Origin of the sequence: Dactylosporangium sp. CA-233914 (assembly GCF_050942935.1) — a bacterium.
GTDB lineage: Bacteria > Actinomycetota > Actinomycetes > Mycobacteriales > Micromonosporaceae > Dactylosporangium.
This window is the reverse complement of record NZ_CP192030.1, coordinates 9,341,683-9,399,353: the sequence shown is the minus strand read 5'-3', so window position 1 is coordinate 9,399,353 and position 57,671 is coordinate 9,341,683. Positions and strand designations below refer to the sequence as shown.

At 73.2% G+C, this 57,671-nt stretch carries 33 protein-coding genes and 4 pseudogenes (2 of these 37 only partly in view); 26 read left to right on the top strand and 11 right to left on the bottom strand.

Annotated features, from left to right (window positions below; all coding sequences use genetic code 11):
- The 13 genes and pseudogenes from ACQPY0_RS41725 to ACQPY0_RS41665 all read left to right on the top strand — a co-directional run.
- Window positions 1-3,669 carry the 3' portion of a type I polyketide synthase gene (locus ACQPY0_RS41725; protein WP_432973946.1) on the top strand. Its footprint begins 1,020 nt before the window's first position, so only the last 3,669 of its 4,689 coding nucleotides appear in the window; its start codon lies off the left edge, out of view; its stop codon occupies window positions 3,667-3,669.
- Between the two features lie 107 nt (window positions 3,670-3,776).
- Window positions 3,777-5,033, top strand: a pseudogene (locus ACQPY0_RS41720) (condensation domain-containing protein); the annotation flags it as partial.
- A gap of 15 nt (window positions 5,034-5,048) precedes the next feature.
- Window positions 5,049-6,629: pseudogene (locus ACQPY0_RS41715) on the top strand (amino acid adenylation domain-containing protein); the annotation flags it as partial.
- Entirely contained in the window at window positions 6,618-7,004 is a 387-nt protein-coding gene (locus ACQPY0_RS41710) for an acyl carrier protein (protein WP_432995582.1), read from the top strand. The pseudogene ACQPY0_RS41715 and the gene ACQPY0_RS41710, both read left to right, overlap by 12 nt.
- Before the next feature lie 5 nt (window positions 7,005-7,009).
- Window positions 7,010-12,529, top strand: a complete 5,520-nt coding sequence (locus ACQPY0_RS41705; RefSeq protein WP_432973944.1) for a beta-ketoacyl synthase N-terminal-like domain-containing protein — start codon at window positions 7,010-7,012, stop codon at window positions 12,527-12,529.
- Window positions 12,526-17,046, top strand: a complete 4,521-nt coding sequence (locus tag ACQPY0_RS41700; RefSeq protein ID WP_432973942.1) for an amino acid adenylation domain-containing protein — start codon at window positions 12,526-12,528, stop codon at window positions 17,044-17,046. Before ACQPY0_RS41705 ends, ACQPY0_RS41700 begins: the two co-directional genes overlap by 4 nt.
- On the top strand, window positions 17,043-21,236 hold the full coding sequence (locus ACQPY0_RS41695) for a condensation domain-containing protein (protein ID WP_432973940.1): 4,194 nt from the start codon (window positions 17,043-17,045) through the stop codon (window positions 21,234-21,236). Before ACQPY0_RS41700 ends, ACQPY0_RS41695 begins: the two co-directional genes overlap by 4 nt.
- 1 nt (window position 21,237) lies before the next feature.
- A complete protein-coding gene (locus tag ACQPY0_RS41690; protein WP_432973938.1) occupies window positions 21,238-22,878 on the top strand; it encodes a cyclic peptide export ABC transporter in 1,641 nt (546 codons plus the stop codon).
- Entirely contained in the window at window positions 22,850-23,614 is a 765-nt protein-coding gene (locus tag ACQPY0_RS41685; protein ID WP_432973936.1) for a thioesterase II family protein, read from the top strand. Before ACQPY0_RS41690 ends, ACQPY0_RS41685 begins: the two co-directional genes overlap by 29 nt.
- Window positions 23,611-26,418, top strand: coding sequence for an amino acid adenylation domain-containing protein (locus ACQPY0_RS41680; protein ID WP_432973934.1), 2,808 nt, complete (start codon window positions 23,611-23,613; stop codon window positions 26,416-26,418). Before ACQPY0_RS41685 ends, ACQPY0_RS41680 begins: the two co-directional genes overlap by 4 nt.
- A 45-nt stretch (window positions 26,419-26,463) precedes the next feature.
- Window positions 26,464-27,459, top strand: coding sequence for a TauD/TfdA family dioxygenase (locus tag ACQPY0_RS41675; RefSeq protein ID WP_432973932.1), 996 nt, complete (start codon window positions 26,464-26,466; stop codon window positions 27,457-27,459).
- Between the two features lie 27 nt (window positions 27,460-27,486).
- Complete coding sequence (locus ACQPY0_RS41670) at window positions 27,487-27,696, top strand: MbtH family protein (protein ID WP_432973930.1); 210 nt, start codon at window positions 27,487-27,489, stop codon at window positions 27,694-27,696.
- Window positions 27,693-29,990: an MMPL family transporter gene (locus ACQPY0_RS41665; protein ID WP_432973928.1), complete on the top strand. Its 2,298-nt coding sequence runs from the start codon at window positions 27,693-27,695 to the stop codon at window positions 29,988-29,990. Before ACQPY0_RS41670 ends, ACQPY0_RS41665 begins: the two co-directional genes overlap by 4 nt.
- Before the next feature lie 22 nt (window positions 29,991-30,012).
- Here the strand turns inward: ACQPY0_RS41665 and mce are convergent, their stop codons facing one another.
- Entirely contained in the window at window positions 30,013-30,471 is a 459-nt protein-coding gene (mce, locus tag ACQPY0_RS41660; protein WP_432973926.1) for a methylmalonyl-CoA epimerase, read from the bottom strand.
- A gap of 198 nt (window positions 30,472-30,669) precedes the next feature.
- Between mce and ACQPY0_RS41655 the strand changes: the two genes are divergently transcribed.
- Window positions 30,670-31,182: a YbaK/EbsC family protein gene (locus ACQPY0_RS41655; protein ID WP_432995580.1), complete on the top strand. Its 513-nt coding sequence runs from the start codon at window positions 30,670-30,672 to the stop codon at window positions 31,180-31,182.
- Between the two features lie 291 nt (window positions 31,183-31,473).
- Window positions 31,474-33,075, top strand: a complete 1,602-nt coding sequence (locus ACQPY0_RS41650) for an alkaline phosphatase D family protein (protein WP_432973924.1) — start codon at window positions 31,474-31,476, stop codon at window positions 33,073-33,075.
- A 188-nt stretch (window positions 33,076-33,263) separates the two neighbouring features.
- Here the strand turns inward: ACQPY0_RS41650 and ACQPY0_RS41645 are convergent, their stop codons facing one another.
- Complete coding sequence (locus ACQPY0_RS41645; RefSeq protein ID WP_432973922.1) at window positions 33,264-33,446, bottom strand: hypothetical protein; 183 nt, start codon at window positions 33,444-33,446, stop codon at window positions 33,264-33,266.
- A 553-nt stretch (window positions 33,447-33,999) separates the two neighbouring features.
- Here ACQPY0_RS41645 and ACQPY0_RS41640 point away from each other — a divergent pair.
- The 3 genes from ACQPY0_RS41640 to ACQPY0_RS41630 all read left to right on the top strand — a co-directional run bounded on the left by ACQPY0_RS41640 (window position 34,000) and on the right by ACQPY0_RS41630 (window position 38,921).
- Entirely contained in the window at window positions 34,000-35,136 is a 1,137-nt protein-coding gene (locus ACQPY0_RS41640) for a sugar phosphate isomerase/epimerase family protein (protein ID WP_432973920.1), read from the top strand.
- 75 nt (window positions 35,137-35,211) lie between these two features.
- Complete coding sequence (locus ACQPY0_RS41635; RefSeq protein ID WP_432973918.1) at window positions 35,212-38,502, top strand: ThuA domain-containing protein; 3,291 nt, start codon at window positions 35,212-35,214, stop codon at window positions 38,500-38,502.
- A gap of 116 nt (window positions 38,503-38,618) precedes the next feature.
- Window positions 38,619-38,921 carry a transposase gene (locus tag ACQPY0_RS41630; protein ID WP_432973916.1) on the top strand — a complete coding sequence of 101 codons (303 nt, stop codon included), beginning with the start codon at window positions 38,619-38,621 and terminating at the stop codon, window positions 38,919-38,921.
- 38 nt (window positions 38,922-38,959) lie between these two features.
- On the opposite strand, the pseudogene ACQPY0_RS41625 reads toward ACQPY0_RS41630, so the two are convergent.
- Window positions 38,960-39,070, bottom strand: a pseudogene (locus tag ACQPY0_RS41625) (decarboxylase); the annotation flags it as partial.
- Between the two features lie 57 nt (window positions 39,071-39,127).
- Here ACQPY0_RS41625 and ACQPY0_RS41620 point away from each other — a divergent pair.
- The 4 genes from ACQPY0_RS41620 (at window position 39,128) to ACQPY0_RS41605 (ending at window position 43,300) form a co-directional block, all read left to right on the top strand.
- A complete protein-coding gene (locus ACQPY0_RS41620; RefSeq protein ID WP_432973914.1) occupies window positions 39,128-40,330 on the top strand; it encodes an MFS transporter in 1,203 nt (400 codons plus the stop codon).
- Between the two features lie 143 nt (window positions 40,331-40,473).
- Window positions 40,474-41,652 (top strand): ROK family protein, encoded by a 1,179-nt coding sequence (locus ACQPY0_RS41615; RefSeq protein WP_432973912.1) that lies wholly within the window; start codon window positions 40,474-40,476, stop codon window positions 41,650-41,652.
- 311 nt (window positions 41,653-41,963) lie between these two features.
- A complete protein-coding gene (locus ACQPY0_RS41610; RefSeq protein ID WP_432973910.1) occupies window positions 41,964-42,191 on the top strand; it encodes a helix-turn-helix domain-containing protein in 228 nt (75 codons plus the stop codon).
- Between the two features lie 296 nt (window positions 42,192-42,487).
- Entirely contained in the window at window positions 42,488-43,300 is an 813-nt protein-coding gene (locus tag ACQPY0_RS41605; protein ID WP_432973908.1) for a hypothetical protein, read from the top strand.
- Between the two features lie 845 nt (window positions 43,301-44,145).
- Here the strand turns inward: ACQPY0_RS41605 and ACQPY0_RS41600 are convergent.
- From ACQPY0_RS41600 to ACQPY0_RS41585, 4 genes are all read right to left on the bottom strand, one after another.
- Window positions 44,146-44,817, bottom strand: coding sequence for a hypothetical protein (locus ACQPY0_RS41600; protein ID WP_432973906.1), 672 nt, complete (start codon window positions 44,815-44,817; stop codon window positions 44,146-44,148).
- Window positions 44,818-44,939: 122 nt separating this feature from the next.
- The gene (locus ACQPY0_RS41595) at window positions 44,940-45,716 is read right to left on the bottom strand and encodes a hypothetical protein (RefSeq protein WP_432973904.1); all 777 of its coding nucleotides are present in this window, start codon (window positions 45,714-45,716) and stop codon (window positions 44,940-44,942) included.
- A 70-nt stretch (window positions 45,717-45,786) separates the two neighbouring features.
- Window positions 45,787-46,932: a PucR family transcriptional regulator gene (locus ACQPY0_RS41590; protein WP_432973902.1), complete on the bottom strand. Its 1,146-nt coding sequence runs from the start codon at window positions 46,930-46,932 to the stop codon at window positions 45,787-45,789.
- A gap of 453 nt (window positions 46,933-47,385) precedes the next feature.
- Window positions 47,386-48,090 (bottom strand): hypothetical protein, encoded by a 705-nt coding sequence (locus ACQPY0_RS41585; protein ID WP_432973900.1) that lies wholly within the window; start codon window positions 48,088-48,090, stop codon window positions 47,386-47,388.
- A gap of 158 nt (window positions 48,091-48,248) precedes the next feature.
- Here ACQPY0_RS41585 and ACQPY0_RS41580 point away from each other — a divergent pair, with 158 nt between their 5' ends.
- Window positions 48,249-48,824, top strand: coding sequence for a DUF3455 domain-containing protein (locus tag ACQPY0_RS41580; RefSeq protein WP_432973898.1), 576 nt, complete (start codon window positions 48,249-48,251; stop codon window positions 48,822-48,824).
- A 1-nt stretch (window position 48,825) separates the two neighbouring features.
- On the opposite strand, the gene ACQPY0_RS41575 is transcribed toward ACQPY0_RS41580, so the two are convergent.
- The 3 genes and pseudogenes from ACQPY0_RS41575 to ACQPY0_RS41565 all read right to left on the bottom strand — a co-directional run bounded on the left by ACQPY0_RS41575 (window position 48,826) and on the right by ACQPY0_RS41565 (window position 53,347).
- Complete coding sequence (locus ACQPY0_RS41575; protein WP_432973896.1) at window positions 48,826-49,587, bottom strand: phosphotransferase family protein; 762 nt, start codon at window positions 49,585-49,587, stop codon at window positions 48,826-48,828.
- A pseudogene (locus tag ACQPY0_RS41570) lies at window positions 49,580-50,015 on the bottom strand (VOC family protein). Before ACQPY0_RS41570 ends, ACQPY0_RS41575 begins: the two are co-directional and overlap by 8 nt.
- 41 nt (window positions 50,016-50,056) lie before the next feature.
- A complete protein-coding gene (locus tag ACQPY0_RS41565) occupies window positions 50,057-53,347 on the bottom strand; it encodes a DNA polymerase III subunit alpha (RefSeq protein WP_432973894.1) in 3,291 nt (1,096 codons plus the stop codon).
- A gap of 384 nt (window positions 53,348-53,731) precedes the next feature.
- Here ACQPY0_RS41565 and ACQPY0_RS41560 point away from each other — a divergent pair, with 384 nt between their 5' ends.
- The 3 genes from ACQPY0_RS41560 (at window position 53,732) to ACQPY0_RS41550 (ending at window position 57,290) form a co-directional block, all read left to right on the top strand.
- Window positions 53,732-54,967: a D-alanyl-D-alanine carboxypeptidase family protein gene (locus ACQPY0_RS41560; RefSeq protein ID WP_432973892.1), complete on the top strand. Its 1,236-nt coding sequence runs from the start codon at window positions 53,732-53,734 to the stop codon at window positions 54,965-54,967.
- Between the two features lie 52 nt (window positions 54,968-55,019).
- Window positions 55,020-55,334: an ATP-binding cassette domain-containing protein gene (locus ACQPY0_RS41555; protein ID WP_432973890.1), complete on the top strand. Its 315-nt coding sequence runs from the start codon at window positions 55,020-55,022 to the stop codon at window positions 55,332-55,334.
- Between the two features lie 159 nt (window positions 55,335-55,493).
- On the top strand, window positions 55,494-57,290 hold the full coding sequence (locus ACQPY0_RS41550; protein ID WP_432973888.1) for a DUF4118 domain-containing protein: 1,797 nt from the start codon (window positions 55,494-55,496) through the stop codon (window positions 57,288-57,290).
- A 243-nt stretch (window positions 57,291-57,533) separates the two neighbouring features.
- Here the strand turns inward: ACQPY0_RS41550 and ACQPY0_RS41545 are convergent, their stop codons facing one another.
- On the bottom strand, window positions 57,534-57,671 hold the 3' portion of the coding sequence (locus ACQPY0_RS41545) for a trypsin-like serine protease (RefSeq protein ID WP_432973886.1). It continues 894 nt past the right edge of the window; 138 of the gene's 1,032 nt are visible here — the last part of the coding sequence; its start codon lies off the right edge, out of view; its stop codon occupies window positions 57,534-57,536.

The window sequence follows — 57,671 nt, the reverse complement described above, 5'->3', positions numbered from 1 at the left end:
ATCGAGGCCCACGGCACGGGCACCCGGCTGGGCGACCCGATCGAGGTGGAGGCGCTGGCCGACGTGTACGGGCGAGCGGACGGCCCGCCGGTGTACCTGGGTTCGTCCAAGACCAACATCGGCCACGCCGAGGCGGCCGCCGGCATCGCCGGGCTCATCAAGGCGGTGCTGTGCGTCCAGCGCGGCGCCATCCCGCAGAACGTCCACTTCACGGAGCTCAACCCGCACATCTCCTTCGCCGGCACCACGTTCGCCGTCCCGACCGCCCTGACGCCCTGGCCGGACGCCGGCGGCCCGCGGATCGCCGGGGTGAGCAGCTTCGGCTTCAGCGGGACCAACGCCCACCTGATCGTGGAGCAGCCGCCGGCCGGCGCCGAGCCGGAGGCGGCCGCGCCCGAGCGGCCCCAATCCGTGCTGGCCCTGTCCGCCAAGACCCCGGCCGCGCTGACCGCGCTGGCGCGCGGCTATGCGGCGCGGCTGGCGGCCGGCGGCGGCGTCGCCGACCTGTGCTACTCCGCCAACACCGGCCGCTCGCACTTCCGCCACCGGCTCGCGGCGGTCGGCGCCGACGCCGAGGAGATCGCCGAGAAGCTGGCGGACTTCGCCGACGGACTGCCCGGCGACGAACCGGCGACCGGCGAGGCCGGCACCGGCGAGGTCGTCTTCCTGTTCACCGGCCAGGGGCCGCAGCGGGTGGGTATGGCCCGGGAGCTGTACCGCACCCAGCCCACCTTCCGGGAGCTGATCGACCGCTGCGACGAGATCCTCCGCCCCGAGCTGGAGACGCCGCTGCTGTCCGTGCTGTACCCGGCCGACCCGGATTCCTCGCCGATCAACGAGACGATCTACTCCCAGCCGGCCCTCTTCGCCGTGGAGTACTCCCTGGCGCAGCTGTGGCGCTCCTGGGGAGTCGAGCCGGCCGCCGTGCTCGGCCACAGCTTCGGCGAGTACGTCGCCGCCTGCGTGGCCGGGGCGATGAGCCTGGAGGACGGCCTGTGGCTGGCCGCGCAGCGCGGCCGGCTGATGCACCCGATGGGCGGCACCGGCTCGATGGCGGCGATCTTCGCGCCGGAGGAGCAGGTCGCCGACGCGATCGCCGGTTACCCGGACGCGGTGTCGATCGCGGCGGTGAACGGCCCGGCCAACACCGCGATCTCCGGCGAGCGGGCGGCGGTCGCCGAGATCTGCGCGGCCTTCACGGCTCGCGGCGTCGAGGCCAAGCTGCTGCACATCGGAACCGCGTCGCATTCCCCGCTGGTCGAGCCGATCCTCGAACCGCTGCGCCGCGCGGCCGAGCGGGTGACGTTCGGCCCGACCAGCATCCCGCTGGTGTCGAACCTGACCGGCGAGCTGTGGCCGTGGGAACGGCCGCTGGACGCCGACTACTGGGTGCGCCACGCCCGCCGGCCGGTGCGGTTCGCCGCCGGGGTGGCCACCCTCCTCGGGCTGCGGCACCGCACGTTCCTCGAGTCCGGGCCGGCGCCGACGCTGCTGGGACTCGTCCGTGACGGGGCCGGCGCCGGACCCGGGCTCGCGCTGCTGCCCAGCCTGCGGCCCAAGCACCCCGAGTGGCCGGTGCTGCTGTCGACGCTTGCCCAGCTTTACGCCCGCGGGGTGCCGGTCGACTGGCGCGGGTTCGACCGGCAGTACCGCCGGAGCAAGACGGCGCTGCCGACCTATCCGTTCCAGCGCACCCGGTGCTGGCCCGATCCGCGCCCCCGCCTGTCCGACCCGGCCGGTCCCCAGCCGGCCGAGCATGACCCGGACGACGACGGCCTGCTGTACCGCCTTGACTGGCAGCCGGCGCCGGCCACCGATGCCGCCGGCGCCGAGGGCGCCCGGCCGGCGTGGCTGATCCTGGACGACGGCGAAGGCATCGGGGAGAGCCTCGCGGCGGCGCTGACCGCCCGCGGCGAGCGGTGCGTGCGGGCCGGCGGCGACGAGATTCCGGACGTGATCGCGGACGTGGCCGGCGACGAGCCCCTCAACGTCGTGCACCTGTGGGGGCTGCGGATCGACGAGGAACCCGCCGACGTCGACGGCTTCCTGCGCGGGCAGGACCTCGGCTGCATGAGCGCGGTGCGGGCGGTGCAGGCGCTCGCGGCGCGCCCGGCCGGATCGGTCCAGCTGTGGCTGGTGACCCGCGGCGCCGTCAGCGCCGGCGGGCACCGGCCCGCCGCCGGGCAGGCCACCCTGTGGGGCCTGGGCCGCTCGCTGCAACAGGAGCAGCCGGCGCTGTGGGGTGCCCTGATCGACCTCGACCCGGCCGCGGCGCCGGCCGCCGCCGCGCAGGCCCTGCTCACCGAGCTGGACCGGCGAGGCGGCGGCGAGGACCAGGTGGCGCTGCGCGGCGACGGACGCCTCGTGGCCCGGCTCGTCCGCGCCGAGGCACCCGCCCGGCCCGCCGCCCTGCGGCCCGACGGGACGTACCTGATCACCGGCGGGCTCGGCGGCATCGGCCTGGCCGTCGCCCGCTCCCTCGCCGCCGCCGGGGCCCGGCGGCTGGTCCTCGCCGGCCGCACCGGGCTGCCGCCGCGCCGCGAATGGACCGGCCTGCCCGGCGAGCACCCGGCGGCCGCCCGCGTCGCCGCCGTGCGCGAGATCGAGGCGCTCGGCGCGAGCGTGACCGTCGAGTTGCTCGACGTCGCCGACGAGGCGGCGGCGCGCGCCTTCCTCGAGCGGTACGAGGCCGAGGGCTGGCCGCCGATCCGGGGCGTCGTGCACGCCGCCGGCGTCGGCGAGATCGCGCCGCTGACCGACCTGACGCCCGAGGATCTGCACCGGCACCTGCGCCCGAAGGCCGCCGGCGCGTGGGTGCTGCACCGGCTCTTCGCCGACCGGCCGCTGGACTTCCTGGTGCTGTTCTCGTCCACCAGCTCCCTGCTCAGCTCGCCGTTCGTGGCCGCGTACGCGGCGGCCAACGCCTACCTCGACGCGCTCGCCGCGCTGCGCCGCCACGCCGGGCAGCCCGGCCTGAGCATCGACTGGGGCATCTGGGCGGGCACCGGCCTGGCCGCCCGCGATGCCGGCGCGACCCCCGGCCTGAGCCGGGGCATGGGCCAGCTGGCGCCCGGCCAGGCGCTGCGGGTCTTCCACCGGCTGCTGGCCGCCGACGCCGGCCACGTCGCCGTCGCGCCGGTCGACTGGGCCGAGTGGGGCCGCCGCTACCAGGAGGTGTCCGGCTCGGCGCTGCTCGGCGAACTGCTCGCCGAGGCGGGCGGGCGCCGGACCGCCGGGCGGGTCACGGCCCCGCGCGCGTCCCTGCCGTCACGGGAGGCGCTGCTGGCGCTGCCCGCCGATGCGCGCAGGGAGCTGCTCGTCTCCGCGCTGCTGGTCGGCGTCGCCGCCACGCTCGGCGGTGTGTCGTCCGTCGGGCCCGACCAGCGCCTGTCCGACCTCGGCCTGGACTCGCTCATGGCCGTCGAGCTGCGCAACGAGGTCGAGCGCGGCCTCGGCGTGTCGCTGCCGATCTCGGTGCTGCTGGAGGGTGCCTCGGTCCGCACGCTGGCCGAGCACATCGTCGCGGTCCTCCCGGCCGGCGACGCCGCCGCGCCGGTCGGGGCGGCGGCGATCCCCCGGGCCCGGCGCTTCGACGACGTCGCCGGCGAGCTGCTGGCCGAGCTGGAGGGCAGCGCCGCGGGCGCCGGGCCGGCGGGAGGTGCGGCGTGACCGACGTGGCCGCGCGGCTCGCCGCGCTCTCACCCGAACAGCGGGCCCGGTTCGACCGGTTGCTCGCCGAGCGGGGCCTGACCGAGGACGCGTTCCCGATCTCGGTGATGCAGCAGGGAATCTGGTTCCTGGAGCAGCTGCGCCCGGGCAATCCCGGCTACGCGATCCCCGCCGCGGCCCGGCTGCGTGGCCCGCTCGACGTCGGCGCGCTGCGCCGTGCGGTGGACGAGATCGTGCGCCGGCACGAGATCCTGCGCACCACGTTCCACCTGCGCGACGCCCGCCCCGTCCAGGTGGTGCGCCGCGACGCCCGCGTCGAGGTGGGTGTCGCAGACGCCGGCATCGAAGGTGCGGACCCGCCCGCCGCGGCGCTGCGCCCGCTCGTCGCCGACGCCCTGCGCGAGCCGTTCGACATCGCGACCGGGCCCCTGCTGCGGGTGCGGCTGCTCCGCGTCGGCCCGGACGACCACGTGCTCGCCTTCGCGATGCACCACCTGATCTCCGACGGGTGGTCGGTCGGCGTGCTGCTGTCCGAGCTGTCCGCGCTCTACGCGGCGTTCACCGCCGGCGAGCCGTCGCCGCTTGCCGAGCTGGGGATCCAGTACGGCGACTTCGCCGCCTGGCAGCAGCGGTGGCTGACCGAATCGGATCTCGCCGCCGACCTCGGGTACTGGCGCGAGCACCTGGCCGGTGCCCCGGCGGCGCTGAGCCTGCCCACCGACCGGCCTCGGCCGGCGGTGCAGGGCTTCAACGGGGCCGGCGTGCCGTTCGAGCTGCCCGCCGCCGTCGTGGAGCGCCTGGCCGCCCTCGGCCGCACCCGCGGTGCCACCCCCTACATGGTGCTGCTGGCCGTCTTCCACGTGCTGCTGCACCGCTACAGCGGCCAGGACGACATCGTCGTCGGCGTTCCGATGGCGGGCCGCGGCCGGGCCGAGCTGGAGCCGCTGATCGGGTTCTTCGTCAACACGCTGCCGGTGCGGGCCGGCCTGGCCGGGCGGCCCACCTTCCTCGACGTGCTCGACCGGGTCCGCGACGCCTGCCTCGGCGCCTACGCCCGCCAGGCGGTGCCGTTCGAGAAGGTGGTCGAGGAGCTCAAGGTGCCGCGCGACCTGAGCCGGCCACCCGTGTTCCAGGTCGGCTTCTCCTACCAGAGCGACCCGCTGGACACCCTGTCGATGGGCGGGCTGCGGGTGCGTCGGCTCCCGCTGCACACCGACGGCGCCCGCTTCGACCTGGAGGTGCAGGCGTTCGCCGGCGCCGGCGGGGTGACCGGCTGGTTGGAGTACGACCGCGGCCTTTTCGACGAATCCACGATCGCGCGCCTGGGCGGGCATTTCCGGCGCCTGGCCGCCCTGGTCGCCGACCGGCCGGACGCGCCCGTGGGCCGGCTGCCGCTGCTGGAGCCGGACGAGCGGGCCGGGCTGCTCGCGGCCGCCGCCGGCACCGTCTCCCGGTGGCCGGGGCGCGGCTGGATCCACGAGTGCATCGAGGAGCAGGCCCGCCTGCACCCCGGTGGCGAGGCGGTGCGGTTCGAGGGGACCGGCCTGAGCTACGCCGAGCTCAACCGGCGCGCCAACCGGGCGGCGCACCGGCTGCGCGGCCTCGGGGTCGGCCCGGGCGAGCTGGTGGGCGTGGCCATGCACCGCAGCGTCGAGCTGGTGATCGCGCTGCTGGCCGTGGTCAAGGCCGGCGGCGCCTACGTGCCGATCGACCCCGACTACCCGCGGGCCCGGGTGAGCGCGATCCTGGCCGACGCCCGTCCGGCCGTGCTGCTCACCCAGCGGGCCCTGCGCGTCGCGCTGCCCCCGGCGAGCGTCCCCGTCCTCGACGCCGACGACCCGGACGAGTTCGCCGGGCAGCCCGACACCGATCCGGGCGTCGAGGTCGACGGCGAGGACCTCGCCTACGTCATCTACACCTCGGGCTCGACCGGCACGCCGAAGGGCGTGATGAACGTCCACGGCGCGATCCGCAGCCGGCTGCTGTGGATGCAGGACGAGTACCGCCTCGACGGCTCCGACCGCGTGCTGCAGAAGACGCCGCTCACCTTCGACGTGTCGGTCTGGGAGTTCTTCTGGCCGCTGATGACCGGCGCCACCCTGGTGCTGGCCCGGCCCGGCGGGCACCGCGACAGCCGGTACCTGCTCGACACGATCCGCGCCGAGTCGATCACCACCCTGCATTTCGTGCCGTCGATGCTGCAGGTCTTCCTGGCCGAGCCCGGGCTGGCCGGGTGCACGAGCCTGCGCCGGGTCGTGTGCAGCGGCGAGGCGCTGCCCCGCGCGGCCCAGGACGCGTTCTTCGCCGCCCACCCGGCCGCGCAGCTGCACAACCTGTACGGGCCGACCGAGGCCGCCGTGGACGTGAGCTTCTGGGCCTGCCGCCGCGGCGAGGACGACCCGCGGCCGGTGCCGATCGGCCACCCCGTCGCCAACACGCGGCTGTACATCCTCGACGCGCACGGCGAGCCGGTGCCCGCCGGCGTGGCGGGGGAGCTGCATATCGGCGGGCGCAACCTGGCCCGCGGGTACCTCGGCCGCCCCGACCTGACCGCGTCCCGGTTCGTCCCCGATCCGTTCGCCGAGGAGCCCGGGGCGCGCCTGTACGCCACCGGCGACCTCGCCCGCCACCGCGACGACGGCGCGATCGAGTTCCTTGGCCGAGCCGACCACCAGGTGAAGCTGCGGGGCTTGCGCATCGAGCTGGGCGAGATCGAGACCGTGCTCGCCGATCACGAGCGCGTCCGCGAGGCGATCGTCGCCGCCCGCGAGATCGCACCGGGCGACGTGCGGCTGGTGGCCTACCTGGTCGCCGACGGCGAAGCCCCGGCCCCGGCCGAGCTGACCGAGCACGTGCGGCAGCGGCTGCCCGAGTACATGACCCCGGCGGCGTTCGTGCTGCTGCCCGCGCTGCCGCTCACCGCCAACGGCAAGGCCGACCGGGCCGCCCTGCCCGCACCGGTCTTCGACCGGCCCGGCGGCGCCCGGCCGTTCGCCGCGCCGGGAACGGACCTGGAGCGCACCATCGCCGGCACCTGGCGGGAGGTACTCGGCGTCGACCGGGTCGGCGTCGACGACAACTTCTTCGACCTCGGCGGGCACTCGCTGCTCATGGCCCAGCTGCGGGTCGTGCTGGAGGCGCGACTGGGCCGGGAGGTGTCGATGGTCGAGCTGTTTCAGTACCCGAGCGTCGGCGCGCTGGCCGGGCACCTGTCCCGGCCCGGCCCGGACGGCGACGGGCTGTCCGCGGCGGTGGAGCGCGCCGGCAGCCGCCGCCACGGCCAGGCCGACCGCCGGCAGGCCGCTGCCCGCCGGGTCGACTCATGGAAACGGTAGGTCCAATGGAAACGGCATTTGACGGTGTACCGGACGATGGCGCGGGCCATGTCGCGATCGTCGGCATGGCCGGGCGCTTCCCGGGCGCCGAGGACATCGCGACCTTCTGGGACAACCTGGTGCAGGGGCGGGAGGGTATCCGCGCGCTGACCGACGACGACCTGCGCGGCAGCGGCGTCGGCGCGGACGAGTCCGGGCAGCCGGGCTATGTGCGGGCCAAGGGCGTGCTGCGCGACGCCGACCGCTTCGACGCGGCGTTCTTCGGCTTCAGCCCGCGCGAGGCCGAGCTGCTCGACCCGCAGCAGCGGGCCTTCCTGGAGTGCGCCTGGCACGCGCTGGAGGACGCCGGCCGCGACCCGGCCACGGCCGGCGGGCGCATCGGCGTGTTCGCCGGTTCGAGCCTGAACTCGTACCTGCTGTTCAACCTCCTGGCCAACCGCGTGGCGGCCGACGCGGCCGGCAGCTACCAGACACTGCTGGCCAGCGACAAGGACTTCCTGGCCACCCGCGTGTCGTACAAGCTCGGCCTCACCGGGCCGTCCGTCACCGTCCAGACGGCCTGCTCCACGTCGCTGTCCGCGGTGCACCTGGCCTGCCAGAGCCTCCTGAACGGTGAGTGCGACACCGCCCTGGCCGGCGGCGTGTCCGTCAGCGTCCCCCTCGCCGGCGGTTACGTGTACCAGCCGGGCGGCATCCTGTCCCCGGACGGGCACTGCCGGGCCTTCGACGCCGACGCCGCCGGCACCGTGGCCGGCAACGGCGTCGGCGCCGTGGTGCTGCGCCGGCTCGACGACGCCCGCCGCGACGGCGACGCGATCACCGCCGTCATCCGCGGTACCGCCATGAACAACGACGGCTCGCGCAAGGCCGGCTACACCGCGCCCGGCCTGGACGGGCAGGCGGAGGTCATCGCCGAGGCGCTCGCCGTGGCCGGCGTGGACGCCGGCAGCGTCGGCTACGTCGAGACGCACGGCACCGGCACGGCGCTGGGGGACCCGATCGAGCTCGCCGCGCTCACCAAGGCGTTCCGGCACCAGAGCGACCGGGCCGGCTACTGCGCGATCGGCTCGGTCAAGAGCAACGTCGGGCACCTGGACGCGGCGGCCGGAGTGACCGCCCTGATCAAGGCCGCGCTCGTGCTGCGCAACGAGGCGATCCCGCCCACCCTGCACGTCACCCGGCCCAGCCCCGCCCTGCAACTGGGCGGCAGCCCGTTCGTCGTCAACACGCAGCTGCGGCCGTGGCCGCGCACCGACGTGCCGCGCCGGGCCGGGGTCAGCTCGTTCGGCATCGGCGGCACCAACGTCCACGTCGTGCTGGAGGAGGCCCCGGCGTTGCCCGCCGCCGGGGGCGGGCACGGGCGCGCGGTGTACGTGCTGGCGCTGTCCGGGCGCACCCCGGACGCCCTCGCCGCGGCCGCCGGACGCCTCACCGAGCACCTCGAGCGGCCCGGCGCCGAGCCGGTGGACCTGAGCGACGTCGAGCGGACGCTCGCCCGGCGGCGCGCGTTCGAGCACCGCGCGGCCGTGACGGCCGGCGAGCGGTCCGAGGCGGTGGCGGCGCTGCGCCGGCTCGCCGCCGCGCCCCCGTCCCGTTCCGCCGGCCGCGACGCGCCGGTCGCGTTCCTGTTCCCCGGGCAGGGGTCCCAGCACGCCGGGATGGCCCGGGAGCTGTACCGCGCCGAGCCGGTCTTCGCCCGCGAGCTGGACCGCTGCGCGGAGCTGGCCGCCGGGCACCTCGGCGCGGACCTGCGCGCGCTGATCCTCGACGCGGGGCCGGACGCCGACGAGCAGCTGCGGCAGACCGCGGTTGCCCAGCCGGCGCTGTTCGCCGTGGAGTACGCGCTGGCCGGGCTGTGGCAGTCGTGGGGGATCCGGCCGCGGGCGATGGCCGGGCACAGCGTCGGCGAGTACGTCGCCGCCTGTCTCGCCGGGGTGTTCGCGCTGCAGGACGCCGTGCGGCTGGTCGCCGTGCGGGGCCGCTTGGTGCAGTCGATGCCGGCCGGGTCGATGCTGGCCGTGTTCCTGCCCGAGGCGGAGCTGGCCGGGTGGCTGGACGAGCGGCTGTGCCTGGCCGCGGTCAACACCAGCGGCGTGTGCGCGGTCGCCGGCCCCGCCGAGGCCATCGCGGACCTGCGGGGGCGCCTCAGCGCGGCCGGGATCGCCAACCGCGGGCTGCACACCTCCCACGCGTTCCACTCGCCGAGCATGGAGCCGGCCGTGGAGCCGCTCGCCCGTGAGGTCGCCGCTGTCGCCCGCCACGCGCCCGAGATTCCGTTCGTCTCCAACGTGACCGGTACCTGGATCACCGACGAGCAGGCGACCGACCCGCACTACTGGGGGCGGCACCTGCGCGCGCCGGTGCGCTTCGCCGACGCCGTCGCCCGGCTGCTGGAGGAGCCCGAACTGGTGCTGCTCGAGGTCGGGCCCGGGCGCACCCTCACCGACCTGGCTCGCCGCCACGCCGCCTGGACCGCCGACCGGGTGGCCGTGCGCTCGCTGCCGCACCCGGGCGAGGACGCCGCCGACGCCCGCCGGATCGCGAGGGCCGCCGGCGAGCTGTGGTCCGCCGGCGCGCCGCTTCACTGGGCGGCATACACGGCGGGGGAGCCCCGCCCGGTGGTGCCGCTGCCCGGCTACCCCTTCCAACGGCGCCGCTACTGGATCGACCCGGACCCGGCGCACGCACCGGCCCCGGCGGCGGCTGCCGGTGACGGTGGCCCGCGCCGGGCCGAGGAGATCTTCTCGGCCCCCGGCTGGCGGCGGCTGCCCGCCGGCGCCGGTGCCGTTCCCGCCGGCTCGGTGGTGGTGCTCGGCGCCGACTCGCCGATCGGCGCGGCCCTCGCCGACCGGCTGGCCGCCGCCGGGTCCGAAGTGGTCCGCGTCGGGGCAGCGACCCAGGTTTCGCGCCGTACGGACGGCGGCTGGAACCTCGACCCGGGCCGGCGCGAGCACTATGCCGAGCTGTTCGCCGCGCTGCCGGTCGGCCCGATCCATGTCGTGCACGCGTGGAGCCTGACCGGCGACGCGGACCGGGAGCTGGGCTTCGACGCGCTGCTCGCGCTCGCTCAGGGGCTCGGCGACGTCCGGGTCGCCGCGGCGATCGACGTGGTGTGCCACGGTGTCCTCGCCGTTACCGGGGACGAGCCGCTGGAGCCCGAGTACGCGACACTGCTCGGCCCCGCCACGGTGATCCCGCAGGAGCTGACCGGCGTCACCTGCCGCCTGCTCGACGTCACCGGCGCCGACCCGGCGAGCGCCGCCGGCCCGCTCGCCGCGCTGCTGGCCCGGGACACCGACGAGCGGGTGCTGGCGCTGCGCGGGCGGCACTGGTGGGCCCGCGAGTTCGACCCGCTGCCGACGGCCGGGGGCACACTCCGGCTGCGCGACGGCGGCCGGTACCTGATCACCGGCGGCCTCGGCGGCGTCGGCCTGGCCCTGGCGGAGGAGATCGCCGAGCACGTCAAGGAACCGGTGCTCGGCCTGCTCGGCCGCACCGCCCTGGTGGACGGCCCGGACGACGCCGGCTCAGCGGTACTCGGCCGGCTGCGCGCGCTGCGCGAACGTGGCGCCCGCGTCGTGCTCCTCGTGGCCGACGTCACCGACGCCGAGCGGCTGGCCACCGAGGTACACCGGCTGCGTGACGGCGTAGCGCTGCACGGCGTCATCCATGCCGCGGGCGTGCCCTCGGCCGGCCTCATCGCCGGCAAGACGAGGGCGGAGGCCGGCGCGGTGCTGGCCGCCAAGACCCGCGGGACGCTGGCCCTGCGCGCGGCCTGCGGGGACGTCGAGGACTTCGTGCTGCTGTGCTCGTCGCTGACCGCGGTGCTGGGCGGGCCCGGGCAGAGCGACTATGCGGCGGCCAACGCGTTCCTCGATGCGTATGCGCAGCTCTGGCGCCGCGAGACGGGCGCCCCGGTGGTGTCGGTGGCCTGGGACACGTGGCAGGGCGTCGGCATGGCGGCCGGGCTGGCCGAGCGGCTCGGCGGCGGCCGGCCGGGCGGTCATCCGCTGCTGCGGCTCGTGGAGCGCACCGACCGGTCGGCGACCTACCGGACCACGTTCAGCACCGCGGACAGCTGGATCGTCGACGAGCACCGGATCATGGGGCACGGTCTGGTGCCCGGCACCGCCTACCTCGAGCTGGTCCGCGCCGCCCTGGCCGACCGGGCGCCGGGCCGGGCCCTCGACATCCGCGACGTGGTGTTCACGCTGCCGGTCATCGTCCCCGACGGGCAGATCCGCGAGGTGTACACCACCGTCGAGCAGCACGGCGAGACCTGGCGGTTCGCGGTGCGCAGCCGCGCCGCCGACGGCTGGCAGGAGCACGCCGGCGGCGAGGCCGGCTTCGCGGAGGCCGAGCCGGGGCCGCCGGCGGACCTCGGCGAGCTGGTCCGCGGCTGCGACGTGGTCGAGGTCCTCGACACCGAGGAGACGCTCAAGCGCCGCCTCAAGCTCGACCGGGTCGAGCAGGGCGGCCCGATCCGGTTCACCTTCGGCCCGCGCTGGCGGTGCCTGCGTCGCATCGAGGCGGGCCGGCGGCGGCTGATGGTGACCCTCGAGCTGGACCCGGCCTACCACGCCGACCTCGACGACTACGCGCTGCACCCGGCACTGCTGGACGTGGCCGGCGCGGCCGCCCGCATCCACGCGACGGACATCTACTACCTGCCGGTCACCTACCGGCGGCTGTGCTCCTGGGCGCCGCTGACGGCCACGGTGCACTGCCTGGTCGACCTGGCCGAGCCCGACCCGTCCGGCGAGACGCTCACCTGCGACATCGACCTGCTCGACCCGAGCGGGCGCCGGCTGGCCCGCGCCGAGCGGTTCACCATCAAGCGCATCCAGGACGTGCCCGCGCTGATCGCCGCGATCGACGACGCCGCGGCCGAGCCCGCAGCGCCGCCGGCCGGCGCCCTGCAACGGCTCGCCCGCGGCATGAGCGAGCGGGACGCCCGGTCCGCGTTCGTGCGCCTGCTCGCGGCGGCGGAACTGCCCGAGCACGTGGTGGTGTCGGCGTACGACCTCGCCGCGCTGCGCCGGCTGGCCGGATCGATCACTCCCGAGTCGCTCGTCGCCGAGGCCGCCGCCGCGCCGCCCGTCGCTGCGGTGCACCCGCGCCCGGAGCTGGCCACGCCGTACGTGGCGCCGCGCGACGACGACGAGCGGGCGGTCGCGGCGATCTGGCAGGAGGTCCTGGGCGTCGAGCGGGTCGGCGTCGACGACGACTTCTTCGCCCTCGGCGGGCACTCGCTGGCCGCCGTGCAGGTCGGGGCGAAGCTGCAGCGGCACTTCGGCGTCCAGCTCGACCTGCGCGACTTCTTCGACGGGCCGACGGTCAGCCGTACCGCCGCGGCACTCACCGCCGGCCGCGCCGCGCCCGGCGAAGCCGACGCGATCCCGCGGCTGGAGCGCGACACACCCGGCTACGACGAGGACCTCGCCGACCTGTCCGACGAAGAGGTCGACGCGCGGCTGCGCGATCTGCTGGCCGAGGAGATGAAGGAGCAGGGGGAGAACGCATGAGCACTCCTGAGGCGGCCGGGCTCGACGGCCTGTCGGCGCAGCAGAAGCGGGCCCTGCTGGCCGCGCGGCTGCGCCGCGAGCGCCGGCACCGGTTCCCGGCGTCGTTCTCGCAGCAGCGGCTGTGGTTCCTCGAACAGCTCGCGCCGGGCAGCGCGGCCTACAACATCCCGAGCGCGGTGCGCATCCACGGCCCGCTCGACCTTGACGCCTGGCGGCGCGCCTGCGCCGACATCATGCGCCGGCACGAGGCCCTGCGCACCACCTTCGAGCGGATCGACGGCCAGCCGATGCAGGTCGTCGCCGCGGCCGCCGAGCCGGACTTCACCGTCGTGGACTGCGTCCACCTGCGCGGGCCGGACGACTGGTCGCGGATCGAGGCGCTGGCCCGCGAGGAGTTCGTCCGCCCGTTCGACCTGCGCACCGGCCCGCTGTTCCGGGTCCGGTTCCTGCGCCTGGCCGCCGACGAGCACGTCCTGCTGCTCACCCTGCACCACATCGTGGCCGACCTGTGGTCGATGTCGGTCGCCGTCGCCGAGCTGGTCGAGCTGTACCGCGCCCACGTCACCGGCCGCGAACCCGACCTGCCCGAGCTGCCCCTGCAGTACGCCGACTACGCCGTCTGGCAGCGCCGGCGCCTGGAGCAGGAGCCGCCGACCGGCGACCTCGACTACTGGCGGGAGGTGCTGGCCGGAGCCCCGCCGGTGCTGGAGCTGCCCACCGACCGCCCCCGCCCGGCGGTGCAGACCACCGTGGGCGGCTCGCGGCCGTTCGCGGTGCCCGGCGACGTCCTCGACGGCTTGCGGGCGCTGAGCCAGCAGGAGGGCGCCACCCCGTTCATGGGCGTGCTGGCCGCGTTCGGCGTTCTGCTGCACCGCTGCACCCGCGACGACGACGTGGTCGTCGGCGTCCCGGTGGCGGGCCGCGGCCGGCCGGAGATCGAGCGGCTGATCGGGTTCTTCGTCAACACCCTCGCCCTGCGGCTGGACCTGTCCGGCGGCCCGACGTTCCGCGAGCTGCTCGGCCGGGTCCGCCAGACCTGCCTGGGCGCCTACGCCCACCAGGAGCTGCCGTTCGAGCGGCTGGTCGAGCAGCTGCACCCGAGCCGCGACCTGTCCCGCCCGCCGATCTTCCAGGCGTCGTTCATCTACCAGAACATCCCGCTGCCCGCCCTCGACGTCGTCGGGCTGCGGCTGGAGCCGTTGCAGGTGGAGAGCAGTACCGCCCGTTTCGACCTCGAGCTGCAGGTCTTCGAGGGCGACGGCGGGCTGACCGGCTGGTTCGAGTACAACCGCGATCTCTTCGACGCCACCACCGTCGAGCGGCTCTCGGCGCAGCTCGGCGTGCTGCTCGCCGATCTCGTCGCCAACCCCGACGGCAGCGTGCGCCGGGCCCGGATGCTGACCGCCGAGCAGGAGCGCGACCTGCGCGAGCGGTGGAACGACACCCGCCGCGAGTGGCCGGCGCCGTTCGCCGCGCACGAGCGCTTCGAGCGGCGGGCGGCCGGCCACCCGCAGGCCGTCGCGCTCACCACCGACGAGGAGAGCCTGACCTACGCCGACCTGGACCGCCGCGCCAACCAGCTGGCCCACCGGCTGCGCCGGCACGGCGCCGGGCCCGGCACACTGGTCGGCATCTGCCTGGAGCGCTCGGCCGACATGGTCGTCGCGCTGCTCGCGGCCGGCAAGGCCGGCGCCGCGTTCGTCCCGCTCGATCCCGGCTTCCCCGCGGACCGCATCGCGTTCATGCTCGCCGACTCCGCGCTGCCGGTACTGGTGACCCGGCGGCCGCTGCTGAAGGAGATCGGCGCCACCGTCGACGCCCTGTGCCTCGACGAGCTGCGGGCCGAGCTGGACGCGGAGCCCGCCGAGCCGCTGGGCGTCGCGGTGCACCCCGACGACCTCGCCTACGTCATCTACACGTCCGGCTCGACCGGCCGGCCCAAGGGCGTGCAGGTGCCGCACGGCGCGCTGGGCAACTTCCTGTCCTCGATGCGCGAGCGACCGGGCATCGAACCGGGCGACGTGCTGCTGGCGGTCACCACGCTGTCCTTCGACATCGCCATGCTGGAGCTGCTGCTGCCGCTGACCGAGGGCGCCCGCGTGGTGCTCGCCTCCAGCGAGGTCACCGGCGACGGCCCGCGCCTGGCCGCGCTGCTGTCCGCGTGCGGGGCCACGATGATGCAGGCCACCCCGTCGATGTGGCGCATGCTGCTCGACGCCGGCTGGCCCGGCCGCCCCGGCCTGCGGGCGCTGGCCGGCGGCGAGGCGCTGCCGGCCGATCTCGCGCAGCGGCTGCTGGCCACGGGCGCGACGCTGTGGAACGTGTACGGGCCGACCGAGACCACGATCTGGTCGTCGGTGGGCCTGGTCGGCCCCGGGCCGATCACCCTCGGCGAGCCGATCGCCAACACCGAGCTGCACGTGCTGGACGGCGAGGGGCAGCTGGTGCCGCTCGGCGTCCCCGGCGAACTGCACATCGGCGGGGCCGGGCTGGCCCGCGGCTACCTGGGCCGGCCCGAGCTGACCGCGGAGCGGTTCGTGGCCGGCCCGCTCGGTGCCGGCCTCTCCGATCGGCTGTACCGCACCGGCGACCTGGTCCGCCGCCGCGGCGACGGCGCGCTGGAGTTTCTCGGCCGGCTCGACCACCAGGTGAAGGTGCGTGGCTTTCGCATCGAGCTGGGCGAGATCGAGTCGGTGCTGGAGCAGCAGGCGGCGGTCCGCCGGGCGGTGGTCGTGGTGCGCGAGGACACGCCCGGCGACCAGCGGCTGGTCGCCTACCTGGTCCCCGACCCGGCCGCCGAGGCCGAGGACCGCGCCGACGCCGACTTCGTGCCCGAGCACCTCGAGCGGTGGCGGCGGGTCTGGGACGGCGCCTACGACAGCTCCGCCGGCGAGGTCGACCCGCACTTCGACACCCGCGGCTGGAACAGCAGCCTCACCGGGCAGCCGATCCCGGCCGAGGAGATGCGAGACTGGGCCGGACGCACCGCGGAGCTGGTGCTGCGCGGCCGCCCGGCGAGCGTGCTCGACGTCGGCTGCGGCACCGGCCTGATCCTGTTCCGCGTCGCCGGGCAGGTCGAGCGGTACTGGGGCACCGACATCTCCACCGTGGCGCTGGACCGGCTGCGCGCCGCCGCGCCCGGCGCTGGGCCGGCCGGGGTCGAGCTGTTCGAGCGAGCCGCCGACGAGCTGGACCGGCTGCCCGAGCAGACCTTCGACGCCGTCGTGCTCAACTCGGTGATCCAGTACTTCGCCGACCCCGGCTACCTGCTGCGGGTCCTGGAGGCCGCGGCCCGGCGGGTGAACCCGGGCGGGCGGATCATCGTCGGCGACGTGCGCAGCCTGCCGCTGCTGGAGGCGTTCCACACCGCCGTGCGGCTGGCCCGCGCCGGGGCCGGCACCACCGCGGCCCAGCTGCGCGAGCAGGTCCGCCGGCTCGTCGAGGACGAGGAGGAGCTGGTCGTCGACCCGCGGTTCTTCGCCGCGCTGCCGGCCCGCATCCCGCGGATCACCGGCGTGCGGGTGGAGCCCAAGCGGGGTACCGCCGCCAACGAGCTGACCCGGTTCCGCTACGACGTGGTGCTGACCGTCGACGGCCCCGCCGAGCCGGCCGAGGTGCCGGCCGAGGACTGGGGCACCGCCGAGGCGCTGCGCGAGCGGCTCACCGGTGACCGGCCCGACCGGCTGGTCCTCGCGGGCGTGCCCAACGCCCGGGTACTGCCCTACGCCGAGGCGGCCCGGAGGCTGGCCGACGCCGCCGGCCCCGCGTCGCAGCTGCTGGCCCCGGCGCCGGCCGGCGCGACCGATCCGGCGGCGCTGGACCGGCTCGCCGCGCAGTGCGGCTACCGGCTCGACCTCGACTGGTCCGGCCACGGCCCGGACGGCGCGTTCACCGCGGTGCTGCGCCGCCTCGGCGACGACGGCCGGCCGGTCGCCGCCCTCCCCGCGCCCGGCGGGCCGCCGCCGGACCCCGTCTCGTGGGAGGCGTACTTCAACGGCGCCGAGCGTCGCCGCGCCGCCCGGCTGCTGCCCGCCCTGCGCGCCGCGCTCGCCCAGCAGCTGCCCGGGTACATGATGCCGTCGGCGTTCGTGCTGCTCGACGCGCTGCCGCTGACCCCCAACGGCAAGGTCGACCGGCGCGCGCTGCCCGCCCCCGGCGGCGCCCAGCGGCTCGCCGGAGCCGCCTACGTGGCGCCGCGCACCCCGGTCGAGGAGGTGGTCGCGGGGATCTGGGCCGAGGCGCTGGGCGCCGAACGGGTCGGCGTGCTCGACGACTTCTTCGCCCTGGGCGGGCACTCGCTGCTGTCCACGCAGGTGGTGTCCCGCGTCCGGGACGTGTTCGGCGCCGAGATCGCCCTGCACCGGGTCTTCGCCGAGCCGACCGTCGAGGCGATGGCCCGGATCCTGCTGGAGGACCCGTCGCGGCGCCTGGCCGTGGAGCGTACTGCCGAGCTGCTGGTGCAGCTGACCGGCCTGTCCGACGACGAGGTCGCCCGGGCGCTCGGCGGTTCGGCATGAGCGGGCGGTTCAACCTCTCGGCGGCCCGGCTGGAGCTGCTGCAGACGATGCTGCGGGCGGAGGGTATCGATCGGGCTCCGGCCCGCTCCATCCCGCTGCGGCCGGACCGCGCCGCGCCCGCCCCACTGACGTTCTCGCAGCACCGGCTGTGGTTCCTCGAGCACTTCGCCGAGCAGCATTCCGCGTACGTGATCTCCGCCGCGCTGCGGGTGCGCGGGCCGCTGCGCTTCGACGTGTTCGCCGAGGCGTGCGCCGAAGTGACCCGGCGGCACGAGGTCCTGCGGACGGTGTTCGTCGAGATCGACGGCCGGCCCTGCCAGATGGTTCGCGACGAGCTGCCCCCCGAGGTGCGGGTGAGCGACCTCGGCGCCGCCGCCGGGGACGTGACCGCCGAGGTCCAGCGGCGCGAGGAGGCGCTGATCGCCCGGCCGTTCGACCTCGCCGCCGGGCCGCTGATGCGGGTCGAGCTGCTGCGGCTCGGGCCCGACGACGCGGTGGTCCTGCTCAACCTGCACCACATCGTCTCCGACCGGTGGTCGATGGCCGTGCTCATGCGGGAGCTGACCCAGGTGTACGCCGCCCGGCTCGCCGGTGCCGACGCCGGCCTGCCCGAGCTGCCGGTGCAGTACCCGGACTTCGCCGTCTGGCAGCAGGGCGCGTCGTTCGAGGCGACGTGGGAGGCGGAGCTGGCGTACTGGCTGGGGCAGTTGCGCGGCAGCCGCGCCGACACCGGCCTGCCGAGCGACCGGCCGCGGCCGAAGGAGAAGACGTACCGCGGGTCGTCGGTGCCGGTCCAGCTCCCGCCCGACCTGGTCGCGGCAGTGCGTGAGCTGGCCCGGGCCGAGCGGGCCACCCCGTTCATGGTCCTGGTCGCGGCGTTCGCCGCGCTGCTGTCCCGGCTGGGCGACAGCGACGACATCGTCATCGGTACCCCGGTGGCGAACCGGACCCTGGTCGAGCTGGAGCCGCTGATCGGCCTGTTCGTCAACACCCTCGCCCTGCGCGTCGACGCCGGCGGCAACCCGTCGCTGCGGGAGCTGGTCCGCCGCGTCGGCAAGGTGTGCCTGGACGCCTACGCCCACCAGCACGTGCCCTTCGAGCGGCTCGTCGAGCGGCTGCAGCCGGAGCGTTCGCTGGCGGTGACGCCGGTGTTCCAGGTGCTGCTGTCCTACCAGAACGTGCCGTTCCCGGCCTGGCAGCAGGGGCCGGTGCGCATCGAGCCGATCGCGCTGCCGGCCCGCAAGGCCGAGTTCGACCTGCTGCTTGACCTGTTCGAGGACGGCGACACCGTGTGGGGACGGCTGGAGTACAGCACCGACCTGTTCACCGACGCCACCGCCGGGCACCTCGCCGGCGCGCTGGTCCGGCTGCTGTCGGCCGCCGCGGCCGACCCGGACCGCCCCCTCGCCGGGATCGCGCTGGACCCGCCGCCCGCGCCGCCCCCGGCCGCGCTGGGCGGCGATGATGCCACCGGCTGGGTCCACCAGCGCGTCGAGGAGCACGCCCGGCGGACCCCCGAGGCGACCGCGGTGCGCGTGGCCGGCCGCGACATCGGCTACGGCGAGCTGAACCGGCGGGCGAACCAGCTCGCCGGCCGGCTGCGCCGCGCGGGCGCCGGGGCCGAGACCGTGGTGGCGATCGCCATGCCCAGCTCGCTGGAGCTGGCGGTGAGCCTGCTCGCGGTGGCGAAGGCCGGCGCGGCCAGCCTGCGGCTGGACCCGGACACCGAGCCCGACCGGGTGGCCGCGCTGCTCGGCGGCAGCCGGATGCTGCTCACCCTGCGCCCGGTCGCCGCCGGACTGCCCGTACTCGGCGTGCCGGTGCTGTGCGTCGACGAGCTGGAGCACCTGCTGGCGGCCGGGCCGGGCGAGGACCTGGGCGTGGCCGTCGACGGCGCGCAAGCCGCCCGTCTGGTGCACACGCTGACCCCGGACGACCGGGTGGTGCTCGCCGTCGACACCTTCGCTGGGCTGCGCGGCACCGCGCTGCCGGAGCTGCTCGCACCACCGGCCGCCGGGGCACCCGGGCGCCCGTCCGGCGGCCGGCGCGCGTATGTGCTGGACCGTTTCGGGCAGCCGCTGCCCCCCGGCCTCGCCGGGGAGCTGTGCCTGGCCGGGCCGGGCCTGCCCCGCGGCTACGCCGGCGAGCCGGGGCTGACCGCGCAGCGGCTGGTTCCCGACCCGTTCGTACCGGGCGAGCGAATGCTGCGCACCGGCGAGATGGTCCGCCGCCGCGACGACGGCACCATCGAGGCGCTCGGCCGGCTGGACCGCCGGGTCACGGTGCGCGGCTTCCGCGCCGACCTCGCCGAGCTGGAGGCGGCGCTGGCCGCGCTTGCGGGCGTCGAGCGGGCCGCGGTCCTCGCCCCGGACGACGGCGCCGGCGGGCGGCTGGTCGCCTACGCCGAGACCGGCGCCGACCTCTCCGGCGAGCGGCTGCTGGACGAGCTGCGGCAGCGGCTCCCCGAGTACCTCGTGCCGGCCGCGGTGCTCACCCGGCCGCAGCTGCCCTCGCTGCCCTCGGGCGCCGTCGACCGCAGCGCTCTGCCCCGGTTCGAGGCGGCCCCCGCCGCCGGTGGCGGCGCGGCACCCCGCAGCGACCTGGAGCGCTTGATCGCCGAGGTGTGGCGCGCGGTGCTGGACGTGCCCGCCGTCGGCATCCACGACAGCTTCTTCAATCTCGGCGGGCACTCGCTGCTGGCGACCAAGGTGGTGGCGCAGTTGCGGACCGGGCACGGCCTCCCCGTGCCGCTGCGGGCGCTGTTCGACAACCCCACCGTGGCCGCGCTGGCCGCGTGGATCGCCGAGCAGGCGCCGGCCGGGACCGAGGAGCCGATCCCGGTAGCGGACCGGGCCGCCGGGGTGCCGCTCGGCTTCGCCCAGCAGGTGCTGTGCGAGCACCACCCGCTCGGCCCGGAGCATCCGCAGCACAACGTCGTCACCTCACTGCTGCTGCGCGGGCCGCTCGACGAGCCGGCGCTGCGCCGCAGCCTCGATGCCATGGTGGCCCGGCACGAGCCCCTGCGCACCCGGTTCGTGCACCGGCCGGACGGCTGGGTGCAGCTGATCGACCCGGCGGGCACCTGGCCGCTGAGCGCCCTCGACCTGCGCGGTACCGAATCCGGCGAACCGGGCCGGCGGCTGCGCGAGGTGGTCGAGGCCGAGCGGCGGCGCCCGTTCGCCCTCGACCGGGAGCCGCCGATGCGCGCGGCCCTGGTACGCATCGGCACCGACGACTACGCCGTGGTCCTCGTGCTGCACCACCTGGTCACCGACAACTGGTCCTACGCCGTGCTCGTGCGCGACCTGTGCGAGCTGTACCGGGCCCACGTCGAGGGCGGCCCGCCCCGCCTGCCCGCGCTGGAGCGCGACTACGCCGACGTCGTCGCCTGGCAGCAGGCCCGGCTCGCCGACGGCTCGCTGCGGGACCGGATCGCCTACTGGCAGTCCCAGCTGCGCGGCCTGCCGCCCGCCCCGGTGCTGGCCGCCGACGGGCCGGAGGCGGCCACGGGGTACAGCACGACCTTCACCGTCGACGCCGGGCGGGCCGCCGCGCTGCGCGCCCTCGCCCGCGGCCACGACGCCTCGCTGTTCATGGTGCTGATGGCGGCGTTCGGCGTGCTGCTGTCGGCGCAGTCCGGCCGCGACGACGTGCCGGTGGCCTTCCCCGAGGCCGGACGCGACCGGCCCGAGACCGAGCACCTGCTCGGCTACTTCGTCAACTACCTGCTGGTGCGCGCCGACCTGTCCGCCGACCCGACCTTCTCCGAGCTGCTCGGGCAGGTACGGGCGAAGACCCTCGACGGTTACGGCAACCGGGGAGTGCCGCTGTGGCGGCTCGACGGCGTCGCGGGCCCCGGGGACGCGCCGTTCCGGATCGTGTTCAACCTGCTCAACGCGCCGATACCGGACGTGCGGCTGCACGGGCTGCGGGCCGTCCCGCTCGACCTGGGCGGCGACCACGTGTTCCGGGAGGTCTCGGCCGACCTCGCGCCCTCCGACGTGGACCTCGCGCTGATCCTGCGGGAGGACGGCGACGTGGTGCGGGGCACCTGGCTGTACGCCCTCGATCGCGTCGAACCGCGCGCCGTCGCCGCCCTCGTGCGGCGCTGGCCGCGCCTGCTGGAACTGGTGAGCGACGAGCCTGGCCGGCGCGTCGGCGGCCTGCGGCGCGCGGTCCGGGAGGCTTGAGATGGGCCTGTTCGGCTACCTGCTGCGCACCGCGCGGGGCATGTTCGCCCTTGCGCTGGTGGTGAGCCTCGCCAGCGGCGGCACCGGCGCGGCGTTCATCGTCCTGGTCAACCTGGCACTGTCCGGGGGCACCCGAGCTTGGCTGGTGTGGTCGTACGCCGCGCTGTGCGTGGCCACCCTGGTAACCCGGTTCGTGTCGCAGCACCTGCTGTTCCGGCTCTCCCAGGGCGTGATCCTGCAGGTGCGGCGGCGCCTGATCGACGCCGTGCTCGGCGCGCCGCTGCGCACCGTGGAGCGGGTCGGCACCCCGCGGCTGTACTCGGCGCTCGCCGACGACGTCGTGGTGATCGCCGACGCGCTGCCGGGCCTGCCGGCCATCGCCTCCAGCGCCGCGTTCGTCCTCGTCAGCCTGGTGTACCTGCTGATCGTCTCCCCGCCGGCCGCCGCGGCCGCCGGCGTCGCCACGCTGGCCGGCGTCGCGCTGTACCGCCTGTTCTCGGTCTCCGGGCTGCGCTCCCTCGACGCCGCCCGCACCGAGCAGGACGTGCTGTTCGAGCACTTCCGGGCGGTCACCGAAGGCGTCAAGGAGCTCAAACTCAACCGGCGGCGCCGCGACGCGCTCACGGGCACCGAGCTGACCCGCACGGCGCTGGCCTATCGCCGGCACAGCGTGATCGGGCTGTCGGTGTTCGAGGCGGCCGCCGGCAGCGGTCAGGCGGTCTTCTTCGGCCTGATCGGCGCGCTGCTGTTCGCGTTTCCGCTGCTGTTCACCCTGCCCGCCCAGGAGCTGGCGGACAGCGTCGTGGTCGTGGTGTTCGCCGTGTCGAGCCTGCAGGGCATGCTCACCTGGCTGCCGGCCCTGGGCCGCGCCGCGGTCGCCCTGCGCACGGTGCAGGAGCGCATCGCCGCCCTGGATTCGGCGGAACCCCCGACGTCCGGCGCCCCGGTGGCTGCGTTCGATGGATGGCGTACCGTGCGGCTGCGCGAGGTCGTGCACGTCTACCCCGGGCCGAAGGGGGAGGAGTTCGTCCTCGGGCCCCTGAACTTCGAGTTCCGCCGGGGCGAGCTGCTGTTCGTCGTCGGCGCCAACGGCAGCGGCAAGACGACCCTGGCCAAGGTGCTCACCGGCCTGTACCCACCGGAGCACGGCCTGATCGAGGTCGACGGGGTGGCGGTCACCGACGCCAACCGCGACGCCTACCGCCAGCTGTTCTCGGCCGTGTTCTCCGACTTCTTCCTGTTCGACAGCCTGGCCGGACTGCCCGGCCAGGCTGTGACCGACCGGGCCCGCCACTACCTGGAACGCCTGCAGCTCGACCACAAGGTGAGCATCGCCGGTGACCGGTTCTCCACCACCGCCCTGTCGCAGGGGCAGCGCAAGCGGCTCGCGCTGCTGTCGGCCTACCTGGAGGACCGTCCGTTCTACGTGTTCGACGAGTGGGCCGCCGACCAGGACCCGGTGTTCAAGGAGTTCTTCTACTCCGAGCTGCTGGCCGAGCTGCGGGCACAGGACAAGGCGGTCGTGGTGATCACCCACGACGATCGCTGGTTCGGCGCCGCCGATCGGCTGGTCCGGCTCGATTTCGGCCAGATCAGAGCTGAGGAGGTGCCTCGTGGACACACGGTGGCTGGCGGGAGCTGAGCCCAGTTCCGGCGCGGCGCTGCGGCTGTTCTGCCTGCCGTACGCCGGCGGTGCGGCCGCGGCCTACCGGCCCTGGCGCGAGCTGGCGCCCCCGGGGGTCGAGGTGCTGGCGGTCGAGCTGCCCGGCCGGGCCACCCGGGTCCGTGAGGAGCCCTACGTCCGGCTGACCCCGCTGGTCCGCGCGCTCGCCGGCGCCGTCGCCGACGGCCTCGACCGGCCCTTCGCGCTGTTCGGGCACAGCATGGGCGCCCTGGTGGCCTTCGAGCTGACCCGGGCGCTGCGCCGGATGGGGCTGCCGATGCCGCGGCACCTGTTCGTGTCCGCGGCCGACGCCCCCGACGCGCGCCCCGGCGAGTCACGGCTGTTCGACGCGCCCGACGAGGAGGTCAAGGCGCGGCTGCGCCGGCTCAACGGGACGCCCCTTCACCTGCTCGAGGACGAGGAGCTGATGACGTTGATACTGCCCACGCTGCGGGCGGATTTCGCGGTGCTGGAGACCTACGAGTACCGCGAGGAGCCCCCGCTGCCGGTGCCGTTCACGGTGCTCGGCGGTACCGCCGACCCCAGCGTCTCGCCGGCCGCGCTGCTGCGCTGGCGCCGGCACAGCGCGGTCTCCGCGGAACTGCGACTGTTCGCGGGCGACCACTTCTACCTCAACACCGTCCCGGCCGAGCTGGTGCGGACCGTCGTGGAGCGCCTCGGCCTGCCGGAGTCCGTCGAGGGGAGCCGGTGGTGAGCGTGCTCGGCGCTTCCGCCGCGTTCACCCTGCTCACCGCGGCCGAGCGGGACGCGCTCGCCCCGGGCGTGATCGAGGCGTACCCCGTCTTCCCCACGCAGGCGGCGGCGTGCCGTGACGCCGCCGCGGCCACCGAGGTCGCCGCGGTGCGCCTGCCCGGCCGGGCGGATCCCGGCGCCGGCGCCGACCGGCTGCGCGACCTGGTCGCCCGGCACGAGCTGCTGCGCGCCACCCTGAGCCTGCCCGAGTCCGGCCGCTGGCTGCAGATCCTCGCCGCGGCCGGGCCCGATCCCGAGGTCCACGACCTGCGCGAGGCGGCGGCGGACGACGCACGCGGCCGGCTGAGCGCCCTGATCCGCGCCGAGCGATCGGCTCGGATCGACCCCGCCCGCGAACCGCTGCTGCGGCTGCACGTCGTGCTGGAGCCGGGCGGCGACGTGGTCCTGCTGGCCGCCGCCCACCGCGCGCTGGCCGACCTGGTCGACCTGCCGACGCTGCTGTGCTCCCCGGCCGGGCCGCCGGCGACCGGGACGACCGGGCATGCCGTCTGCGTGGCGGCCGAGCTGGAGGCCGCCTGGGATCTCGGCGGGCCCGCGAACTGGCGGGCGCTGGCGGACGGCTCGCCGTTCACGCTGCCCGCCGCGTGGGCGCCGCGCCGCGGCGAACCGGCCGTGCACCACCGCCTGCCCGTGCCCATCGACGACCTGATGGACGGCCTGCGGGGGCTCGCAGACGCCGCCGGGGTCGCGATCGACACGGTGCTGCTGGCGGCGCACCTGCGGGTGCTGGGCATGCTCACCCCCGAGCCGACGGCGCACACCGAGGCGCGGCTGGCGGCCACGCACGCCGGCGAGGGCTGCGCCGAGCCACTGCACTCCCTCGCCCTGCCGCTGGCGGTCAGCCGCGGTGCGGCGACCTGGCGGGAGCTGGTGGCCGGGGTGGGCGCCGAGGCGCGAGCCGCGTGGCGGTACCGCCACAGCCGCCCCGAGCCGGTCCGCGCCGAGGCCGAACGCCTCGCCGGCGCCCTGTTCGTCGCCCACCCGGCCGAGGCGGACGCGCCGGTGGGGGAGACCCTGGCCAACGGCCTGCGGGTGGACGCCTGGCCGGGGCGGGTCGTGCTGAGCGTCCACGGGGCCGCCGCGACCGGGCCGGACGCCGAGCGGCTCGCGGCGATGTACCGGCTGGTCCTGGCGGCGATGGCGGCCGGGACCGGCGCCGCCGACGCGCACCCGCCCGACGGCGAGGTCCGGCTCGTGCTGGACACCTGGGCCGCCGGGCCGGTCGCACCGCACGAGCCGGTGACCGTCGTCGACCTGCTCCGCGAGCGCGCCGCCGCGACACCGGACGCCCTGGCCGTGCGCGGCGCGGGCATCGCGATGACGTTCGCGGAACTGGACGCGCGCTCCGACCGGCTCGCCCGGCACCTGATCGAGCTGGGCGCCCGCCCGGAGGCGCTGGTCGGGGTGAGCCTCGAGCGTACGGCGGACCTGCTGCCCGCGCTTCTGGGCGTGTGGAAGTCAGGCGCCGGGTACCTCCCGCTCGACCCCGCACTGCCGGCCGAGCGGCTGCGGCACATGACGCTCGCTGCCGGCTGCCGGCTGGTCGTCGCCGGGCCGGCGCAGGCGGAGGCGCTGGGCGACCTGCCCGTGCGGATGGTGCTGGTGGACCGCGACCCGGCGGCCCTTTCCGCGCAGCCGGACGGGGCGCCGGACGTGCGCCCCGACCCGGCGAACCTGGCGTACGTCATCTACACCTCCGGCTCGACCGGCACCCCCAAAGGCGTGCTGGTCCAGCACGACGGCCTGGTCAACTACCTGCGCTTCACGCTGGACGCGTACGTTGCGGCGGGGCCGGGCGGCGCGCCGGTTTTCTCGTCGATCTCCTTCGACCTGGGCATCCCGAACCTGTTCGCGCCGCTGCTGGCCGGGCAGCCGGTCCACCTGCTGCCCGACCGGCTCGACGTGGCCGGGCTCGGCGAGCAGTTGGCCGCGGGTGCGCCGTACAGCTTCATCAAGCTGACCCCCGGGCACCTGGATCTGCTCACGCACCAGCTCGACGCGGGACAGGCCCGGTCGCTGGCCGGCATCGTCATCGCCGCCGGCGACGCCTTCACGGCCGACCTCGCGCGGCGGTGGCTGGATCTGGCCGGGCCCGGCGGCACGCGGGTCGCCACCGAGTACGGCCCCACGGAGATCACGATCGGCAACTCCGGCGAGGTCATCACGGCGGCGCCGGCCACCGAACTGGTCCCGCTGGGTGACCCCATCCCGAACACCACGATGTACGTGCTGGACGAGTTCCTGCGGCCGGCGCCGATCGGCGTGCCGGGCGAGGTGTACATCGGCGGGGCCGGCGTTTCCCGCGGGTACCTGGGCCGGCCGGACCTGACCGCGGACCGGTTCGTGCCCGACCCCTACGGCCCGCCCGGCGCCCGCCTCTACCGCAGCGGCGACCTCGCGCGCCGGCTGCCCGGCGGCGCGCTGGAGTTCCTCGGACGGGTCGACAACCAGGTCAAGATCCGGGGGTACCGGGTGGAGCTGGGCGAGATCCAGGCGTGCCTGTGCCGCCACCCCGGCGTGCGCGACGCCGTCGTGGCGCCGCGCCGCTCCGCCGCCGGCGACGAGCGGCTCGTCGGCTACGTCGTGCCCGCCGCCGGCTGGCCGCTCGACGCCGCCACCCTGCGCGAGCACCTGGCCGCACTGCTGCCCGAGTACATGATTCCGGCTCGGTTCGTCGCCATCGACCGGGTGCCGCTGACTCCCAACGGAAAGATCGACGTCCGCGCGCTCCCGGCGCTGCCGTGAGCGGTGGCGGATCCCGTCGTCGAGGAGAGATCGAGGAGAGAGCTGATGACCGTTCTTGACGCTACCCGCGGCACATCCCGGCCGCGCGTCGAGCACAGCATCGAGCTCGACGCGCACGAGCGCGCCGAGTTCAATGCCCTGGCCGAACAGCTTGTGCGCACCGCGCCCGGGCTCATCGACGACCCCGACTGGCTGGCCGCGGCCCGCCAGCTGAGCTGCCGGCTGCCCGTGCGGCTGCGGCAGGCGATCCGGCGGTACCGGCACGACCCGGGCCGGTCCGGCACGCTGCTGCTGGCCGGGCTGCCCATCGACGAGCACGGCCTGCCCGACACGCCCGACGTGCGGGAGTCGGTCGAGCGCGAGGCGGCCGGGCCCGCCGCCGTGGCCATGCTGATCGGCCAGCAGATGGGCGAGGTGGTCGCCTACCGGGACGAGAAGTCCGGCGCCCTGGTGCAGAACGTGGTGCCGGTCAAGGGCCTGGAGGACTCGCAGAGCAACGCCGGCTCGACGCCGCTGGAGTTCCACATCGAGAACGCCTTCCACCCGCACCGCCCGGACTACGTCGGCCTGCTGTGCCTGCGCGGCGACCACTCCAGTACGGCCGGCACCCTGGTGTCCTCGATCCGCAACGCCGTGCCGCTGCTCGACGGCGCCGACCGTGAGGTGCTGCTCCAGCCGCGCTTCCGCACTGCCGCACCGCCGTCGTTCCACAGCGGGGACGCCCGCCCGGCGCATCCGGTGCTCGCCGGCAGCCCCGAGGACCCCGACGTCTGCCTGGACTTCAACGCCACCGAGCCGCTGGACGACGAGGCCGACGCGGTGCTGCAGCGCCTGCGCAAGGTGCTGTTCGACGTCGCGGTGTCGCTGGTGCTGGGCCCCGGCGAGATGGCCTTCGTCGACAACCGCCTCGTGCTGCACGGGCGGTCGCAGTTCACGCCCCGCTACGACGGTCGCGACCGGTGGCTGCACCGCGTGTACGTCCACACCGACAACCGCCGCACCCGGGCTCACCGCCCCAGCGGCGGCCAGGTCCTGCTCTGACTCGCCGACTGTGTAGGGAGAGACGACATGTCCGCACCGACCGAGCCCGCCCACCTCGTCGTGGTCAACGACGAGGAACAGTACTCGCTGTGGTGGGCCGACCGGCCCGCGCCCGCCGGATGGCGGCCGGTCGGCGAGCCGGGCACGCGCGAGGAGTGCCTGACCCGCATCGGTGAGCTCTGGACCGACATGCGACCGGCGAGCCTGCGCGCTCGGATGGCGGGCGAGGCCCCGTGAGCTTCCCGGCGGACCGGCATCGCGAGGGCCCGCTCCACCGGCTCGGGCTGTGGACGGCGCTGCACCCGTGGCGGGTCAGCGCGGTCTGGGTCCTGCTGCTGGCCTGCGCCGTGGTATCCGCCGGGTACTTCACCGCGCACCTCACCGCCGGGGACAACCTGGTCACCGGCTCGGACTCGCAGCGCGCCCGGGACCTGGTCGCGCAGCGGTTCCCGGCCGCGACCGACGAGACCGACTTCGTCGTCGTGCACTCCGGCCGCCGCACCGCCGACGACCCGCAGTTCCGGCAGGTGGTGGCGCAGGCGGTCGGCCGCTACGGCGGGCAGCCGGCGGTGCGCACGGTGACCGACCCCTACACCGCGGCGGAGCGCTGGACGGCCCCGGACCGGCACACCGTGCTGGTCCCGGTCGGCCTCGCCGGCGACCGGCGCGACCGGCAGGCAGCGGCGCAACCGCTCGGCGACCTGGCCGCGCAGCTGTCCAACGGCGACGTCGAGGTCCTGTTCACCGGCGCGTCCCCGCTGGCCGCGGCCACCGTCACGCAGAGCTCGCAGGACCTGGCCCGGGCCGAGTCGATCGGCCTGCCCGCCGCGGCCGTGGTCCTGCTCGTCGCGTTCGGTTCGCTCGTGGCCGCCGCCCTGCCGCTGGGGCTCGGGGTCGTCGCCGTGCTGGCCGCGTTCGGGCTGCTCGGCGCGGTGTCCCTGGTCACGTCGTTCGACGTGTTCGTGCAGACCGCCGTCAGTATGGTCGGCATCGCGCTGGGCATCGACTACTCGCTGTTCATCGTTACGCGGTTCCGCGAGGAGCTGTCCGCGGTCGCCCGCGACGACCGGCCCGGCCGCGCCCGCGCGGTCGCTCGGACCGTGGCGACGGCCGGCCGCGCCGTGCTGTTCTCCGGCGTCACGGTGCTGGCCTCCCTCGCCGGGCTCTGGCTGGTCCGATCGCCGAAGGTGCACGCCATCGCCGTCGGGATGGCCGCCGCGGTGGCGGTCATGATGCTGATCGCGGTCACGCTGCTGCCCGCGCTGCTCGGCCTCCTCGGCCACCGCATCAACCGGCTGGCGCTGCCCTGGGCGCGCCGGTCGCTGGCCAGCCCGGACCCGGAGCACTCGGTGTGGGCCCGCATCACGGGGTTCGTCATGCGCCGGCCCGTGCTGGTCGCCGCCGTCACCGGCGCGCTGCTGGCCACGGCGGCGCTGCCGGTGTTCTCGCTGCGCTACGGCGTGGATCTCGGCGCCACGGCGGTGCGGGACTCGCCGGCCGGGCGCGGGTACACCGCGATGTCGGAGGCGTTCCCGCCGGGCGCCCTGTCCCCGGTCACGGTCGTCGCCGCCTCGGGCGGCGGGCCGCTGACCGACCCGCAGCTGGAGGCCATCGCCCGGTACACCGCGCAGGTCGCCGGCCGGCCCGAGGCGGCGGACGTCGTGTCGGTCACGTCCGTCCTCGACGCGCAACTCGGCGGGCACACCGCCCAGCAGCTGCGCTCGGCGCTCGGCTCCGGCGGCGGTACCGCCCTGGCCGGCCTGGTCAGCGGCGACGGTTCCGCCACCGTGGTCACCGTGGTGCCCAGTCAGGCCCCGGACTCCATCGAGGCCGGGCGCCTGGTCGCCGGCCTGCGCGCGGACGCGGAGCGGACCTTGGCCGGCGCCGGCCTCGCCGCCCACGTCGGGGGAGGCCCCGCCGAGATCGCCGACATCACGGCCGAGAGCTCGCGGGGCATGCCCGTGGTGGTCGTCGCCGTGCTGGCGCTGTCGTGGCTGTTGCTGCTGCTCACGTTCCGGTCGCTGCTGCTGCCGTTCAAGGCCGTCCTGATGAACCTGCTGACCTCCGGCGCCGCCTTCGGCATGGCAGTGGTGGTGTTCCAGCAGGGCCACGGCGCGGGGCCGCTGGGCGTCGAACGCACCGGGTTTCTGCAGGTAATCCTGCCGCTGTTCGCGTTCGCCCTGGTCTTCGGGCTGTCCATGGACTACGAGGTGTTCATGCTCTCGCGGATGCGCGAGGAGTGGGACGCCACCGGCGACAACCGCCGGGCCGTGCGGGCCGGCATCACCCGGACCGCCCGGGTCATCACCGCCGCCGCGGCGATCATGGTCGTGGTGTTCGCCGCGTTCATGTTCACCCGCGACCTGGAGATCAAGCAGATGGGCTTCATGCTGGGCCTGGCTGTGCTGATCGACGCGTCGCTGGTGCGGCTGCTGCTGGTGCCGGCGCTGATGCGGCTGATGGGATCGTGGAACTGGTGGCTGCCCGGCCGGCTTTCCCGCGTGCTGCCGCGCACGCCGGCCGAGCACTGAACCAGGCCGGGCCCGGCCTGGTTCAGTCGCCGGGTTCGACCAGTTCGACGAGGACGCCGCCGGCGTCGCGGGGATGCACGAAGTTGACCCGTGAGCCGGCGGTGCCGGTCCGCGGCGTCTCGTACAGCAGCCGGGCGCCCCGCGAACGCAGCTCGGCGCAGGCGAAGTCCAGGTCGCCGACGGTGAACGCGACCTGCTGGAGCCCGGGGCCGGAGCGCTCCAGGAAACGGGCGATCGTGGAGGAAGGGTCGAGCGGGGCGAGCAGCTGAACTCGCCCGGCCCCGGGGTCGGTGCCGAGGGCCATCATGGCCTCCCGCACCCCCTGCTCGGCGTTTTCCTCGACGTGCACGCACCGCATCCCGAAGACGCGCTCGTAATGGGCGATCGCCTCGTCGAGATCGGCGACCGCGACCCCGACGTGATCGATGCGCAGGAGTCCAATTCCGGCGATCGCGCCGGCCGGGGAGTTATCGACGGACATTGTTACAGTATATCGCCGCTCGGCACCCCGCGGCAATCGGCCGGCGGCATTTTCGCCGCTGTTTCTCGCGGATCGAAGTACCCAGCGGAATTGGCGCGCAGAACAGCTGCCGGAAATCTCCGCGAAAATTGTTCGCCGTAGTCGGGCGGTAACGTCGGCGCGGCAGAGCGACGTGGGAAGGTGCGTGTGGTGAACGCGATGTCGATGATGGCTGCGGCGCCCCCGGGCGACGTCTACGGCCACCTCAGAGATCTCTTCCGGACCGCCGGGGTTTGGCACCGGTACATCGACCATCCGCCGGAGGGTCGCACCGGGCCGGCCACCGAGCTGCGCGGCCACCGGCTGTCGCAGGCGGCCAAGTGCCTCGTCGTCGAGGTCGCCATCGGCCGTCGGCGGGCGGTGCACGCCCTTGCCGTGGTCGGCGGGCACCGCCAGGTCGACCTGTCCCGGGTGCGCGACGCCCTCGGCGGTCGCAAGGCGTTCGTCGCCGCCCGGGACACGGCCGAGCGGCTGACCGGCTGCGTCAGTGGAGCGATCGTGCCGTTCGCGCTCTGCGCCGGCCTGCGCCTGCTCCTCGACCATGACCTGCTGGGCGAGCCGGTGCTGTACTTCAACGCCGCCCGGCTGGACCGCTCCGTCGCGCTGTCCCTGCGCGACTACGTGTCGCTGGCGGCACCGCAGGTGGAGCGGATCGCGGCCGTCCCGGCATAATTACGGACCGGGGCCACCATCCCATTGATCATCACCAGCGCCCATATGTCGATGCCTTTGTCCGTTGCCAGCGAAATTGAATTATTTTTGCTGTTGCATCTGATTCGGATGGAGTTTCCGCGACTACAAGTTGGTCCGCCCTGATGATCGAGCCTGGAGGACGACGGTCCTGGACGTCAAGCCCCAGGCCACGAGTACCGACGCCCGGCGGGTCAGGCTCGGGGCGGAAAAACTCTGAGGCGGCAAGGTGAAGTTCGTTCGGAGTTCGGGTGAGACCGGCAAGGTGTGCCCATGCTGACTCGACGGCAAGTCCTCACCGGAGCGGCGGTGACGGCCGGTGCGGCGCTGCTGCCGGCCACCGCGGCCGCCGCGCACACCGACCACGCCGACCACGGGGGACACCCCGGAAACTCGGCCACGCCGTTCGCGCTCGGCGTGGCCAGCGGTGACCCGTTACCCGACAGCGTCATCCTGTGGACCCGCCTGCTGCGCGCGGGCCTGCCCAACAGGCCGGTCCAGGTCGAGTGGCAGGTCGCCCTCGACGACCGGTTCCGCAAGGTGGTCCGCTCCGGCTCGACGCACGCGCGGCCCGAGCTCGCGCACTCCGTGCACGTCGACGCCCGCGGCCTCCTGCCCGGCCGCGAGTACTTCTACCGTTTCCGCGCCCTCGGCGTGCTCAGCCCCACCGGCCGCACGAAGACCGCGCCGTGGCCGTGGCAGGACGGCGGCGCGCTGCGCTTCGGCATCGTCAACTGCCAGGATTTCCAGAACGGCTACTGGCCGGCCTACACCGGTGTGGCCGCCGAGGACCTCGATGTCGTACTGCACCTCGGCGACTACATCTACGAGTACGACCCGCACAGCCGCTTCGCCGACCGCAACCACACGACGCCGGTGACGCCGGGCCTCGACCAGCTCGTCACGCTGGCCGACTACCGGGCGAGGCACGCGCAGTACAAGGGCGATCCGGCTCTGCAGGCCGCGCACGCCGCGTTCCCGTGGATCGTCACCTGGGACGATCACGAGACCGAGAACAACTACGCGTCGCTGATCGACGAGATCGACGACACGGGCGCGCAGCACCAGTCGCCGGCCGACTTCGCCCGCCAGCGCGCCGCCGCCTACCAGGCGTACTACGAGCACATGCCGATCCGCGCGAACCTCAAGCCGGGCAGCCCCGACCTGCGCATTTTCCGCCGGTTCGACTTCGGCCGGCTGGCCCGTTTCAACGTCCTCGACACCCGCCAGTACCGCACCGACCAGCCCGGCGGCTTCCCCGGCGACTTCGGCCTGCCGCAGGCCGGCACCGCTAACGTCACCGGCACCCTGACCGGCGAGGACCAGGAGCGCTGGCTCGCCGACGGCCTGAACCACTCGCCGGCCCGGTGGAACGTCATCGCCCAGCAGGTGATGATGAGCCGCATCAAGCTCCCCAACCCGACCGGCGGTCTGCCCGCGATCCTGGCGAACCTCGACCAGTGGGACGGCTACGCCCCGCAGCGCACCCGCCTGCTGCAGCATCTGGTCGACGCGAAGGTCCGCAACCCGGTCGTTCTGGCCGGCGACATCCACTCGACGTGGCTGAGCGAACTGCGCGTCGACTTCGACAAGCCGGAGCAGAGCCCGGTCGCGGTCGAGTTCACCGCCACGTCGATCAGCTCCGACTTCCCGATCGCATTCGACGCCCCGCTGAAGGCCCTGAACCCGACCCTCAACCCCCACGTGAAGTACTTCGACGGCTCCCGCCGCGGCTACCTGCGCTGCGTCGTGGACCGCCACGAGTGGCGCACCGACGCCCGCACGGTCGACACGATCGAGGTCCGCCAGACCCCGGTAACGACGACCGCGTCTTACGTGGTCGAGTCCGGCACCTCAACCCTCCACACCGCCTGACCACACTTCTGCCCGCCCGGCGGCTCCGTTCCCCCGGAGCCGCCGGCGAGCGCCTTCCACCATCGCCGTTGCCCGCCCGGTGTCAGGGCCCGCCGCGGCCGGGCCGTCGTCGCCCTCAGCCGCCGAGCAGCAGGCGCACGGCGCAAGTACTCGAGTTCGACAGTTCGGGTCAGTGCCCAGTACACGGATCAGCCTGTCGCTGGTGCGAGCGAGCACGGTGAGCAGGGTGCCCGCGACATGCCGACACCGAGCAGGTCCGCCAGGGCCTCGCGGGCGCGCTCATCGGGCAGGTGCTGGTAGCCGACCAGAAAGGCGCCGATGGCGCGGACCCGCGGCCCGTACTGCGCCGGCGCGCCCACCTCGTCGGGCACGGCTGCCATCGTGACCGTCCCGCACTCGCAACGGCGGTGTGCCGGCCTGGAGTCGGTGATGCGGCTGGCCCAAGCGTGTGGGCTGCATGACATCGGGTCGCTCGACCGGGCGCACCTGCCGGGATTGTTGGCGATCGACCCGAATTAGCCCAACGCCGGCTGTCACGTTACAAAACTGTGACATCTGTCGATCCCCCGTACTCCGGTCCGGGCTTCCCACCTGCTCAAGCCGGTCGATTCGGTAGTTAGCGACGGGTGTGACCAGCGGATCGACGGTCCACAGTAGACGTCGGCGGCGACTCGTAGGCGCCCACCGTACCTGCAGCTTTTGCTGAGATCAATCAAAGTTAGACATGAATAGTTCTTTCTTTCATCCGTGATGACGTCTAGCTTCGATCACACAGACGAAACGCGGTCGTAACCGACCAACCGGCGGTGGGTCGTCCACCCGCTGCGGTGGGGCATGTCGGCGATGCCCCTCAGGTACTGCTGCTTCGAAATCCCCTACCGACAAGCCGTGGGCGGCCGTGCGCTGCCCGGAAGTGGATCAACGATGCACCACCAGGACACCCCATCCTCAGCGGCACCCGCGGTTTCGCGGCGTGCACTGCTGTCCAGGTCCGCCGCTGCGGCCGCGGTCATCACCGCCGCCGGCCTCCCCGTGCTCGCCACCGGTACGCCCGCACTCGCCCACGACGACGGCCCGGGCAGTGGCGGCGGTCGTGGTGCGGGCCGGCTCAAGGTCGAGCCGCTCATCCCCGGCCGTAACCGCGGCATCATCCTGTTCAGCGTCCGCGACCGCATCGGCGCCGCACCGGACGACAGCGGCGTGCCGTACGGGTTCGAACGGGTCCTCGCCCGGCTGGCCGAGATCGGCTACAAGGAGATCGAGTTCGCCGGGTACAACCAGCACACGAGTATCCTCGGCCGGCAGATCACCCCGGCCGAGATTCGCAAGATTCTCGACGACAACGGCCTCGTCGCCAACGGCACGCACACCACGATCAACGCGGCCGCCTTCGACGAGCAGCTCGACATCGCCGAGACACTGGGCATGAAGAACATCGGCACCGGCTTGGACCCGACGAACAGCGTGTACACCTCGGATTGGGACGCCGCCGCCGACCTGTGGAACGAGCTGGGCCGCAGGGCGGCCAGGCGCGGGATCCGGCTCTACACCCACAACCACGACGCCGCGTACAGCTTCCTGCTCGACAGCGGGCCAGTGGATGGCAGCGGCAAGCCGACGCGCTCGTCGGGCAAGCGGCGGCTTGAGTACTTCTTCGACAAGACCGACCCGCGGTACGTCTTCTTCGAGATGGACATCTACTGGGCGCACGTGGCGCGGTTCAAGTACCAGAAGTACACCGACCGGCGGGGCCGCGAGCAGACCGACCTCTTCGACCCGATCCTCACCGTGGCCGAGCGCACCAAGCGGTTCCCGCTCTTCCACGCCAAGGATGGCAACAAGAACCCCGCGCTGGCCAACGGCTACGAGATGACCCCGCTCGGCGAGGGGGACATCAACTTCCAGCAATTCTTCCAGACCATCGGCGATCAGGACTTCCACCACGCCAACTGGGAGCAGGACACGGCACCCGGCGGTGCGGCGCTGTCCGGGCAGTCCATGGACTTCGCCGGCCTCAGCTACACCAACATGTCCGAGCTCACCATCTACAAGCAGCGATAAGCCCTACCGCCAGTACGAAAGCGCGGCGGCCCGTGTCGGCGGCGGGCCGCCCCATAGGCACCGGAGAGCCCTCACATGACCCAGTCGTCACGATCACGCTGGTACGCCGTCCTCACCACCGCCCTGCTCGTCCTCGCCGGCGCGCCAGCCGCCCCCGCGGCCGCCGCGCCGGCCTCCGAGCCGACGGAAACCCAGACCGCACAGGAGAACGGACCGGCCGCGCTGCGCTCGGACCAGCGCCGCCCTGGCAGCTACAACGTCCTCGTGTTCACCAAAACCGCCGGTGCCCGCCGTCCGTCCATCGAGGACGGTGCCCGGACCATCGATCAGCTCGGCCGAGGCAACGGCTTCAAGGTCACCGTGACCCAGGACGCCCGCGTGTTCGCCGCCGCGAGCCTGGCGAAGTTCCGCGCCGTGGTCTTCCTCAACACCACCGGCGACGTCCTCGACGACACCCAGCAGGCGGCGTTCGAGACCTACATGCGCGCCGGCGGCGGCTTCGTCGGCGTCCACGCCGCGGCCGAGACTGAACCGAACTGGCCGTTCTACCAAACACTGGTCGGCACCAGCGTCGCCGGCGCCGTCACCGCCACCGGCGTGGTCGACGTCGCCGATCGCGCGCACCCCTCGACCGAGACGCTGCCGCGCAAAGTCTCGCTGACCGACCAGTTCTACACGTACACCACCAACGTCCGCGGCGTCGCCCACGTCCTGGCGACCCTCGACCAGCCCGACCACAGCGACCGCCCGGTCGCCTGGTGTCGTGACTACCAAGGCGGCCGGTCGTGGTACACCGGACTCGGCAGCACCAGCGGCTCCTACCGCGACCGCAACGTCCAGCGCCACCTGCTCGGCGGGATCGCCTGGGCGGCCGGCGTGGTCGAGGGCGACTGCGGCGCCACCGTCCTGGGCAACTACGAGAAGGTCACCCTCAACGACGAGCCGGGCGAGCCGATGTCCCTCGCGGTGCTGCCCGACGGTCGGGTGCTGCACAACACGCGCAGCGGGGAGATCCGGCTGTACGACCCGGCGACCGGCGCCAGCCCGGTGATCACCACGCTGCCGGTGTACCAGCACGACGAGGACGGGCTGCAGACGATGGCGCTCGACCACGACTTCGCCACGAACCATTGGGTGTACCTGTACTACGCGCCACCGCTGAACACACCCGTCGACAACCCGGCCACCCCCGGCGTCAACGAGGGCGACGCGCCGGCCACGAGCCCCGACGCAGGCGCGTGGGACGCGTTCAAGGGGTACAACCAGCTCTCCCGGGTGAAGTTCGTCGAGACCCCGACGCCGCACCTGGACATGGCCACCGAGCAGCAGATCCTCCGCGTCGGCACCGACCGCGGTATCTGCTGCCACGTCGCCGGCGAGATCAAGTTCGACGGCAAGGGGCTGCTGTACCTGATCACCGGCGACGACACCAACGCCGGCGGCTCCGACAACTTCACCCCGATCAACGAGTCGCCTACCCAAGGCCCCGGCTACGACGCGCAGCGCTCCGCCGCCAACACCAACGACCTGCGCGGCAAGCTGCTGCGCATCAGGATGAAGGCCGACGGTACGTACACCATCCCGGACGGCAACCTCTTCCCCGAGTGGGCGGACCGCGACAACAAGACCCGGCCAGAGATCTTCCTCATGGGACTGCGCAACCCGTTCCGGTTCGACGTCGACGCGGGCGGCATGGTCTACGTCGGCGACTACTCGCCCGACTCCCGCGTCGCCAACCCCGCGCGCGGCCCCGAGGGCACCGGCCGCTGGTTCGCCACCGACAAGCCCGGCAACTACGGCTGGCCGTACTGCGCCGCGCCCGACCTGCCGTACATCGACTTCGATTTCGTCACTCGCACCTCCGGGGCGCCGTTCAACTGCGCTGCGCCGGTCAACAACTCACCGCGCAACACCGGCCGGACCCAGCTGCCGCCGGTTGCCCAGCCCGACTTCTGGTACACGTACGAGGGCCGCACCCCGTGCCCCGGCGAGTACCTGGTCACGCCGCCGACCACCTGCGACTTCAAGTGGCCGGTCATCGGCACCGGCGGCGTCGGCCCGCACGGCGGCCCGATCTACAAGTACGACAAGCGCCTCAACTCGCCGACGAAGTTCCCGGAGTACTACGACAACGCCGTCGCCCTCGGTGAGTTCACCCGCGACAAGATCTTCATGATGCGCACCGACGGCCGCGGCAACCTCGTCGGCGTCGAGCAGTTCCTGCCCGGGTTCGTCTTCGACAACCCGATGGACATGGAGTTCGGTCCGGACGGCAACCTGTACCTGCTGGAGTACGGCGACGGCTTCTTCCGCGCCAACCCCGACGCGCAGCTGTCCGTCATCCGCTACGTGAAGGGGACCCGTTCGCCGGTCGCCGTGCTCAACGCGACGCCGACGTCCGGGCAGGCGCCGCTCACCGTCCAGTTCGACAGCACCGGCTCCAGCGACCCCGACCCGGGCGAGTCCATCTCGTTCGCCTGGGACTTCACCGGCGACGGTACCGTCGACTCGGCCGACCCGAGCCCGTCGTTCACGTACACCGCCAACGGCGTCTACACCGCCAAGCTCACGGTGACCGACTCCAGTGGCAAGACCTCCCTGCTCACCCGGCAGATCACCGTGGGCAACACCGCGCCGACCGTGACCGTCACGTCCCCGGTCTCCGGCTCCTTCTTCAACTGGGGCGACGCGGTGCCGTTCACCGTCACCGTCACCGACCCCGAGGACGGCCCGGTCGACTGCAGCCGGGTGACGGTGAGCTTCGTGCTCGGCCACGACACCCACGGCCACGGCCAGGGCTCGACGACCGGCTGCGCCGGCGTGCTCCCGACGCCGGCGGACGGCGCCGACCACGCCGGCGGCTACCTGTACGGCGGCATCAGCGCCAGCTACACCGACCTCGGCGCGGGCGGGCAACCGGCGCTGACCACGGTCGGCCAGGCTGTCATCCAGGTGCCGCGCCAGCAGGCCGAGTTCGCCCAGGTCAAGACCGGCGTGGAGACGGCACCGACCGGTGACACCGGCGGCGGCCTGCACGTGACCGGCATCGACCCGGGCGACGCCATTGCCTTCGACCCGATCAGCCTCGGCGCCGTCAGCACGATCACGATCCGGTACTCCGGCGGGTCGGTCACCACGGCCGGTACCCCGCGGGCGGGCGTCGAGCTGCGGCTCGACTCCCCGACCGGCCCCGTCGTGGCGACGGCGACGCTCAACGCCACCGCGGGCAACAACGCCTGGGCCAGCACTGCGGTCCCGGTCAGCCAGCCGGCCGGGACGCACAGGCTCTACCTCGTGTTCACCGCCGTCCCGGGCGGACCGGCAACCGGTCTGGTGAACATCAACTGGGTCGAGTTCACGCCCTGACCCGGTGACCGGCGCGCCGTACCGCTCTGTGCCGGGAGCGGTACGGCGCGAACCGTCAGCCTCGTGGACGAGCCTGTCGGCCAGCACGCCAGCTTCCCAAAGGCGCGTCACCGTGCGTGTCCCGGCAGTACTCCGGGACGCTGCGCAGGACCGGTAACTGCCAGATCGCGGTGAGCGTCCAGTTGGCCACCGACACCGCGTCGGTCGCGTCTGTTCTGCCCGGTGTCGTGGGACGACACCACGATCAGCGATCCGGTCAAGGCTGCTACCGTCCGTCAGCGACGGGACCGGGCCGGGATCGGCAACGACGTGCGGCACTGGGAGAAGTGGGCCTGGCCCTCGACATGCTCGACGAGATGATCGGGCAGTGGAGGCAGCCGAATCTGCCGGTGTTTGCCGATTCCGCCGACGGCGCCTGAACCCTGTTCCGGCTCGGCCTCGCCGAGCGCGGCCTGCGGGCGCGGGCCACTTCGAGACAGGTGGTGCTGCTGTCGATGACGACCGCCTCTCCGTCGGCGATCATGTCGGCCGCGGCTGCGGCGATGCGCTGCTTGGCCTGCCGGCCGTCATGTGCGTTCGGAAGGCAACGTTGCGAACGTAGAATGTGTGCGTTACGTTCGAAATCATGTTGATTTCGATCCGGGCCGCCCGGCTGGCCACCTTCACCTACTTCGGGCTCAACGGCTTCGTGCTGGGCATGTGGATCGTCCACATCCCAGCCGTCGAACATCGGACCGGCATCAGCCACGCCGTGCTCGGCTGGCTGCTGCTGCTCCTTGGGGCCGGCGCCTTCACCGGGATGCAGCTCGTCGGACCCCTCGCCGACCGATTCGGCGCCCGCCGAGTCGTGCCGCTGAGCGCGGCGCTGTGCAGCGCGGCACTCGTCCTGCCCGCCCTCGCCGTGAACGCCTGGACTCTCGGCGCGGCACTGTTGGTCTTCGGTATCGGCAACGGCAGCCTCGACGTCAGCATGAACACCCACGCCGTGCAGGTCGAGGCCGGGTACGAGCGTCCGATCATGTCCGCATTCCACGCCGTGTTCTCCATCGGCGGGGTGTTGGCCGCCCTGGTCGGCGCCCGGACGCTCAGCTGGGGATGGAGCGCGACGACCACCCTGATCACGGTCAGCTTCGTCACCCTGGCCGTCTCCGCGGCTGCCGCGACCGCATTGCTGCCACCTTCTGGACCTTCCGGCTCCCGTGAAAACCCGACGGTCAAAGCCCCCACATGGCGGACCACGCCGCTGCGCATCTGGGCGCTCGCCGCGCTCGCCCTGATGCTGATGCTCAGTGAAGGCGTCGCCAACGACTGGAGCGTGCTGGCCATGCGCGACGTGCTCGACGCACCCGCCGCTACCGCCGCACTCGCCTACGGCGCTTTCGCCACCGCCATGACGGGTGGCCGTTTCCTCACCGATCGAGTCGCCGCACGCTTCGGCTCCGTCGCCATCGTCCGCTACGGATCGGCGCTCGCCGCCGTCGCGCTGACGCTGACCGCGCTGTCGCCGTCGGTACCGCTGGCCATCGCCGGATGGGCGCTGTTCGGCATCGGGCTGTCCGGCACCATCCCGCAGCTCTTCAGCGCGGCCGGACACGCGGACAGCAACGCCGCCGGAGTCAACGTCTCCCGCGTCGCAGGCCTCGGCTACCTCGGGATGCTCGCCGGGCCTGCCATCATCGGGCCCCTCACCCACCTGATGCCGCTCAACCACACGTTCTTCCTGCCCGTCGCCTTCTGCATGTTCGCAGCCCTCACCGCGCACATTCTGCGAGCCGACCGGCAAGCGCTGCAGGCAACCGAACCGGTGGTCAGCAACCGCACCGCCTGAGCCACGCCAGGATGCTCGTCCACGCCATCGATGGGAGACCGCATGAACGCCGCCATCACCGTCAAGCCGCGCACTCCACGACGTGCACGCATTTCGTCCCAGCCGGCGGCAGTTCGAGACCGCCGGGCCGGCCTCGGCGCGAGATGAGCGGGCAGCGTACAAGTCTGGGCACGCTGCTCCGCCACGTCCACTTGAGAGGCTCGCTGTCGCGGGCGGCGCTGGCCGAATTGATGGGTGTCAACCGCAGCACGATCCTGACGCTGGCGGCCAAACTCGCCGCGGCCGGTCTGGTGCGGCAGGAGCGTCCGGCCGGCGCCACGGGTGTCGGCCGCCCATCGCTCGTCATACACCCAGACTCCGAGCGGGTGTACGTACTCGCCTTCGATGTGACGGCGGACCGGCTGGTCGCCGCGAGGGTCGCCCTCGGTGGAATGATCATGGATCGCAGGTCGGCGGCCCGACCGGCCGGAGCCAATGTTGACAACACGGTTGACGTGCTCGCCGAATTTGGCCGGGAGCTGTATTCGGCCGCCCCGGCGAAGTCGGTCTGCGTCGGCGTGGGCGTCTCCTGCAGCGGCACAGTCAGCCCGGGTGACGGACGAGTCTCGTACACGCCGCAGGTGAGCCGGGCGGACCAGGCGTTCGGCACCGAGTTGCAGCGGGCACTCGACATCGGACAGCCGGTAGCTGTCGGCAACGATGCTCACCTCGGTGCCATGGCCGAGTACAAGCGCGGCGCTGGCGTCGGCTCGCCGAACCTGATCTACCTGCACGGCGATGCCGGCGTGCGCGGCGGCGTTCTGCTCGATGGCAAGCTGCTTGGCGGTGATGGCGGATTCGGCTGCGAGATCGGACACATGCTGGTCAACCCCTACGGCGGCCGAGCCTGTCGATGCGGGGCCTGCGGCTGCCTGGAGGCGGAGACCGGTCCGTCTGCGCTACTGGCCGCCGCTGGCCGCTCCGGCGACCGACCCGGCCGGGACTCCGTTCGCGCGGTTGTCCGGGCTGCGGGCGCAGGCGACGTGACGGCGGCCTCAGCATTGTCCGAGATGGGCGGCTGGCTCGGCATCGGCGTGGCCAACCTGATCAACCTGATCAACCCCGGCGTGGTGATCTTCGGTGGAATACTGCGTGACGTGTACGCCGCGGCGGCACCACAGGTGGCCGCCCGGATCACGCAACACACAATGCCGGTGTCCCGGCAACGCCCGCGACTGCTCCTGTCCAGCCTCGCCGACGACGCCACCTTGATCGGCGCGGCCGAACTGGGCTTTGCCCCGCTGCTCGCCGACCCACTGGCGCAGGCAAAGCACAAGGCATGAGACGTTCGCACCAGCATTCGCAGAGGAATACTCGAAACCTGTGGATGAGCGTCGGGAAGCGTACGCTCCCGAACGAGTCCGAGTGCCCGCGCGCCAACGCGGGCCGGGAAGGCAACGAGGACCTGGTACGCGGCGTTGATCTCCCGAGTTCGCTGGTGCAGCTCAGGCCTCGACTTGACGTCACGCGTTTCCGGGTTTCCTCAGGCCGCGGGATCGCTCGGCATGGGGGAGAGCCTCAGCGGCGTCTTTCCTGGACGACGTGACGGTAGTCGGACACCTGGACACAGCTGTACGGTGTCGACGACCTGTTCGTGGAGCTGTCGGCGGCGCGGACGCCGGCGGTGGACGCCCGGCTGCGCGGGTACGCGCGGAAGCTCGCCGCCGGACCGGACCTGGTGCGCACGCTGCACGCGTACTACCGCCACGACATGAACCGGGTCGCCGCCGCGGCGGCGCTGAATGTCCACCCGGGCTCGACCATGGGCGTCCGCGCCCTCAGCGCCGCAGTGGCGCGCACTCTCGCCGACGGCGGCGGGTGATCGCCGCCGGTTTTGCGCGGTGTCGCAAATCCGCGGCGGAGGTCTTCGACAAATCACGAAGACCGGCAACCGGCCGTTCGGCACACTTGGCAGGCATCTGGGGAAATCAAGCAGCGTGGATATGTTGAAACGGACTCGTCGGCGCTTCGGCTGCCCACGATGATCGTGACAACGTACCGGTGCACGGCCGCCGACGGCGATGTCGCCACCGAGACCGCCGCAGCGCATTCGAGCTGGCCGGCGGCCAACAAGGATCCTCGGCATCACACCGCAGCACACCTAGGAGGAGTATCAACGTGACCAGACGACTACGGCGAGCCTTGCTCGCGGCCGTGCTGGGGATCGCCGTCGGCGTGGCCGGCACGGCGGTGCCGGCCGGCGCCGCACCCCGTCCGGCCGACGCCGCGCGGCTCCAGGCGGTCGGCGGTTTCGACTGGGCCAGCCTGGCCGTCAGCGTGGCGCTGACCGTCCTCGGCGGCGGCTCCAGCGGAGACATCGACGCGGCGGTCCAGCGGATCATCGCCGCCGTCGAGCAGTCCAGGACCGACATCCTCAACCACATCGACGCCATCGCGGCGGCCGACGTGCAGGCCTGCGCCCGGCAGCACACGATCGAGTTCGCCGACATCAACAACATGAGCCGCACCGTCGAACAGCTGTGGGCCCAGGACGCTACCAGGTGCGCGACGCTGGCGACGGCGTACCTGAACGCGGTGCAGAGCCAAGCCGCGGCCGACACCATCGGCCTGCTCATCGGCGAGATCTACGCGATCGCGATGGCGGCCCGCGCCAAGGGCGGCTTCGGCGTCAACCTGCTGCTGCAGGACGAGATCAGCAGCTACCACACGGTGATCACGAAGCTGGAGCCCAGCTGCGTGGAGCACAAGATCAGCGAGTACGACAGCCGCGGCCGGGTCGTCACCACGGAGATCCAGTACACCTGCACCGCCTACAACGGCGACATCGGCTACGACAGCGAGGACTACTACCGCGGCAAGCGGACCTCCCCGCCACTGGACCGCGAAGCGGTCAAGGACACCGCCACCCGCAACACCAGCCGGGCCGTGGCCAAGGCCGCCCTGCCCGGTCTGGAGGCGGTACTCCCGTAGCCACCACGCCCGGCCACCGCGTCGGCCGAGGGACAACCACGTCCCTCGGCCGGCTTCGCCGCGTTCGGTGCGCTCATGTCCACGAGTGAGGAACTGGGTCGGCCAAGCGCCGTTCTACGTCGATGCAGCCACATTGCCCTTGAGCGACGGCGGAACCGCCGTCGTCGCCCCGGCCGGCCGGGCCGAGGGGATGGAACGGGAGGCCACCGTGGCGGCGTACTTGTGGATCCTGGCTCCCGCAGTGGATCGAGACCGACCATGGCGCGCCGATCTCGCACCTGGCTGCCGAGGCGGACGGTGCCCGCCACGGCCGGCGCGGGAACCGTGCGGAGCTGGGACCCCGTCACCCCGACAGCCGGTGGGCAGTCGACGGCCTGGCCGGCTTGTGGACCGCTGCCGGACAAAGCCGCATCGCGGCGGCCGTCGACCAGACGATCTGGTTCTTGAGTGTCCGATGTGGAGCGATGGTGTGCTGATGCTCAACGGGAGATCGCGGCGCCGCTGATTCCGCGCAGTTCGTCGGCGGCCGGCGCCGCCTGGGCCGACGTGAGTCGGTTCCGGTCCGGAACCGTTCGGCGAGCAGCCGCGCCACGGCGCGTGCCGGGTGGAGCACGAGCAGATCGTGGCCGATCTCGGCGACGATGACGGTTTCGCCCGGTGCGATGGCGTACAGGTGCCGGGCGGCGACAGGGGCGGGAGGGCACTGGCCGTGTGCCGGCCGGCGTGGCCGGAGGTGACCGTGACGGCCCGCTCGAAGGCATACGGTGAGCACTGTGGTGAGGGCGGTCCCGCCCAGGCGGGGGCCGCGTGGTACCGGATCGATACCACGCGGCCGGAGGAACTGCTCAGACGCCCAACGGGCGGAGCTGAGGCAGGCCGGACAAGGCCGCGGGGCGGCTGGTGTTGCGGGTGGCGGCGTTCTCGGCCTGGGCACGGACGGGTTCGGCCGGGGCGTATACCCACGTGGACTGGCCCCAGTCGCCGTTGTAGGCGGTACACTCCCACCACTTCTCGCGCGGGGAGCCCGGTTCCTTGTTGCCCTTCTTCACGCAGTTCGTCGGGGTGAGCTTGGCGACGACCGCCTCGTAGCTACGGATCTGGTCCTGGATGACCAGGTTGATGCCGTTGGGGAGGCCGGCGCGGCCACGGGCGGCGATCACGATGGCGAACAGCGCGGGCAGGACGTGGCCGATGTTGTCGACCGCCTGCGGGGTCTGGACAGCGTTGACGTACGCGGTCGCCAGCGTCGCGCAGCCAGTCGCGTTCTGCGCCCAGAGCTGCCGCACCGTGTTCGACATGTTCTCGATGTCGGAGAACTCGATGGCGTGCTGGCGGGCGCAAGCCTGCACCTCGGCGCTGGCGATCAGGTCGGTGTGGGCGATGATGTCGTTCTTCGCGGCCTCGACGGCGGCGACGATCTGCTGGACGGCCGCCTTCAGCGAGGCGTCCTCGGAGCCGCCGCCGGCCAGCAGGTGCCCGGCGACCGCGACCACGAGACTGGTCCAGTCGAACGCCACCGCCTGCACCGCATTGATGCGCGGCGCCGCATTGGCCGGTGCGGCGGCGGGACCACCGTGACCGCGACGGCCAGGCCGGCGGCTATCAGGCAGTTGTACAGTCGTTTCCTCACGTTGCTCTCCTACTGTGCCTGTCCGGCGAGGATGTGTTTGGCCGCTGCCCAGCTGGAGTTCCTGGCGGCTTCGAGCTTGAGGTTCTCCAGGTTGACCGGCCCGCTGTGCCAGGTGTCACCGACCTTGAAGTCGTAGGCCTCGGCCGTCTCACCGTTGGCCGCTTGGCACTCGTGGCGGATCAAGATCTGGCCCGGGATGGGATCGGGGTTGCTGAAGCTCTTGCACGTCGGTTCCAGGTCCGCCACGATCTTCTGGTTGAGCTGGCGGTACGCGGCTTCGATGTCGCTGAGCCCGCCGGTCCATCCGGCGTCGGTGCGCGCGGCGAGCGTGATCGGGTAGAGCATCTGCGCGGCGAGACCGATCTGGTCCTTGGCCTTCTTCCCGACCACCCGATACTTGCTGCTCGCGTTCTGCGCGTAGCGGCCGACCTCCATGGCGAAGGACTCCAGGATGATCTCGTTGTCCCGGAAGTTGTGGTAGTCGAGCATGTCGATCCGGACCGAAATGGCCTGCCCCAGCACCTCGGCCGCCTCGATGCCGTCGGCGTGCTCGATGACCTCGTTCTCCAGATCGGTGAGCGCGCCGGTCACGATCCGGACGAACTCGACGATCTGTTCCGGCGTCGCGTTGCCCGACTTGTAGATGTTCCAGGCGATCAGGGCCGCGTCCACGATCGGGCTGCTGATGCCGTCGGCGTCGGCCCGGGCCGGTTGTGCCGTCCCGGTCAGCAGCATCGCGAGCGCGACGGCAGACGCCGCGATGCCACGTATGAGTCTGCTCCACATGGCGGGGAGTCTTTCGGCACCGGACGGTGCGCGTCTTCGTGAGCGGTGCGCAAGTACGCGGTGACGTTTGTCAATCCGCGTAGTGGTCCACGGCCAGTGTCCGCGCTACCGTCGCACTCAGCAGCCGGACGCCGACGGTTGAGCCGGGATCGATGCCGGTGACCCTGTGCACGCGGCGCAGCCGGTAGTCCAGCGTGCGCGGGTGGATGTGCAACGCGGCGGCGGTGCTCGTGCGGTTCATGTCGTTGACGTAATAGGCCCGCAGCGTCGCCACCAGGTCCGGGCCGGTGGCCAGCGCCTTCGCGAAGGTGCGCAACCACCCGTCGACCGCCGGCGTGCGCGCCACCGCCATCTCGACGAACAGGTCCGCGATCTCCGGCAGCCGCTCCGGACGATCCTGCGGCGGTGCCACCCGGCTCGCCTCGCGGGCCCACGCCAGCGTCTCGGCCAGCCCGCCGACCACGCCCTCCGCCGAGCCTACGCCGCAGGGATGCCCGATCAGCGCTGTCACATGGCGTACCCGCTGAAGGATCTGCGCTTTCGCGTCATTGCCGGGCGTGAGGACAGCGACCTCGTCGGCGGCGAGCCAGGTGGCCGGAATCCGGTCCACGGTGAGCGCGGCGATCACCTCGGCCTGTGTCCGCGGAGTTACCGGCTGCGCCGTCTTCAAGACCGAGATGTGGTACCGCCCGGCAAGGCGCAGGTCGGCGACAAACGGCTCCGCCGGCTCGTCGGCGAGCAGGGCACGGGCCAGGATCTCCAGCCGCGTCGACAACACCCGTGCGGCGCCCACGCCACGGGTGTAGCCGCGCAGGTAGGCGCTGCGGGCCCGGACGCCCTGGGCGCCGAGCCAGCCGATCATCCGCAGCAGGTCGGTGACATCCTCGGGGCGGGCCAGGTCGTGCACCTCGCGCACCATCATCGCGGTGTGCAGGCCGAGTACCTGCTGCTGCGAGGGCACCGACAGGCCCACCTCGGCCCGCTGGCGGCCCACCGTGGCGATGCCGGCCAGGTCCTTCTCGTTCAGTGGCAGGTCTGCCACGGCAAGATCGAGCGACCGGCGCCGGATGAACACCGCGAAGTCGTACATCCCGATGCGATCGTCAACGCCGGGCGGCATCGCCTGGTACTCGCCGACCTCGTTGGTGTACGTCTCGACCGCGTGCCGCGCGTTGACCTCGATCCGCTCGCGCAGGGCGTTGAACAGGGCACTCATCGATGCGGTTCCTCTCCGTCGCAGATGCTTCGGAGCAGTGACGGTTATGGATTGGTCGCTACGTTGTCGACCCTAGCAGACCGCGGGCACCGACCCCGCCCTCCAGCGAAGCAGCACGATCTGAGCCGACGTCGAGGAGGGGATCGGCCGGGTCGGGAAGGACCCGGTGCCCTGTCGTCCTTGCGGGGCCGGCCTTTGCGGCGTTTGCCGGGCCGCGCACCGCCCGCCGTAGCGACGTCACAGCCGCCGACGGAGGCCCCGCCCGACGCCCGCAGCGTCGACCAGCTCGCGGTGCACCGCGGCGACGTTGCCTCGCCAGAAACGCGAGCCGCTCCTGCGGTTGCGCGTCGAGCGTCAATCGCGGCCGAACGACATGGTCGGTCCGGCCCGCCGTCATCGGACTTCGTCCGCACCGTGAGCGCCGAGCTGGAGACCGGCCCGCGCCCGTGAGCGTCAGTTCAGGGTTGCGGTCATCGCGCCCACCCGCAGGCCGGCTGCGTTCCGCTCGACCGCGATGACCACGACCGGGCCCGGCACCGCCCGGCGCCACGTCAGCCGGTCCGCCCCCGCGGTCCCGGGCACCAGGCTCGGCCGCAGCTCCTGGCCGGCCCCGTCGATCACCACGAACGAGCTCAGCCTCGGCTCGCCGTCCGGAAGCTCGACCAGCACCCCGTCGCCGTCGCCGGCCGCGGTCACCCGTAGCGGTGGTGGCTCGGGGTCGATCCGCTCGTCGCCCGGGTGGCCGAGCGTCACCTGGACCAGCAACGGCCAGACCATCCGGGGCGGCCCGGTCGCGTAGCGTACGACCACCGCCTCGCTCGGCTTGTCGTAGCGTACCCGGTCGTCCACGCTCAGCCAGCCGCCCGCCGCGGGACTCCCGCCGGCCTCTGGCAGCGCCTGGCCGAGCCGGTCGAAGACGGGTTGAAAGCCGGCCACATCCGCGTATCGGGCCCGCGCCCCGTCGGTCAGCATCGCCCAGGCGCCGGACCCATCGGCCCGGCGGACCAGGTCCTCGAACCGGACGGCCGCGTCGTGGGCCGGGCGGCGGACGTCGGGCTGGATGCTGCACCCGCACGCCGGCTTGGTCCGCCCGGTCGCGATGACCACGACGGTCACCGCCGAGACGACGGCCGCCACCATGACACCCACCACGATCATCCGGCGCAACGGCATACCGGCTTGGACGTGGACCGGGGCCGCCCGGTTCCCGCGCCGGCCGGCGACGGGTGTACGGAATTCGGCGGCGCCGGGATCAACCGGACGACCGTGAGATATTCGTCAGCGACGATTGATTCGGTCGCTCGTAGGCTGCGGTCATGCGTTCGACGAAAACCGCCGCGATCCTGGTCGCCGCCACGGCGGTCCTGACCGCCATCGGCACCGGGTCGGCCTCCGCCGCCACCGACGCGATCGCGGGCGGGCGTTTCCGGCTGCCGGCCGGCGCGCCGACGCCTGGGGCCGAGTTCCGCATCGGATCCGCCTACCGCGTCACCAGCGGCACGCAGACCTACTCCTGCACGGCCAATCCCGACGGCAGCGGCACCTGGGCGACGAAGTCCACCCCCGAGGCGCAGCTGCGGCGGTACGGCCGGCCGCCGACCACCATGCATCACTACGCCGGGCCGCGCTGGGAGTCCGGCGTCGATCACTCCATCGTCGTCGGGGCGGTCGATCAGACGGTACCGAAGGACGGGACCATCGCGTGGCTGCTGCTGCACGTGGCGGCGCACGAGAACACCGCGCCGGGCGAGTTGGACCGGGTGGCGTTCATCAGCCGGGTCAACACCACCGGCGGCGTCGGCCCGACCGGCGCCTGCACGCCGGGCACCGACGCGCCACGGACGGTGCCCTACACCGCCGACTACGTCTTCTGGGTGCCGTGCAAGCTGTGACTCACATGCGGGCCCTGAGCACGTCGACCTCGCAGCCCGGCGCGAACGGGTCGAAGCCGTGCTCGATCAGCCAGCGGATCACGCACAGACTGCGCAGTGACCACCACGCCTCGATTCGTTCAAGATCGATGGCGTCGGTACCGTAACCCGCGACGACGTCCGCCAGCCGCTCCTCGTGCCCGAGCGTCAGGGTCGCGAGGTCGAAGTGCGCGTCGCCCTCGCTCGCCTCCGACCAGTCGATCACGCCGGTGACCGTGTCCCCGTCGACGAAGACGTGCGTGATCTGGAGGTCGCCGTGGATGAACACCGGCTTCCACGGCCGCAGCGCCGCCGCGGCGACCTCCCGGTTCCGCTCGACCAGCTCGGTGGGGAGCACCTTGTTCGCGACGAGCCACGCGCACTCCCGCTCGAGCTCGGCGGCGAGCACCTCGACGGTGCGCCCCGGCCACGGCGGCAGCGGCGCCTCGTGCAGCGCCCGCACGGCCGCCCCCGCCGCGGCCCAGGCCCCCGCCGACGCGGACGACGGCTCGCCGAGGCGGCCGAGTGCCGTGCCGGCGACTGCCGCGATCGCGAGCACCGGCGGCCGGCGCCACAGGACCCGCGGGGTGGGGATCGGCGCCAGTTCCATCGCCGCCACCTCGACCTCGGTCCGCACGGGGTCCCCGTCCACCTTCAGGAACACGTCGCCGACCCGCAGCGTCGCCCGCTCGGAGTGCGCGACGACGACCGCGACCTCCTCCACGCCCGCCCTCGTCTCAGTCAAGGCAGAACTCGTTCCCCTCCACGTCCTGCATGTTCAGGCACGACTCGTTGAACTCGTCGGCGACCAGCAGCCGCCCCCGCACCGCCCCCAGCGCAACGAGCCGGCGCGCACTCGGCCTCGAGCGCCGCCAGCCGCTCCGCCCCCTTCAGCCCGGTCCCGACCCGCACGTCGAGATGCACGCGGTTCTTCACGACCTTGCCCTCGGGCACCCGCTGGAAGTACAGCCGCGGCCCTACCCCGTTGGGGTCCACACACGCGAACCCGTGATACTGCCGCTCGGGCGGCAACGTGTGCTCATACTCGTCCCAGTTCGCAAACCCTTCAGGCGGCTGCGGTACCACGTACCCGAGCACCGCGCACCAGAAGCGCGCGACCCGCTGGGGATCCGCACAGTCGAACGTGACCTGAACCTGCCGGGCGGTCGCCATCCGATCACCATAGATGCGCGATCTTCACCACCGCCACGGAGTTAACCGTGGGTGTCGGCGAGCAGCCGGCGGACAGTGTTGGGCCCGAGGGCCCGGTAGGCGGCGTGGACGGCGGCCAGGTCCCATGCGTGGGTGCCGACCACGGTAAGGCTGCGGGGGCCGCGTCGCTGGAGGGTGCCGCGGACCACGAGCAGCCCGGAGTGGAACAGGGTGTGGGCGCAGGTGCGGTGGGTGCCGTCGAAGAACGCGAGGTCGATGAGGCCGGTTTCGTCGTCGAGGGTAGTGAAGATGACGCGGTGTCCGGAGCGGATGGGCGGGGTCTGGATGGCCGCTTTCACCCCGGCGACGAGGACGGTTGCGCCGTCGGCTCGGTCGGTGAGGCGGTTGGCGGGCAGGGCCCGCAGCTCGTCCAGGAGCGGGCGGTACTCGGTCATGAGGTGGCGGCAGGTGTCCATGCGCAGGAGGCGGAGCTCGGCGTGGAGTTTCTCGCGGTCGGTCAGGTCGGGCAGCGAGCTGACGGTGTGCGGGCTGGTGTCGGTGCCGGGAACGGTGAGCTGGGCGGCGTGGATTCGCGGGCGGTGGTCGAGCTGTGCGATGCGCTGGAGCGTGTCGCGGCGGGTGAGCCCTGGGGTGAGCGGGTCCAGGGCCCCGAGTTGGGCGAGGCGTTCGGCGGTCGGTCGGCTGGGGCGGGCGCGCTGCCACAGGTCGGTCAGTGAGGTGAAGGGTTGACCGGCGGTGATCCGGGCGATTTCGCAGGCGTGGATGCCGTAGAGGTCCGCGAGGGCGAGTCTCAGGCCGTATCCCTGGTCGGGGTGGTGGGGGTCGAGGGGTTCGACGCGGTAGTCGGCGCCGGAGCGGTTGATGTCCAGGGGCAGGATGGTGATGCCGTGGCGCCGGGCGTCGGCCAGCAGGAGCCGTTTGGGGTACATGCCGGGGTCGTGGGTGAGGATGCCGGCGTAGAACGCGGCAGGGTGGTGGGCCTTGAGCCAGGCGGACTGGTAGGTGGGGACGGCGAAGGCGACGGCGTGGGCCTTGCAGAAGCCGTAGGCGCCGAACGCCTCGAGGATCCGCCAGGTCTGCCGGATGACCGCGGGCCGGTAGCCGCGGGTGCGGGCCCGGGTGGTGAACCACTGGCGCACCAGGGCCTGGTTGGTGGTGTCGGTGAGGGCGCGGCGGGCTTCGTCGGCCGTGGCCCGGTCGCAGCCGGTCAGCTGGGCGATGATTCGGATGACCTGTTCGTGCCAGACGACGACGCCGTAGGTCTCCTTCAGGACGGGCACGAGGTCAGGGTGGGGGTACTGGGGGCGGCGCAGGTTGTGGTGGGCGGCGATGAAGGGGCGGACCATGTCGGCGGCGACCGGGCCGGGCCGGAACAGGGAGATGTCGACCACGAGGTCGTGGAGGGTGGTGGGCTGGAAGCGGCCGATGAGGTCGCGCTGGCCGGGGCTTTCGAGCTGGAAGCAGCCCAGGGTGCCGGTGGAGCGGATCAGTTCGAGGGCGGCGGGGTCTTCGGGAGCGACCTGGCGGGGGTCGTCGAGGTCGACGAGGCGGCCGGTGGTGCGGTGGATCTCGGCGACGGCGTGGGCCATGGCGGACTGCATCCGCACGCCGAGGACGTCGAGTTTGAGCAGGCCGAGGTCCTCGACGTCGTTCTTGTCGAACTGCGACATCGCCAGGTGCTGGCCGCTGCTGGGCACGACCGGGGTGCGGTCCATGAGTGTGTGGTCGGACAGCAGCACCCCGCAGGGGTGCATGGCGATCGATCGAGGGAGTGCGTCCAGGGCCTCGACGAGGGCCCACAGCCTGGTGCAGCCGGTGTACCGGGCGGCGACGGTGCGCAGTTCGGGCAGTTCGGCGAGGGCGGTGCGGGCGTCCTTGGCTCGGATGTCGGGGAAGGCCTTCGCCAGGCTACCGGTCTCGGCCGGGTCGAGGCCGAGCGCGGTGGCGGTGTCGCGGATGGCTTGGCGGATGCGGTACGTCTCGGGCATGGCGACGGTGGCCACCCGCTCGGGGCCGAAGCGGTCGAAGATGGCGCGGTACACCTCCAGGCGGCGGGCGGACTCCACGTCGATGTCGATGTCGGGCAGCGTGGCGCGGCGCGGGGAGAGGAAGCGCTCCATGAGCAGGCCGTGCCGGACGGGGTTGGCGGTGGCGATACCGAGGAGGTGCACGACCAGCGATCCGGCGGCGGAGCCGCGGGCGGCGACCCGGATGCCCAGGCGCCGGGTGTCGTCCACGATCTGGGCGACGGTCAGGAAGTACGCGGGGTAGCCGAGGTGCTCGATGACGGCGAGCTCCTCTTCCAGGCGACGCAGCATGGCCGGGTCGTGGTCGTAGCCGTGGGCGGCCATGGCGGCCTGGCAGCGGGTCGCGAGCAGGCGGGCCGTGGTGGCCGGGCTCGCGCCGACCAGCTGCGGTTCGGGGAGGTGGACCTGACCGAGGCCCAGGTCGCTTTCGGGGTCCAGGCGCAGTTGTTCGGCGCAGCGGGCCGTGGCGGCCAGCAGGTGTGAGGCGTCCTGGCCGGCGGCGCGGGCGATGTGCTCGGCGATGGCGGCCATGGCGGCGGGAGGTTTGAGCCAGCGTTCGCCGCGGTCGGTGTGCCGGGGGTCGATGCGGGTCAGGCGGCGGGCGGAGTCCAGGACGTCGGCGACGGGGGCTTGGCCGGGATCGGCGTAGCGGACGGCACCGGCCAGGACCGCCTCGATGACCTCTTCGGCGGCCAGGTTGAGCGTGCGCGCGGCCAGGGACAGGGAGCCGGGCCCCGTACCCTGCGGGTCGCAGTAGGCCACCTCGAGGCGCAGACGGGGCCCGAAGGTCTCGCGCCACGGTGCCAGCAGGGCCGCCGCCTGGTCGGGATTGCCGGCGCCGAGTGCCCGGATGGGTTCGGAGGCGGGGCCGAGGAGGGCGGTCAGGCCGGTGGCGTGGCGCTCGAGGTCGGCCCAGGCGAGCAGGGGCGGGGTGCCGGGGTGGGCGTGGGCGGCGCTGATCAGACGGCACAGTGCGGCCCAGGCGGTGCTGTCTTCGGCCAGCAGTACCACACGCGGGAAACGGTCGGCGGCGATCGCCCGCTCGCGTGCCGTGTGCCAGGTGACGGGCCGATGGTGCGCCGCGGCGTAGGGGGCGTGGGCGAGATCGGCGCCGAACAGCGGGCGCACCCCGGCGGCGGCGCAGGCCTTGGCGAAGCGGACGCAGCCTGCCACGGTGTCCCGGTCGGTCAGCGCCAGCGTGGTGATGCCACGCTCGGCGGCGCGCTCCGCCAGCTGCCCGGGGAGAGCGGCTCCGTAGCGCAACGAGTACCCCGAGACGACGTGCAGATGCGCGAAACTGGGCACCGCGACCTCCCCGCGAAGACCCTTCTATCAGCCTCTCTCATTCCGCGGCCGGGAGAAACGGTCCCGGCGATGCTCCTCGCCGGGTTGACGCCGAGGAGCATCGCGTTCTTCGGAACCGATCTCGAAGCGGTGGCGCTGCGGGCGACCGGCGCGGACCGGTGCGTCGTGATCTGTGGACGTCGCCTCCCGCCGGGCCAGCCGCCGGCCGGTTCACCCGATAGGCCGGTCGACGCCAGCTTCCGGGCGGCCGTTGGTCGAGGTCGGGTTCGGACGTTAGCCAGCGGTCGGATCGGGTAGCGCGCGAAACGCCGCGTTCGCGGGGCGGCTTCGTTGAGCGATCGGCCGTGGGGGGTCGGGTTGACCGAGACCAGTACCGAAACCAGTGTGGAACAGGAGCCGGTGGTCGCACCGCGGCCGGCTCGTCGTCGAGGGCTGTGGCTGTCCGTGGCCGCGGCGGCCGTGGTGCTGCTGACCGCCGGCGGATTCGTCACGTTCGGGCTGGCCCGGTCGGTGCCGGCGCCGCAGATCGTGCAGACCGTCCCGCGGACGTACGCGATCCCGGGCGCTGCGCCGGTGTTGCCGTGGCCGAAGGCCGGGCAGGCGACGGTCGAGATCGACGGACTCGGCCGGGTGGGCACCTTCGGCGGTTCACGACCCGTGCCGATCGCCAGCGTCGCCAAGGTGATGACCGCGTACCTCATCCTGCGGGACCATCCCCTGGGCCTGGACGACGACGGTCCCACGCTGACCGTCTCGGCCGAGGAGGCCGCCGCCTACCCGTCCCAGCTCGCCTCCGGCGAGTCGGTGGTCCGGGTGACGGCCGGCGAGGTGCTCACCGAGCGGCAGGCGCTCGTGGCCCTGCTCCTGCCTTCGGCCAACAACATCGCCCACATCCTCGCCCGGTGGGACGCCGGTGACAAAGCCGCGTTCGTGACCAAGATGAACCAGGCCGCGGCCCAGCTCGGGATGGCGAGCACGCACTACACCGACCCGTCCGGACTCGAAGCGGCCACCGTCAGTACCGCCGCCGACCAGGTCATCCTGGGCCGGCTGGCGATGCAGATGCCGGTGTTCGCGCAGATCGTGGCGCTGCCGCAGGCCGCGCTCCCCGTCGTCGGGCAGGTCAGCAACGTCAACACGCAGCTGTACCAGGACGGGATCATCGGCATCAAGACCGGCTCCACCGACGAGGCCGGCGGCTGCCTGCTCTTCGCGGCCGAGATCTCCGCGGAAGGGCACCGGTTCAAGGTCATCGGCGTCGTGCTCGGACCCGGCCCGAACATGACCGACGCCTTCGAGGCCAGCCGTCGCCTGATCCAGGCCAGCAGCGGCCTGCTGCACCGGTACCGGGTCGTGGGCGCCGGCGACGTCGTGGCGACCGTCCGGGGACCGATGGGCAGGAGCACGACGCTCGCCCCGAGCGGCGACGTGAGCGTGCTCGGCTGGCCCGGCCTGACCTACCGGGTCGAGACGCTGGGCAGCGTGCGGGGCCGCATCGCGGCGGGCGCCGGCGTCGGCACGCTCAAGCTCACCGCCTCGGGCACGGCCGTGACCGCCGCCCTGCAGGCCACGCACACGCTCAAGCCACCCAGCCGGTGGGAGAGAATCACGCACGTGTGAGCACCGGGTGCCGCGACGAGTCGTCGCGGCACCCAGGCTCGGTCGCCGCTGCGTGAGTGCGACACATGCCGGGAGAATACTGTCCTGGACCCTCTCCCGGTTCGCCGCGCCGAAGCCCGCCGATGCGGTAGTCCGGTGCGAGAGTCTCGTGCACATCTGTCAGACCGGGTCGGTCGAGGTGCAGGCGCTGCAGGGGCTCGATCTCGTTGTGGCGCCGGGGGAGATGATCGCCGTCGTTGGCGCCTCCGGCTCGGGCAGGTCGACCCTGCTGTCGATTCTCGCTGGCATCGAGTCGCCGGCCGCCAGCACCACCTCCGCCGAGGTGTTCGAGGCTGGCGCGCGGGCATGTTGCGGAGTTCCGGATTAACATGTTTTGGTGGGTTTGCTTCCCGTAGCACGCGATGAATAGGCCGGCTCCACATCCGGCGTTGCGTTCATAACTCCTTGTCCGATCGCTTCCAAGCCGAGTGCGGCCTTCCACGTGTGGCGACCCACGTGTGGAGGGTGATGCCTGATGCGCCCACGTATGCCGTCGCTGCTGTTGCGCCCGACGCAGCCGCCGTTGGCGCTCGGACTCGTGGTGGCAGCTTTGCTCATCGTGGCGGAAACCCTCGTGCTGTATCCGCTCGCAGGGGCCACCCACGCCAGTGTCAGGGGTGTGGTGTACCTGCTTGGCGTCTTGGTCGTCTCGGTCGTGTGGGGTGCCAAGCTGGGGGTGGTGACTTCGGTGGCCAGCGCCCTCACCTTTGACTACTACCACGTGCCGCCCTTCGGGGCGTGGAGCATCAGCGCGAGTGAGGATGCGGGTGAACTCGCGTTCTTTGTGTTCGCTGGTGTGTTGACCAGCGGTTTGGCAGGCCTGGCTCGGTCACGCGCTCTCGAGGCGTCCGAACGCAGTCAGGCGGGCGTCGCGGCGGAGTTGGCCGGTCTCGTGTTGGGCGCCGACGATGTACGGGCGGTGCTGGGTGCGGCGTCGCAGCGGCTCGCCGCGGCGTTCGAACTGCCATGGGCGGTGATCGCGCTTGAGGTGGTCGGCGCGGACGAGCGTCGGGCCGCGTTGCCGCTGCGCGTCGGTGCCAACCGGTCGGGGACGCTGCTGGTGCCCGCTGACCTGTCTGCTCGCACGCTGGTGCGGCTGCGGCAACGGGTGGTCCCGTCGCTGGAAACGTTGCTCTGCGTGGCACTCGAGCGGCAGGTGAGTCGCGAGCGGTTCTGCGGCCTCGTGGAAGAACAGACCGCATTGCGGCGGGTGGCGACGATGGTTGCCCGTGGCGCCTCGCCAGCCGAGGTGTTCAGCGCAGTCGCGGCGGAACTGAGCCGGCATCTCAACCTCGACACTGCGACGCTGATGCGGTACGAGCCGGACGGAACAGCCCTCCGCGTCGCGGGCGTCGGCAAAATGGCTCACGAGTTCTCGGTGACGCTCGAAGGCGACAACGTCACCGGAACGGTGCGGCGCACTGGCCGCGCGGCCCGGATGAACAACTACGACAACGCCGCGGGCTCCCTCAGCGCGATGGCTCGTTCGCTGGGTATTCGTGCGAGCGTTGCAGCGCCCGTGGTGGTCGAGGGCCGTCTGTGGGGTGCCGCCGTCGTGCTGACGTCGAATCCAGAGCCCATCCCGGCCGACGCTGAGGCGCGCCTCGCCGATTTCACGGAGCTCGTCGCGGCCGCGATCGCCAACGCGGACAGCCGGGCACAGCTGACCGCGTCCCGCGCCCGTATCGTCGCCGCCAGCGACGAAGCCCGTCGGCGATTCGAGCGGGATCTCCACGACGGCGCCCAGCAACGCCTCATCTCGCTCTGCCTCGAGCTCCACATGGCAGAAGCCGCGTTGCCACTCGGCCTGGAGACAGTCAAGGAGCAGTTGTCGCGCACGGCGAAGGGGCTGACCGGCGTTTTTGACGACCTGCGGGAGATCGCGCACGGGATCCATCCGGCGATCCTGTCCAAGGGAGGGCTCGGCCCGGCGCTCAAGACACTTGCCCGCCGAAGCGGTGTTCCGGTCGAGTTGCACATGGATGTCCTTCGGCGATTGCCGGAGTGTGTCGAGGTGGCCGCGTACTACGTTGTTTCAGAAGCACTCGCCAACGCCACCAAACATGCCCGAGCGTCCATGGTGCAAATCGATGTCGAAGCGCAAGACGCGATCCTGCAGATCCTGACACGCGACGACGGGATCGGGGGAGCGGACCCCGGCAAGGGCTCTGGCTTGATCGGTCTTCAGGACCGGGTCGAGACACTCGGGGGTCACATGGAGATCGTGAGCCCGGCTGAGCATGGGACGACGTTGCGCGCCACGATTCCGATCAGCGGCGGGTGAGCCGGTCCGGTTCGCTGTGGCTCGTCCTGGCGGCCACGGTCGCCTCGGCAATGGGGTGCACCGGCATCCTGTCGAGCCGACGATTGCTCTGGGGTCGTGTCTTGAAGCCGGCCGTGGTGCGCCGCAGGCGCGCTGCGGTCCAAAAGCCTACATCTGGATTTTCTCGTCCACGGCGAGGATCATGGTGATCTTTCGTGCCGCGCCGCGCGGCCGGGCCTGACACCCGGTCGCGCGGCGGCCGGGTCAGGCGCGGCGCCAGAGCGCTGGGACGACCGGCGGTTCCCAGCCGGGCAGCGAGGTGTGCCCCTGCACGCAGGTGTACGAAACGCCGCCGTAGGTGACGGTCTGGCCCGTGCGATACGCCGTCCACGGCGCCCAGGC

Coding starts and splice junctions, on each gene's coding strand:
- ACQPY0_RS41635 (WP_432973918.1), top strand. CDS start 35,212: ATGACCCAGTCGTCACGATCACGCTGGTACGCCGTCCTCACCACCGCC.
- ACQPY0_RS41650 (WP_432973924.1), top strand. CDS start 31,474: ATGCTGACTCGACGGCAAGTCCTCACCGGAGCGGCGGTGACGGCCGGT.
- ACQPY0_RS41580 (WP_432973898.1), top strand. CDS start 48,249: ATGCGTTCGACGAAAACCGCCGCGATCCTGGTCGCCGCCACGGCGGTC.
- ACQPY0_RS41590 (WP_432973902.1), bottom strand. CDS start 46,932: ATGAGTGCCCTGTTCAACGCCCTGCGCGAGCGGATCGAGGTCAACGCG.
- ACQPY0_RS41695 (WP_432973940.1), top strand. CDS start 17,043: ATGAGCGGGCGGTTCAACCTCTCGGCGGCCCGGCTGGAGCTGCTGCAG.
- ACQPY0_RS41655 (WP_432995580.1), top strand. CDS start 30,670: ATGTCGATGATGGCTGCGGCGCCCCCGGGCGACGTCTACGGCCACCTC.
- mce (WP_432973926.1), bottom strand. CDS start 30,471: ATGTCCGTCGATAACTCCCCGGCCGGCGCGATCGCCGGAATTGGACTC.
- ACQPY0_RS41670 (WP_432973930.1), top strand. CDS start 27,487: ATGTCCGCACCGACCGAGCCCGCCCACCTCGTCGTGGTCAACGACGAG.
- ACQPY0_RS41690 (WP_432973938.1), top strand. CDS start 21,238: ATGGGCCTGTTCGGCTACCTGCTGCGCACCGCGCGGGGCATGTTCGCC.
- ACQPY0_RS41595 (WP_432973904.1), bottom strand. CDS start 45,716: ATGTGGAGCAGACTCATACGTGGCATCGCGGCGTCTGCCGTCGCGCTC.
- ACQPY0_RS41585 (WP_432973900.1), bottom strand. CDS start 48,090: ATGATCGTGGTGGGTGTCATGGTGGCGGCCGTCGTCTCGGCGGTGACC.
- ACQPY0_RS41700 (WP_432973942.1), top strand. CDS start 12,526: ATGAGCACTCCTGAGGCGGCCGGGCTCGACGGCCTGTCGGCGCAGCAG.
- ACQPY0_RS41675 (WP_432973932.1), top strand. CDS start 26,464: ATGACCGTTCTTGACGCTACCCGCGGCACATCCCGGCCGCGCGTCGAG.
- ACQPY0_RS41640 (WP_432973920.1), top strand. CDS start 34,000: ATGCACCACCAGGACACCCCATCCTCAGCGGCACCCGCGGTTTCGCGG.
- ACQPY0_RS41550 (WP_432973888.1), top strand. CDS start 55,494: ATGCCGTCGCTGCTGTTGCGCCCGACGCAGCCGCCGTTGGCGCTCGGA.
- ACQPY0_RS41615 (WP_432973912.1), top strand. CDS start 40,474: ATGAGCGGGCAGCGTACAAGTCTGGGCACGCTGCTCCGCCACGTCCAC.
- ACQPY0_RS41705 (WP_432973944.1), top strand. CDS start 7,010: ATGGAAACGGCATTTGACGGTGTACCGGACGATGGCGCGGGCCATGTC.
- ACQPY0_RS41620 (WP_432973914.1), top strand. CDS start 39,128: ATGTTGATTTCGATCCGGGCCGCCCGGCTGGCCACCTTCACCTACTTC.